Raw genomic sequence first — 57317 nt, 5'->3', positions numbered from 1 at the left:
CTGGCCATCGAGGCGACCATATCTTCTGTCACGGCCCCCTTGACCGAAACACCAAGAAAGACATCGGCGCCCTTCATCGCCTCTTCGAGGGTGCGCAGATCGGTATTAGCCGCATGGGCGGATTTCCACTGGTTCATGCCGGCCTCTCGGCCCTGATAGATCACGCCTTTGGTGTCGCAAACGATGCAATTGCCATGTTGTGCACCCATGGATTTCAGCAATTCAATACAGGCAATGCCCGCAGCCCCGGCACCGTTGAGAACGATGCGCACATCCTCGATCTTCTTGCCGCTCAGATGCAGCGCGTTGATCAGACCGGCGGCGCAGATCACTGCGGTGCCGTGCTGATCATCGTGAAAGACAGGGATATCCATCACCTCTTTCAGGCGCTGCTCGATGATGAAACATTCGGGCGCCTTGATATCTTCAAGGTTGATACCGCCAAATGTCGGCCCCATCAGCTTTACCGCGTTGATGAATGCCTCGGGGTCTTCGGTATCAAGCTCGATATCAATCGAATTCACATCGGCGAAGCGCTTGAAAAGAACGGCCTTTCCTTCCATCACCGGCTTACTGCCGAGCGCGCCCAGATTGCCCAGACCCAGCACCGCGGTCCCGTTCGAAATGACCGCAACGAGGTTGCCCTTGTTGGTGTAATCATAGGCCGTTTCCGGATTTTCCGCGATGGCGAGGCAGGGCACAGCAACGCCCGGCGAATAGGCAAGGCTCAGATCGCGCTGCGTGGTCATCGGCACAGTCGCCGTAATCTCGAACTTGCCGGGGGTCGGTTCGAGGTGGAAGGCCAACGCCTCTTCGGGGGTGAACTTGGTTTTCGCCATGACGAGAGCCTGTAATCTGATGCGTTATGCCACTGCATAGCGGGGCTTTCACCAAGCCTCAACCGGATGGCTGATTTGGCTTTCACCCGGGCCCGTCGGTTTGTAAGGTTCCGGGCAACCGAGGGGGTAAGTTCGTGACGTCTGCAAAATCAGCCGTAACGCCGATGATGGCGCAATATCTCGAGATCAAGGCGCAATATCCAAATGCGCTGCTATTCTACCGGATGGGCGATTTTTATGAGCTGTTTTTCGATGATGCGGTCGCGGCAAGTGCTGCACTGGATATCGCGCTAACCAAACGCGGCAAACATCTGGGCGAGGATATCGCCATGTGCGGCGTGCCGGTACATTCAGCCGAAGGGTATTTGCTGACGCTTATCCGCAAGGGGTTTCGCGTGGCGGTCTGCGAGCAGATGGAAAACCCCGCCGAGGCTAAGAAACGCGGTTCGAAATCCGTGGTGCGGCGCGATGTAGTGCGGCTGGTCACCCCAGGAACGCTGACCGAAGAAAGCCTTCTGGAAGCGCGGCGGCATAACTACCTTGCCAGCTTCGCCGATGTTCGCGGTGACTGCGCCCTGGCCTGGGTTGATATCTCAACCGGGTCCTTCCGGGTGATGCCGATATCTGCTGTGCGACTGGGGCCAGAACTGGCGAGGCTTGCGCCCAGCGAAGTGGTGGTTGCCGATGATGCGGATTTGGGTGAAATAGTAACTGAATCAGGTGCATCGCTGACGCCTTTGGGGCGGGCGGCGTTCGATAGTACCGGGGCCGAACGGCGGCTCTGTGCTCTTTTTGGCGTCAGCGCTCTGGACGCATATGGCACGTTTTCACGCCCCGAAGTGGCAGCGATGGGCGCCATTGTCGAATATCTGGACATCACCCAGAAGGGGAAGCTGCCACTTTTGCGCCCACCGGTGCGTGAAGATCACCAGCAGGTCTTGCAGATTGACGCGGCGACGCGACGCAATCTTGAGCTGACCCATGCACTTGGCGGTGGGCGCGCCGGATCACTGCTGTCGGCGATTGATCGGACGGTAACCGCCGGAGGCGGGCGGCTTTTGGAACGTCGCCTGTCCAGCCCGTCGCGGCAATTGGACATGATCCAATCCCGGCTGGAGTCTGTTGGATTCGCGGTCGAACAGCCCCGATTTTCCGCCGATCTGCGCGAGGCGCTGCGCAAGGTGCCTGATCTGGATCGGGCGCTATCGCGGCTTGGGCTTGATCGGGGCGGGCCCCGCGATTTAGCCGCCGTTCGAAACGGGCTGGAACAGGCCGCTGAGATATCGCAATTGCTGAACGCAAAGGAATTGCCAGCACTTTTGGGCGAGGCGAGCCACGCGCTGATCGGCCATGATAAATTGCTCGACCTGCTGGAACAGGCGCTGATCGCCGAACCCCCGCTGCTGACCCGAGATGGCGGATTCATAGCTGAAGAGTTTGAGGCTGAACTCGATGAATGTCGCAAGCTGCGGGACGAAGGCCGCGGTGTGATTGCGGGGATGCAGGCGGATTATGCGACATTGACCGGGGTGCAATCGCTAAAGATCAAGCACAACAACGTGCTTGGATATTTTGTCGAAGTAACCAGCACCCATGCCGACAAGATGTTGTCAGAGCCGCTGAGTGAAACCTTCAAACATCGTCAGACCACCGCCAATCAGGTGCGATTTACCACGGTGCCCCTGAGCGAGATGGAAACCAAGATCCTGAACGCGGGCGGTCGCGCGATTGAGATTGAAAAGCGGCTCTATGACAGCCTAAAAGCCGCAATTCTGGAACAATCGGCCCAGATTTCAGCGGCAGCGCGGGCGCTGGCCGAACTTGACCTGGCCACCGCTTTGGCAGATCTGGCGCTTGGCGAAAGCTGGTGCCGCCCCAAAGTTGATCAAAGCCGCGCGCTGAGCATCGAAGGTGGGCGGCATCCGGTGGTAGAAGCGGCGCTGCGCGCGCAATCCGGCGCGCCGTTTATCGCCAACGACAGCGATCTGGGCGAGGGCGCGGATATCTGGTTGCTGACCGGGCCGAACATGGCGGGTAAATCGACCTATTTGCGCCAGAACGCCCTGATTGCTTTGCTGGCGCAGATGGGCAGCTACGTGCCCGCGCGGGCGGCGCATATTGGGTTGGTCAGTCAGCTTTTCAGCCGGGTCGGGGCCTCGGACGATCTGGCGCGCGGGCGGTCGACCTTCATGGTCGAGATGGTCGAAACCGCAGCCATTCTGAACCAGGCGGACGATCATGCGCTGGTCATCCTTGATGAGATCGGGCGGGGCACGGCCACCTATGACGGGCTCAGCATTGCCTGGGCGACGCTGGAACATCTGCATGATGTGAACGGCTGCCGGGCGCTGTTTGCCACGCATTATCACGAGATGACCAATCTGAGCGACAAGCTGGAGCGGGTCGAAAACGCTACCGTCGCAGTCAAGGAACATGAGGGCGAGGTGATTTTCCTGCACGAAGTGCGCAAAGGTGCGGCGGACCGGTCTTACGGCGTGCAGGTCGCCAAACTCGCCGGTTTGCCCGAAGCGGTTGTGGCCCGCGCACGGGTGGTTCTGGATGCGCTGGAGAAGGGAGAGCGTGAGGGCGGAACCGCTCAAAAGGCGCTGATTGATGATCTGCCACTTTTTGCCGCGACGCCGTCACCACCGCCCGCGCCGGTACCGGCATCCGAAGTGGAGGATCGGCTAGCTGGAATTTTACCCGACGATCTGACGGCCCGCGATGCGCTTAATCTGATCTACGAACTCAAGGATCTGATGAAGTGAAAATCTATCCGGACATGGGCATCCCTCTACCGGATGGTACGCGACTTTCGGCCCGTGTTTGGATGTCCGACGGGGCAAAAACAGAGCCTGTTCCAGCGATACTTGAATATTTGCCCTATCGGAAATCCGATGGCACGGCAGCTCGCGATCATGGCATGCATCTGCATTTCGCACGCCACGGATATGTATGCTTGCGGGTCGACCGACGCGGCTGCGGCGATAGCGAAGGGCTGTTTGACGACGAATATTCGGAACAGGAGTTACGGGACGGTGTCGATCTGATCAACTGGATCGCCGCGCAGCCCTGGTGTGATGGTAATGTCGGCATTCAGGGGATCAGTTGGGGCGGTTTTAACGGCCTTCAACTGGCCGCACGCACGCCCAAGCCGTTGAAGGCGGTGATCAGCATCGGCACCACCGTCGACCGTTACCATGACGACATTCACTACAAGGGCGGTATTCAGCTAAGCGAGAATATTGGCTGGGCGGCAACGGTTTCATCGTGGTTTTCGATGCCGCCGGATCCGGAACTGGTTGGCCATAACCGCTGGCGCGAGATGTGGTTGGAGCGGTTGGAAAACGCACCATTTCTGGCAAGCAGATGGGCAGGACATCCCAACCGCGATGACTATTGGAAACATGGGTCGATCTGCGAGGATTTCAGCGCGATCAAGGCGCCGGTGCTGGTCATGGGCGGGCTGCATGACGGGTATCGCAACGCAATGGCGGCCATGGTCGAGGGGCTGAGCGCGCCGGTCAAAGGGATTGCTGGACCCTGGAGCCACAAATACCCCAATATCAGCACCATTGGTCCGTCGATCGATTATCTGGGTGAGGCGCTCAGATGGTGGGATCACTGGCTCAAAGGCAAAGAGACAGGTGTAGAGGACGATCCGGCCTATCGGGCCTATGTCATGGACAGTGTTAAACCCGATCCGTCGCTTGGCTTTCGTCCCGGACGTTGGGTCGCGCTGCCCGACGAACCGAAGGCGTGTGCAATCACGGAAACACTGCCACTTGGCAAGAACGGATTGGATGATAAATCCGCATTTTCTGCGGTGTTAGAGACTGATTTTACATGCGGGCAGAGCTGTGGTGAATTTTTTCCTTTCGGCTTCGGGCCGGGTGAATTGCCCGATGATCAAAGCTGCGATGATGCGCTTTCATTGTGTTTCGACAGCGCGCCAACGGAAACAGGTCGCGATATGCTGGGCGCGCCGAACGTCAGGTTGAGAATCGCAGCAGATGGACATCGCGCTCAGATTGTCGTGCGGCTTTGCGATCTGCGGCCAGATGGTAGTTCAGCGCTGATAACGATGGGGTTATTGAATTTGCGCCATCGCGACGGGTTTGAAGAGGCCAGAAACCTGACGCCCGGCGAGGTCTGCGATGTATCTTTAGTGTTGGATCAGGTGGCTTATCATCTGCCAGCAGGGCATCGGTTACGGCTGGCGATCTCGTCCAGTTACTGGCCGTATTGCTGGCCCGAGGGCAGGGAGGTATCGTTGACATTAAGTGGTGGCGAACTGTCCATACCCTGGCTTGATTCTGACAAGATCAGGCCCTGTCATTTCGACCCGCCGGGAGAGATGGAGAAACGCCCCTACCAGCAACTGAAGGCGGGGACTGAGCACAAGGAATGGTGCGATGATCCGGAAACGGGCCGAAGAGTCCTGGAGATTTTTGGCGATCACGGGCGTCAGAAAGACATCAGGAACGGCTTGATCACTGAAAGCACGGTGTCGGAAAAATGGGAGATCGCGCAAGACGATCCCGCCAGTGCCCAGGTTGAAATCATTTGGACCCGATCACTGGGCCGCGACGATTGGGAGGTCAGCAGCAAAGTGACCACACGGATGCAGGGTAAGACGGATCATTTTGTGATTGAGCAGCATGTCGAAGCTTACGAAGGCAACATGCAGGTTTTCGAAAAGCAGTATTCAGACACGATTCCCCGTTGACGCCGACCTACCAGCTACCGCTGGCACCCCCGCCACTTGAAGAACCACCGCCAAACGACGAAGACGAAGAGGAGCCGCTTTCGCTTTTCTTGGGGATGGTACGCCAGCCGGTATAGGTGTCGTGACAATGGTGGCATTGATAGTCGATCCGCTGTTTGCCGGTTGACTTGGTTGTGGCGGGATCAACCGTTGTTGTCTCACCCTCCAGCGTCCGAAACTTACAACTGCGGAACGCACCATATTGACTGAACCAGGCGCGGTAAGCCTCGATCGTCACATGATCGCATTGCGGACATAGCCAGACATCGTAGTCAACGCTTTTCAGATGTTCTTCGGTGATCTGGCCTTCTTTCAGGTGGTCGTCGTCCCAACCTTCATCGAGGCGGGACATTTTTTGCCCGTCATTCGGACAGATACGGGGATGGTTGCGCTTCCAGCGTCGATACGCCCTCACGGGGAGCACAAGAAGCGGTGCGGCAATCGCGTAAATCCATTCGCCCAACCCCGAGATCAGACGTATCAACGCATTCCACGCCTTGACGTAAAAAGGTGCCCCATATTCGCCCGGCCGACTGCCCGTCAGGTCGTAAATCACCACCTCGACGCCCGCGGCAATGCCCCTGGCATAGTCATCCTGGCGGAAGTCGGGAATGATCACATTATCAATGATCTCTTTCACCGGGGCATCCTTGGCGGAGCCATAGCCCGATCCGACTTCGATCCGCATTTCGCGGTCATAGCGCGAGATTAGCATCATGACCCCATCATTGCGGTCGGCATCGCCCACGCCCCAATGATTGAAAAGCCCGGTAGCAAAAGGCTCGATTGCACCGGAGTAGCCGTAGTCACCCATGGTTTCGATGGTGACGACGGTAAATTCGATACCGGTCTCGGTGCGCAATTCGTTTAGATCTGCGCGAATGCTGCTCTCTTGCTCATTCGTCAGCAGATCGGCGAAATCGTTGACATAGATTTCGGAATAATCGGGGTAGGTTTGGGCCTGTGTCGCAGGCACAAAAAGAAATAGAGCCAGAAGGGTTGCTAAAACTCTGCTCATGTTTGGACTTGCCTTTTTATGGCAGACCCTAGGGCAAATCTGGCGCCATTGGAATCCTCCGGATCGGATTTTGGACGTAGTTGGACTTAGTTGCGCAAAGTCACAATCGGAACGGAAGCTAGCCCTTCATCGACGAGACGCCGACTTGCGCCGGACGCAGGATGCGGTCGTGCATCATGAAACCTTCGGCGGAAATCTGGATGATGTCGCCTGCCTTGGTGCCCGGAAGAGGGGCCTCGAACATCGCTTCGTGATGCTGCGGATCAAACGGATCGCCAACTTCGGGTGAAATCAGCCGGATACCATGTTTTGAGAAAACATTCAGAAGCTCACGCATCGTCAGCTCAATCCCCTCAAAAAACGCAGGCGCTGCGGCACGTTGTTCGTCGGTCACAGATTCGAGGGCGCGCTTCATGTTGTCATAGACCGGCAGCATATCGCGAGCCAGTTTCGAGCCGCCGTAATTCGCCGCCTCAAGCCGGTCCTTGTCGGACCGCTTGCGGGCGTTTTCGGCATCAGCAAGCGCGCGCATGAACTTATCCTGATAGGCGTCACGTTCCGCACGAAGTTCATCTATTTCAGCCGCCTCGTCGGTTATTTCAGCGGTTTCAAACTCGGTTTCCTCTGCGAGGGCCTGCTCAATGTCATCGAGAAATTCGTCTTTTTTTGCTTCTGCCATGTCTTTCACCTCTAACCCCGATCGGCGATCAATTTACCGACCAGTTGTGCCGTGTAATCCACAATCGGCACGATCCGTCCATAGTTCAGGCGCGTCGGACCAATCACGCCGACCGCACCAACAATCTTTCGATCAGCGTTCATATAGGGAGAGACCACCAAAGAGGAACCCGAAAGTGAGAAAAGTTTGTTCTCAGAGCCAATAAAAATGCGCACACCTTCGCCTTCATCGGTCAGTTCAAGGAATTCCGCAATGTCGCGCTTGCGTTCAAGGTCGTCAAACAGGGTTCGGATACGTTCCAGATCCTCTTCGCCTGCCTCCGAGTTCAGCAGATTCGCCCGGCCTCGAACGATCAGGCGCTCGTAGGTATCACCGTCATCATCCCAGACCGCCAAACCGCTTTCGACCAGCGCATGGGAAAGCTGGTCAATCTCCTGACGCCGTGCCGCGATCTGTTCGGCAATAAAAACCTGAACCTCGGACAATGTCTTGCCCTCGATCAGCGCGTTGAGGAAATTCGCCGCCTCGCGCATCGAGCTGGGCGTCTGACCGGGGGGCGGGTTGAACACCCGGTTTTCAACATGCCCATCGGCAAAGACCAACACCACAAGGGCGCGATCGTGGCCAAGGCCCACGAATTCGATATGTTTGATCGGCGCCTCGTGTTTGGGCGCCAGCACCAGCGATGCGCCTTGCGTGACGCCCGAAAGCGCTGCGCCCACACGATCTAGCGCGGCAGCAACGTCATCAGAATTGCTGCCAAGCGTCGCGTCCATCATTCGCCGGTCGGTATTTTCCAGATCTCCGACCTCAAGCAAGCCGTCGACAAACATCCGCAGGCCGTCCTGCGTGGGAATACGCCCTGCACTGATATGAGGACTGTCGAGCAGCCCGAGATATTCGAGATCCTGCATCACATTACGAATCGTCGCCGCACTGACCTTTTCGCTCATTTCGCGGGTCAGGGTACGCGAGCCGACCGGATCGCCGTTCGATAGATAGCTTTCGACCACCCGGCGGAATACCTCGCGCGAGCGTTCGTTCATCTCGGCCAGAATTTTAGTGCTATCACTCATGATGCCTGTGCTGTGCGGTTTACGGCCTGTACTAAAGGGTGCGTCGATCAAAAGGTCAATCGGGGTTGCACTTCAGGTCGGGCGCCCTGTATCCCCAAGCGCGACAGTCATAAGGATAAAACGATGCGCCCTTCAGGTAGAGATTTAAGCGAGATGCGGCCGGTTTCAATCGAAACCGGAGTGACAAAACATGCCGAAGGGTCCTGCATGATCCGCATGGGCGACACCCATGTGCTGTGCACCGCCACGATTGAAGATCGAGTGCCGCCCTTTATCAAGGGGTCCGGACTGGGTTGGGTCACTGCGGAATACGGGATGTTGCCCCGCTCGACCACCAGCCGGATGCGGCGCGAGGCGTCTGCCGGCAAGCAAGGCGGGCGGACCGTGGAAATCCAACGGCTGATAGGGCGATCCTTACGCGCGGGTGTTGACCGGGTGGCGTTGGGCGAGCGGCAGATCACCGTCGATTGCGATGTCATTCAGGCTGATGGTGGCACGCGCTGTGCTTCGATCACCGGCGGATGGGTGGCCTTGCGGCTGGCGGTTGGCAAACTTATGAAGGCAGGCGATGTGATCAGCGATCCGATGACCGATCCGGTCGCGGCGGTCAGTTGTGGAATTTATGCAGGCCAGCCCGTGCTCGATCTGGATTACCCGGAAGACAGCGAAGCGGGTGTTGACGGTAATTTCATCATGACCGCCTCGAAACGCCTGGTCGAGGTACAGATGAGCGCCGAAGGCTCCACCTATTCCCGCGATCAGATGAACCAGCTGCTCGATCTTGCAGAAAAAGGCGTAGACGAGCTGGTGGCAGCACAACTGGCGGCGACCGGTGCGTAAGTTTCAGGGCGATACCCTTCTGGTTGCGACGCATAACGCGGGCAAGCTGGAAGAAATCGCCGCGCTGCTGAAGCCTTTCGGTGTTCAGATCGTCGGCGCCGCCGAAAAAGGGCTGAGTGAACCCGACGAAACCGAAACAACTTTTGTCGGCAATGCCCGGATCAAGGCGCATGCAGCGACCAGGGCCACCGGGTTACCTGTGCTCTCGGACGATTCCGGCATTGAAATCGACGCATTGGGCAACGCGCCGGGGGTTTTTACCGCAGATTGGGCCGAAACAGAGTCTGGTCGTGATTTTGTCATGGCCATGACCAACACCCACAAAAAACTGATGGCAACCGGTGCCGAACCGCCCTGGAAGGCGCGGTTTTGCTGTACATTGGTTCTGGCTTGGCCCGACGGGCATGACGAGGTTTACCCCGGTAATGTGGCGGGCCAGATCATCTGGCCGATGCGGGGAAGTCAGGGGCACGGCTATGATCCGATCTTCATGCCCGACGGCTATGACATCACCTTCGGCGAAATGGACCGATGGGAGAAAAACCGCATCAGTCACCGGGCGGATGCCTTCGCCAAACTGGTTGCTGGGTCGTTTGCCTGAGAACTGGCAAATCGGGGGCTTCGGCCTTTATCTGCATTGGCCGTTCTGCCAGGCCAAATGTCCCTATTGTGACTTCAACAGCCATGTCGCCCGCGAGATCGATCAGACCGCTTGGAAAGATGCCTATTTACGCGAGATTGATCGCTACGCCGAACTGTTGCCGGGGCGGGTGCTGAGTTCGGTGTTTTTCGGCGGCGGCACGCCCAGCCTGATGGATCCTGATGTGGTGGCTGCCATTCTGGAACGGGTGCGTGAAAGCTGGCCGCAGGTGAACGATCTGGAAGTGACGCTGGAAGCCAATCCGGGTTCGGTCGAGGCTGGGAGGTTTCACGGATATGCCGAGGCAGGTGTGTCACGCGTCTCGATGGGCATACAAGCCCTGAATGATGCCGATCTGCGCCGATTGGGGCGCATTCATTCGGTCGCGGAAGCTCGACAAGCCTTTGATATTGCAACGAACTGCTTTGATCGTGTTAGCTTTGACCTGATTTATGCACGTCAGGATCAGACATTGGAAGACTGGCAATCAGAGCTACGCGATGGCTTGGCGATGGCCGCCGATCACCTGTCACTTTACCAGCTGACAATCGAAGACGGCACCGCGTTTGCTGATCGCTATGCGGCCGGGAAATTACGTGGTCTGCCGCCGGATGACCTAGCCGCAGATATGTACCAGGCAACGCAAGAGGTTTGTGACGCTGCGGGGTTGCCCGCCTATGAGGTGTCCAACCATGCGAAACCGGGAGCCGAGTCGCGCCACAACCTGATCTACTGGCGCTATGGCGATTATATTGGCATCGGTCCCGGCGCGCATGGGCGCATTTCGCAGCATGGCAACCGTTATGCAACCGAGGCGTTTTCATCGCCGGCAAAATGGCTAACGGGTGCGCAATCCGGCACCACTGAAAAACCGCGCACCATACTGGCCGGGCCAGAGCAAGCGGATGAATATCTGATGATGGGGTTGCGCATTGCCGACGGCATCGATCCCGTTAGATATGAAAGATTGGCCGGACAGCCGCTTTCGTCTGAAGCCACCACGAAATTGGTGGATCTGGGAATGATCACGGCAACGCCCGAGCGAATTTGCGTGACAGATCAGGGGCGGATGCTGTTGAATGCCATTATCATAGAATTTTTGTCAGGAATATAATGCGGCTGCTCTGGGTAACATTGGGTCTTTTGAGCCTAGGATTGGGGATCATCGGCATTGCCGTACCCTTGTTGCCCACGGTGCCGTTTGTCCTTCTGGCCGCGTTCTGCTTTGCCCGCTCCTCCGAACGTCTGCACAATTGGTTACTAACACATCCACGCTTCGGACCGGTTATCGAAGATTGGAACCAGAATGGCGCCATCAGCCCGCGGATAAAGCGCATTTCAACGCTGTCGATCCTGGCCGTTTTCGGAATCTCTCTTGTGATGGGACTGCGCCCTGTGATTCTTATCGTTCAGGCAATCACGCTTGGCTGTGTGACCGTCTTTATCTGGACCAGACCTAACGGCTGACGCTTAGCAGGCGGCAAAGATCATCCAGCTCGTCAAGAGAGTTGTATTTGATCGTCATCTGACCGCCCTCGGTACCTGCCTTGTGATCGACCGACACTTTCATTCTAAGATTGGCAGACAAATCGCCCTCAAGCGCTTTGGTATCGGCGTCTTTGGCGGGTTTTAACGCTGTTTTGGCCGGTTTCCTTGTATTAGCACCCGCGCTTTCGGCACTGCTTTTCACCAGCTTTTCCGTCTCGCGGACCGAAAGGTTTTTCTGGATAACCAGCCGTGCAAGCCCGACCGGATCATCAGCGGTGATCAGCGCGCGGGCGTGGCCGGCTGAAAGCTTGCCATCTCGAAGATATACTTGAACCTCGGCTGGCAATGTCAGGAGGCGAACCGAGTTTGCGATATAGCTGCGACTTTTCCCAAGCACTTGGGATAGCTTATCTTGTGTGTGCCCAAATTTTTCCATCAACTGGTTGTATCCAGCGGCCTCATCTACCGGGTTCAAATCGGCCCGCTGAATGTTCTCGATAATCGCAACTTCCAGCACTTCGGTATCGGTGAATTCGCGCACCAGCACCGGGATCTCGTGCAGTTTGGCCATCTGCGCAGCGCGCCAACGGCGTTCGCCCGCGACGATTTCATACTCACCCGCATGCCCCGGCCTTGCCCGGACGATCAGCGGCTGGATGATACCTTTTTCAACAATTGAAGCGCTGAGATCGGCAAGTTGATCTTTATCGAAACTACGGCGAGGCTGATCCGGGTTTGCCGCGACCTTTTCAATCGGCACCAATAGATCGGGACGGGCAGGCGTTGCGTCGCTCCTTACCCCGGTATCTTCGGTGACATCTGCCATCAGCGCCGACAATCCGCGCCCAAGGCCCCGTTGCTTTTGAGGTTTCTTCGACATTCCTTGGTCCTTCCCCTCGCTCAGGCAGCGACTCGCGGTTGATTCTTGATAAGTTCCTGAGCCAGATCGCGATACGCCTGCGCGCCTTTTGAGGCGGTATCATAGGCCAGCACCGGTAGCGCGTAGGATGGCGCTTCACTGACGCGGACATTGCGTGGGATCCGGGTTTTGAACACCAATTCCCCCAGGTTGTCGCGAGCATCCTTTTCAACTGCGCCAGACAGGTTGTTACGCATGTCGAACATCGTCAATACAATACCTTCAATCCGCAGATTGGGATTAGCCGTCTGACGCACTTCACGGATGGTCAGCATCAGTTGCGACACACCTTCCAGCGCAAAAAATTCCGATTGCAGCGGGATCAGGACAGAATGCGCTGCAACCATCGCATTCACCGTCAGAAGGTTCAGCGACGGCGGGCAATCAATCAGAATATAATCAAGCTCGTAATCATCCATCGCGGTTTGACGCAGGGCGTCATGTAAAAGGAAGCTTCTCTTTTCATTGGAAAAAAGCTCGATATCTGCAGAGCTGAGATCGACCGTCGCCGGAATGATCAGAAGGTCGTCATCAGCGGTCTTTTGAACCACATCGACAAGATCAACATCGTCCAACAGCAGATCATAAGTGGTGAATTCACGATTTTCCGCATCAATACCTAACCCGGTCGACGCATTCCCCTGTGGATCAAGATCGACAATCAGAACGCGATTACCTGTTTCGGCCAGCGCGGCAGCAAGATTGATCGTCGTTGTGGTTTTGCCCACGCCGCCTTTCTGATTGGCGATTGCGATGATTTTGGGTCCACGCGGACGAGTCGGGTCAGACACGCGAAACTCCTGTTATGCACAAAATGACGGGGCCGGTTTCGGTTTCACTCTTAGCAAACCAATAATCAAAATGCCACTTGGTTCGCGCCTCTTCCACTTCTTTTTGCCAGTTCGCCCCTTTGGGAAATATAGCCACACCATCCGGCTTCATATGCCGTTCAGCGAAGCCCAGAAGGGTCGATAAATCCGCCAGTGCCCGGGCAGTCAGAACATCGGCCTGAAGGGGCGCCACTTTCTCGATCCTGTCGGTCACCACCTGGGCCGGCGCGCCCGTCTCGCGGATGACTGTACGCAGGAAGGTGCATTTACGAATATCACTTTCAACGAGCGTTATTCTTTCAGGTGATCCGGTCTCCATCGCCATGATCGCCACCACGAGGCCGGGAAAGCCGCCCCCGGACCCAAGATCAGCCCAATGGCTGATAGAATGTGGTGCAATCTTAAATAATTGAGCAGAATCAACGATATGGCGCGTCCACATGTCGCTTATCGTTGATTTTGAAACAAGATTGATCGACCGACTCCATTTGCGAAGCAGGTCGGCATAAATTGACAACCGCCTTTCTGTTTCACGTGAAACATTCAACGCACCCTGCGCCGTCATGCCGATTTCCCGCGTCGATCCTGACGAAGACGCGCCATTACCAACGTCAACGCAGCGGGTGTCATTCCGTCGATCCTTCCGGCCTGACCAAGATTGGCCGGGCGCGCGGCGGAAAGCTTGGACCTAAGCTCATTCGACAAGCCCGGAATGCTTGAATAGTCGAAATTCGCCGGAATGCCCTGCGCCTCGTCACGTTTCAGCAGTTCGACATCCCGGTTCTGGCGTTCGATGTAATTTGCATAAAGCGCGTCCTTTTCCAGTTGCGCCCGCGTATCACCGTCTATTAACGCCAGTTCACTATCCAGCATCAGCAACGCCGAAAAATCAACGTCAGGGAAAGACAATAACTGAAACGCTGTCCTTCGGGTACCATCCTGATTCACCTTCAGGCCAATATCGGCGAGTTGCTTGGGCGTAAAGCTTCGCTCTTCCAACCGCTCACGGCCCGCAGAGATACGTTCCATTTTTGAATTGAAAGCCTCACGGCGTTCCGAACTGACACATCCAAGCTCAATTGCCTTGGGCGTCAACCGTTGATCGGCATTGTCCGCCCGCAGCGAAAGCCTGAATTCCGCGCGGGATGTAAACATGCGATAGGGTTCCGATACCCCGCGCGTGATCAGATCATCCACCATCACGCCGATATAACTGTCCGACCGGCTAAAAAGAGCAGGTCCATCGCCCTTGGCGGCCAGCGCAGCATTGAGGCCCGCGACCATGCCTTGCGCCGCTGCTTCCTCGTATCCTGTGGTTCCGTTAATCTGACCCGCAAGATATAGGCCAGGAATGGTTTTGACGACGAGCGTGGCATCAAGCGCGCGCGGATCAACATAGTCATATTCAATGGCATAGCCGGGCTGCAGGATCGTCGTGTTTTCCAATCCTTTGATCGAATGCACATAATCAAGCTGCACTTCTTGTGGTAGCGAGGTCGAGATGCCATTGGGATAAATCACATTGTCCGAAAGGCTCTCGGGTTCCAGAAATACCTGATGCGAGCTTTTATCAGCAAAACGCACGATTTTATCTTCAATTGACGGGCAATAGCGCGGGCCAACGCCATCAATATGGCCGCCATACATCGCCGAGCGCTCAAGGTTCTCTCTGATGATATCATGGGTTTTTTCATTTGTATGGGTGATCCCGCAGGATACCTGCCTGGCGGCCGGTCGGTCGGACAAGAAGGAAAACAACGCCGGATCGTCGTCGCCGGGTTGAGATTCCAACTGCGCCCAATCAATGGTTTTACCGTCAAGGCGCGGCGGTGTGCCGGTTTTCAATCGCCCCAGCGAAAGATCAAAGGAATCAATTCTTTCGGCAAGCTTGACCGACGGCTTATCGCCCATACGGCCACCCGGGCGTGACACATCACCGATATGGATAACCCCGCGCAGGAACGTACCCGTGGTCAACACAACCGCGCTGGCCCGTATCTCGCTTCCGTCATTAAGAACTACCCCGGCCACACGCTCCCCCGACATGATGAAATCACAGGCCTCGCCCACAACAACATTCAGGTTTTCCTGCTCTTCCACTTCGGCCAGCATGGTATCACGGTAGATTTTGCGGTCTGCCTGAGCACGCGGACCTTGCACGGCAGGGCCTTTGCGACGATTCAGCAAGCGAAACTGAATGCCCGCCGCATCAGCAACGCGTCCCATGACCCCGTCAAGCGCATCAACTTCGCGAACCAAATGGCCTTTGCCCAACCCACCGATCGCTGGATTACACGACATAACGCCGATACCCAGCCGATCGAGCGTGATCAGTGCAGTTGTCGCGCCCATACGAGCGGCAGCATGCGCTGCCTCGGCCCCGGCATGGCCGCCCCCAATCACCACAACATCAAAATGTTTCACGTGAAACACTCCTCATTTACCAAGGCAGAAACTGGCAAAAATCTCATCCAGAACGCTTTCGATATCTACGCGTCCTACCAGAGAATCAAGCGCGCGAATAGCGGTCCGGATTTCCTCTGCCGCGATATCTGCCGTTTCCTCGCCCTGGGGCAGCAGCGTCATCGCGGCGCTCAGCGCTTGGCAGCCACGTTCCATCGCCTGCTTATGACGCAACCGTGTAGCGATACCCACGCCAGCAGCCCGGGTTTTCAGCACATCTGTGATCCGTTCAATCAGCTGCGAGACGCCGTACCCTGTCTGCCCTGATACTGCATTTGTTTTGTCGTCCAGAAGATCAGCTTTGGCGGTCAGGATGATATCGTCTGCTTCGACGTTAAGGTCAGGAGTGGCGGCATCTTGAATCAGGAATACCCTCAGATCCGCCTGCCGCGCGCGCTGTCGCGCCCGGTCGATACCGATGGTTTCCACGACATCATCCGTCTCGCGCAAACCAGCAGTATCGAGCAATGTGACAGGAAGCCCGCCAAGGTCCATACGAACCTCAATCACATCCCGCGTCGTTCCGGCAAATTCCGAAGTTATCGCTGCATCGCGACCCGCTAAGCTATTGAGAAGAGTTGATTTTCCAACATTTGGCGCACCTATGATAGCCACTTCGAACCCGGTTCGTATTCGTTCAGCATTCCCGACGCCCCTGATCTCGCTTTCCAGCTCTGCGACCACTGTTGAAACCAGTTCGGTCACTTCCGGAGAAACGTCAACCGGTACGTCCTCGTCGGCAAAATCAATCGTGGCTTCCAACAATGCCGCAGCGCGGATCAGGTTCTGCCGCCAACCATCGGCGCGCTTACCCAGATCGCCCGACAGAACCCGCATGGCCTGACGGCGCTGCGCCTCGGTTTCAGCATCGATCAGATCGGCAAGTCCTTCGACCTGTGCCAGATCAAGACGACCGTTTTCCAATGCGCGACGGGTAAACTCGCCAGGTTCTGCCGGGCGCAATCCGACACTGCGCGATAGCTCATCCAGCAATGACGATATCACCGCGACGCTGCCGTGGGTTTGCAGTTCAACAACATCCTCGCCGGTGAAACTACCATCCTCGGGAAAGGTTAACACCAAGGCTTCGTCGAGCCGTCGTCCAGCAGCATCGTGCAAGTTACGCAGAGACGCCTGCCGGAAGGGCGGTACATCCCCACAAAGCGCCCGCGCCGCCGACAATGCCTGAGGCCCGGAAATGCGGATTACCGCAACGCCGGCTTTGCCTTGCGCTGTTGAAAGAGCATAGACGGTGTCCATGATTGGCCTCGCGGCGTCCCGGTCAGGTGTTCATCGAATCGAAGAATTCTGAGTTTGTCTTGGTTTGTTTAAGCTTCGATAACAGGAATTCGATCGCGTCGGTGGTGCCCATCGGGTTGAGGATACGGCGCAGGACAAAGGTTTTCTGCAGGTCGATCTTGTCGATCAGCAGATCCTCTTTCCGTGTGCCCGACTTCAGAATATCAATGGCCGGGAAGACGCGTTTGTCGGCGATCTTGCGATCCAGCACCAGTTCGCTATTACCGGTACCTTTGAATTCCTCAAAGATCACCTCGTCCATCCGGCTGCCGGTGTCGATCAGCGCGGTGGAGACGATGGTAAGCGAGCCGCCTTCTTCAATATTCCGCGCCGCACCAAAGAACCGCTTTGGCCGTTGCAGGGCGTTAGCATCCACACCACCGGTCAGAACTTTACCGGAAGAGGGCACGACAGTGTTGAACGCTCTACCAAGTCTTGTGATTGAATCAAGTAAGATCACAACATCTCGTTTATGCTCAACCAAGCGCTTGGCTTTCTCGATCACCATTTCAGACACAGCAACGTGGCGCGTGGCAGGTTCATCGAAGGTTGAGCTGATGACCTCACCTTTGACCGAACGCTGCATGTCGGTCACCTCTTCGGGGCGCTCATCAATCAGCAGGACGATCAAATAGCATTCTGGGTGGTTGGCAGCGATACTGGCAGCGATATTTTGCAGGATCACGGTTTTACCGGTCCGCGGCGGGGCCACGATCAGCGACCGCTGGCCTTTGCCGATCGGCGCGACCAAGTCGATCACCCGCGCGGATTTATCCTTGATCGTCGGATCCTCAATTTCCATTTTCAGCCGCTCTTCCGGATAGAGCGGTGTCAGGTTATCGAAAGCGATCTTGTGTTTGGCTTTCTCGGGATCTTCGAAATTGATCTGGGTGACGGAGGTAAGCGCAAAATAGCGCTCGTTCTCCTCGGGCGCCTTGATGAAACCGTCGATCGTATCACCGGTGCGGAGTGAAAATTTGCGGATCATCTCGGGCGAGACGTAAATGTCATCGGGGCCCGGCAAATAATTCGCCTCGGGGGAGCGCAGAAAGCCGAAACCGTCTTGCAGCACTTCGAGCACACCGTCGCCCGAAATCTCCCATCCCTCATCCGCGCGTTCACGCAGGATCTGGAACATCATCTCACCTTTACGCATGGTCGACGCATTTTCGATCTCAAGTTCTTCAGCCATTGACAGAAGGTCTTTGGCGGTTTGTGCCTTGAGATCGGCAAGATTGAGTTTTTCTTGGGACATGGGAATATACCTTAGAAGCGGCAGCTGGCGCGCGCATTCATTTCATTGCTGGAAAAACAGGTCACCCGGACGGGCGCTTGGAAACGCTACATAAGAGGCCAGCAGGAGCGAGTCAACAACGGCTAGAACCGTATGACGACCGAAAGCACGATGATCACCATCAATACAGTCGGGACTTCGTTCATCATCCGATAGTGACGGCCGCTCAGTGTGTTCTGTCCGGCGACGAAATCCTTGCGGCGATATCCCAACCAGTGATGAAACCAGGTCATCACCAACACAGCCACCGCCTTGGTGTAAGGCCAGATCGCCGACCAATCGACAATGCCCGGTGTAAAAACAAGCATCAGCCCAAAGATCCAAGTGGCAACCATCGCCGGGTTCATGATCAGACGCAGAAGTTTCAACTCCATCATCTGGAAGAGAGGATCAATCTCATCACTCTTCTCAGCCTGTTCGACGTGATGTACAAAAAGACGAGGAAGATAAAACAGACCTGCCATCCACGCGATTACAGACATGATATGGAAGGCTTTGGTCCAGGGATAAAGGTCTGCCAGAAAGTCACCCATGATCTTTCCCCAATTCTGAGCAACCCTCCCTTAATAATAAATAGAAAGATAAGAAAGGATGATGTTTATGTAGGGCGGGCTGTTCTTGTGGATTATTGGGTTATTCTCAGATTTTAAACAAGCAGGTATCTACGTTGATAAAACTGTGGGCAGTATAGGCCGATAAGAAAATATATTTAATATCAATATGATAAGTAAATCTATCTCTGGACAACATGTTGATAAGTCCGGGATAAAATTTTAGCTTCACAAATTGTCCCGGGCGCTAAGTTTTCCTTTTCCACAGCGGGATGAAAAATTCGAAATGCCGTGAAACCGCGCGATTTGCACAGGTCACTGCGGAGGGATGGATTTGTCGGGAAACTATTCTTAAACATCTCTTAAGATATCATCGGGTTTTCCACATGTCTCAAGAACTGATCTTGGCTTCGGGGTCGCAGATACGGCAGCAGCTCTTGCGCAACGCAGGACTGAATTTCGCCGTTCATTCGGCGCGGGTCGATGAAGAGATGGTACGCGATGCGCTGCTGGCCGACGCGGCTCCGGCGCGCGATATTGCCGATACGTTGGCAGAGTTGAAAGCGCGAAAGGTCAGCGACAAACTGCCCGGCGCGCTGGTGATCGGCTGCGATCAGGTGCTTAGTTTTGAAAAAAACCTGTTGTCTAAGCCATCATCTCCGGGTGAGGCGCGAGATCAATTGCAGCAGCTGCGGGGTAAACGGCATGATCTGCTATCTGCTGTGGTCATCTGCGAAAACGGCCAGCCCGTCTGGCGGCATGTCGGCGTGGTTCGCATGACGATGCGGCGCTTTTCAGATGCCTATCTTGACGGTTATATAGAGCGAAACTGGGACAGTATCCGGCATTCGGTCGGCGCCTATATGCTGGAAGAAGAGGGCGTCAGGTTATTTTCGCAGATTGACGGAGATTACTTTACGGTGCTTGGGTTGCCGCTGCTGGATCTTCTGTCATATCTCGGGCTTCGGGGGATAATTGAGCAATGAGTGACAAGAAGATACCGCTGGCAGGGGTGATCGGACATCCGATCGCACATTCCAGATCGCCGCATCTGCATGGGCACTGGCTGAAGACACATTATATACCGGGATATTATATCCCGATGGATGTCACCGCAGATGATCTGCCGGATGTGATCAGGACATTGCGGAAAATGGGCTTTGTCGGCGTAAACATCACCGTGCCGCACAAGGAAAAGGTGATGGAGCTGGCCGATCTGGTCACGGATCGGGCGTCACTGATCGGGGCGGCGAACACGTTGATCTTCCGGCGCGATGGCAAACTGCATGCCGACAATACCGATGGCTACGGTTTCATCCAGAATCTGCGGCAGAATGCACCAACATGGAATCCAAAGGCGGGGCCTGCCGCTGTATTGGGTGCGGGCGGAGCCGCGCGCGCGGTCATTGCCTCGTTGCTGGAAGTTGGCGTGCCGGAAATCATGATCGCGAACCGAACACGGGTCCGGGCCGAAGGACTCCAATCGGATTTTGGTAACCGGCTGCGGGTTGTCGATTGGGTACAGGCGGGCAACATGATGGATGTGGCCGCAACCGTGGTGAATACCACCTCGCTTGGCATGGTTGGCAAGCCCGAGCTGCGAGTGCCACTTGATGGATTGCGCAAAGGCGCGGTGGTGACCGACCTTGTCTATGCACCATTGCAAACCCGACTTTTGCGCGAAGCTGGGGAAATGGGCTGCGTCACCGTGGACGGGCTGGGGATGCTGCTACATCAGGCCGTGCCGGCATTCGAGCGCTGGTTTGGCCATCGGCCCGAGGTTGATGACGCTACACGTGCGGCCGTTCTGGCATGACATTCAAGCTGGGGCTGACCGGATCAATCGGGATGGGAAAATCCACCACGGCTCAGCTTTTTGCCGATGAAGGCTGCGCGGTTTGGGATGCAGATGCAGCGGTTCACCGGCTTTACTCCCGCGGCGGCGCGGCTGTTGCGCCGATGAGCGAAGCATTTCCAGAAGCCATCGTCGACGGTGCAGTATCACGGGCACAGTTGAAATCCGTCATCACCACGGATGCGAGTGCGCTGAAGAAGATCGAAAAATTCGTGCACCCTCTGGTGGCCTGGGACCGTGATATTTTCCTGCGTGACTGTGAAACCGATATCGCGGTTCTTGATATTCCGCTTTTGTTTGAAACCGGTAGCGACAGGCACATGGATGCGACGGTCTGTGTTACCGCTCCGCCCGAGATACAGCGGAAAAGGGTTCTGGATCGGGGTAGCATGAGCGAGGCAGAGCTTGACGTGATCCTGGCTAAGCAAATGCCTGACGCAGAGAAGCGAAATCGTGCTGACTTCGTCATCATAACGGATACGCTTGAGCATGCGCGCGAACAGGTGCAGGCTGTGGTGAAAGAGATCAGGGGCAGGTTGAAAAATGCGTGAGATTGTCTTCGATACCGAAACCACGGGTTTTGAGCCCGAGAAGGGCGACCGCATCGTCGAAATCGGTGCGGTGGAGTTGCTGAACCACATGCCCACGGGCCGAACCTATCACCAGTATATTAATCCCAAGCGCGGTATGCCGGACGAGGCTTTTGGCATCCACGGGATTGGCCCCGATCTGTTGTCAAGCCCGCGTCCGCCGAAACCCGGCGAAGTTATATTGAAGGACAAACCGGTATTTGAGGCCATCGGGCGGGATTTCATCGATTTTATCGGTGACGCCCGGTTGGTGGCGCATAACGCATCCTTTGACATGAAGTTTCTGAATGCCGAGTTAGGCTGGATGTCCCTGCCCAAATTGTCGATGGACCGGGTGGTCGATACACTGGCGATTGCGCGCAAGAAATTCCCCGGCTCGCCTGCATCGCTGGATGCACTCTGTCGCCGCTTTGGCATCGACAATTCAACACGAACGCTGCACGGGGCGCTGCTCGATTCCGAAATTCTGGCAGAAGTGTATCTGGAGTTGATCGGTGGGCGGCAACCGGATTTCGCGCTGAGCGCCACAACTGGTTCTGCGGGTGGCGGATCGACCGCGGCCGGGGATTGGCGGCCAGCGCCGCGACCGGAACCGCTGCCGCCCCGGCTGACCGCGGCAGAAGCCGCCGCCCATGAGGCGTTTGTTGAAACGTTGGGCGACGCGGCGCTGTGGAAGAAACTGGGTTAAGCGTCCGGCTTAACGGTTTCGTCTTTTGATGCGGCCTTACGGCGGCTGATTTCATTGCGATAAAGCTGCATGAAATCGATGCTTTCCAGATTGAGAGGCGGGAAGCCGCCATCGCGCGTCACATCGCTGACGATCCGGCGTACATAGGGGAAGGTCATCCGCGGGCATTCGATCAGCAGGAACGGGTGCATCTGATCTTCGGGCACGCCCTCGACATGGAAAACCCCGGTATATTCGATTTCGAGCAGAAACAGCGGTTCGTTTTCCTTGGTCTTGTTCTTGCCCGCTACATTGAGCTTCATCGTGACTTCATATTGATGCTCGATCTTACGCTTTTTCGCGTCCAGATTAACGCCCACGGTCACGTCCAGCTGAACGTCGCCACCGGTACCCCTTTGCGCGAGGATATTTTCAAAGGATAGATCACGCACGAACTGCGTCAGGACGTTCATTTTTACCTGCGGCGCCTGTTGGGCTGCACCGTTTTCATTTTCGGCCATTTATATGCTCCAGAGAGGTCAGAAATTTGGCGCAGGCTTAACAGCTAGGGACCGGTGTCTCAATGCTTAGTCCAGCCAGAAGACTGATGGGTAGGTTTTTTCGGCGGCTCAACCTCGTGAAAGTCGCCGTCGATGACACCGGATGCGCCGGGAGTGGGCCGGGCCATCGGATCCTGCTGACCCATTTCAAACCGCTGCACATGAATGCGTTTTTTCAAATACTCAAACGCGGCACGGCGCACCTGCGGCATCAGCAGGGCAAAGCCGGCACCGTCGGTAAAAAACCCCGGCGTCAGCAAAAGTGCGCCTGCCAGCAGAATCATCGCGCCATGCGCCAGCGGTTCGGTAGGATCATCAAGATTGGAAAACGAGCGTCGCAGCTCGCCTATCGCCATGGCTCCCTGTGTTCGTACCAGCCAGGTGCCTAGAATCGCCGTCAGTACCACGATAGCAAGTGTCGGCCACAGCCCGATAAGGCCGCCAACCTGGATAAACAGGGCAATTTCGATCAATGGAACGGCGAGAAAGGCCAGAAACAGCCACATTAGGGCGACTCCTTTGTTTTACCGCGCACATAGTGGACTTGGGTGCGTTGACCCCCTACATAAGAGCGTGACAACGGTGTTACCATGCCCCACACGACAAGAGGTACAAATGAATTCGCCCATCCTACAGCTTTTGGTGTTGGCCGGCATTGCCATCTTTCTGATTTTGCGCCTGAAAAGTGTGCTGGGCACCCGCGATGGGTTTGAAGGCCCTGCACAGCGTGGTCCGGCGCCGTCAAGTAACCGTCGGCATGATTTCGAGGTCATTGACGGCGGCCCCGACCGTGACATCACCGATCATGTCGCCGAAGACAGCGAAGCCGCAGCAGCCTTGGCTGAGATGAAGCGGACCGAGCAGTCATTCAACGTGACCGAATTTCTGCAGGGCGCGCGGGGCGCGTATGAGATGATCCTGATGGCGTTCGAACGCGGCAAGCTGGATGAAGTGACTCCGTTTCTGTCGGAAGAGGTGTACGAAACCTTTGTTCAGGTGGTCGATGCCCGTGAGGAAAAGGGCCTGACCATCGAGGCCGACTTTGCCGGGGTCCGTGAGGTGGCATTGCAGGATGCGCGGTTTGATACCGCATCAAAACGGGCCGAGATTACTATGAAATTTGTGGGCGAGCTGACTTCTGTTGTTCGCTCCAGCGATGGCGAGATAATCGAAGGCAAACCGGGGCAATCCAAGCGTCAGAAAGATATCTGGACCTTTGAGCGGGTCATGGGTGCAGATGACCCGAACTGGCGGCTTGTTGCCACAGGCGAATGACCCGGGCGCTCTGGTTTCTGATCTGTCTCTGGCTGCCTTTGGCAGCCAGCGCCGAGCCCGAAGAGCTGAACCATAAAATCCTGACCTTTGACGAGCTGAAGGATTGGGAGACAGATGATCACGATGCCGCGCTTGAAGTCTTTCTGAACACATGTCCCGATCTGGCTGATCCGGATTGGGGCTCGCTCTGTGCGCTGGCACAGCAGAAACCCGAGGCGAAACCGTTTTTTGAACTGTTCTTCCGCCCGGTGCTGATCGAAAACGAAAAGGCACCGCTTTTTACCGGCTATTTCGAACCGGAACTGCAAGGATCGCTACAACCCGACGCGCGTTTTCGCTACCCGGTTTACCGGCAGCCTTATGCCTCGAAAATCTCTGACCAGTGGCTGACCCGGCGCGAGATAGAAACCAGTGGCGTCATGGCGGGCAGGCGGCTCGAAATCGCTTGGGTCGATGACCCGGTCGAGCTGTTTTTTTTGCAGATTCAAGGCTCCGGTCGGATAAAACTGCAAAATGGCCAGACTATCCGCGTGGGCTATGGCGGTAAGAACGGGCATGAATACCGCTCGATCGGGGTCGAACTGGTGCGGCGTGGCATCTACGAAGCGCATCAGGTCTCAGCCCAGGTGATCAAGAACTGGGTGCGGCGCAATCCGATTGAGGGTCGCGAACTTCTGTTTCACAATCCGTCCTACGTCTTTTTCCGCAAGCTGACCAAACTGTCTTCAAGCGCCGGTCCGCTTGGCGCGATGAATAGATCGGTGACGCCTATGCGTACGATTGCCGTTGACCCGGCCTATGTGCCGCTTGGTGCACCGGTCTGGATCGAGAAGGAGGGCGACGGGCCGCTTCGCCGGCTGATGATCGCACAGGATACAGGCTCGGCTATCAAGGGCCCGCAGCGGGCGGATATTTTTTTCGGCACTGGTGATGCGGCGGGTCGCGCTGCCGGGCGGTTGCGTGATCCGGGGCGCATGGTGGTGTTGCTGCCGATACAGCGCGCCTTTGCCACCTTGCCCGAGATCACACCATGAGCCGACGAAAACTAAGGCCCGATGAGCTTGATCTGTGGCGCAGGGTGGCCGATACGGCGCAACCATTGCATCCGGGTAAACCGACCCCGATCACCCTGCCGCTGATTGAAAAGGACGGACCCAAACCCGCACCGAAACCCATTGAAGCTTTCGATATCGGCAAACGCAGTAACGGAAGGGCGCCGGGGCATAATGTATTGCCGGGCCTGCCCGATCGGTTGGCCAAGACACCGGTTCAGATGGACCGAAAAGCTTTCGGCAAGCTTAAGCGCGGTAAGATGGTGCCTGAAGGCAAAATCGACCTGCATGGCAAGACGCTGGATCAGGCGCATCCCGCGCTGACACGGTTTATTCTGGGCGCGCATGCGTCGGGCAAGCGGTTGGTGCTTGTCGTCACAGGCAAGGGCAAGGACCGCGATGATGGCGGCCCGATCCCGGTGCGTCTGGGTGTGCTGCGCCATAACGTGCCGCATTGGTTGTCGGTGCCGCCACTTGCGCAGGTCGTTTTGCAGGTGACCGAGGCGCATCTGAAGCACGGCGGCGGCGGAGCTTATTATGTCTATCTACGCCGGAGCTGATAGCAGCGGGCTGGCCCTGCGGACCCCGATAAACACCATCGCACTGGCAAAGATGAAATAGGCGGCGACGATCAGATATTGTGTTTCAATCCCAAGCCCCAGATCAATTGCAACGCCGGTCATACCCGGGCCGATGGCCGAGCCAAAAACCATGACCGCAGCGGCAAGTGCTTTGATCGATCCGATAAAGCGTGTGCCATAAAATTCAGCCCAGAAGGCGGTGGGAAGGGTGGTATTGGCCCCGGTGGTCAGACCCAGAAAGAAAAAGCCCAGCACCATCGTCGCGGTCCCCGAAGCATAGGCGAAAATGATAAAGGCCACGACCATCGGCAGCTGAAAATAGGGGATCAGCCGCGCCGTGCCCAAGCGGTCTAACGCCCAACCTGACAGCATCATCGCGCCGATGCTGACCAACGTGTAGAAAGGGAACATCGCCACCAGTGCCACATGGGTCATTTGCTTGATCTCGGCAAAATGGACCTGATGGAAAAAGAACGCCGTGTTAAAGGCGCTGGGGCCCAGGATCGCGGGCACCATGAACCAGAACAGCCAGTGACCGACCGCCTGATTGCGCGTCCAATGCCGGGCAGACATGCCGAGCGCCTGGTCGGTTGTAGCAAGCGATTGCGGCGTGCGCTCCCGCCGAAGCAGCATCAGCAGCACCGGAAAGCCGATGCCGACGATTAGCGCCGCGAGACCCCATAGCAAACGCCAGTCGTAGATCAACATCAACGAGACGAATATCAGCGGCAACAAGGCTTCACCCAGGGCAAATCCCAGGGTCGCAATCGAAAGTGCCTTGCCTCTCGTCGCAATGAACCAACGTGCCATTGCAACCACGGCGATATGGCTGGCCATACCCTGACCGGTGAATCGCAGGGCCAGAATAACCAGTGGCAAAAGCCAGACCGCGTGGTTTAACGCCATAAAAAGACAGGCTAGTACCAGCATCACCAGCACAGCGGCGCCCAGCGCGCGCGCGCGGAAATGATCGGTCAACCCCCCGGCCCAGATCATGATCAGCGCCGACAGGCTGGTGCCCAGCGTATAGATACCGCCCCATTCGCCGTGGCTGAGGTTGAATTCGGTGCGAATCTCGCCCGCGAAAATCGAGATGAAAAACGTCTGGCCAAAGCTCGACAGGAAGGTCAGCAACATTCCCGCACCAAGCCAGTTGGCATTTTCTCGAAGGAACGCTACCAGACGCATCGGCTAGTCGGTCAGATCGAGCAGCGGAAAGATCATCTTGGCGAAGCGTAGGGAGTAGTTTTTGGTCAGGTGGTTGCGGTCATAGATGATCATGTTGCCTGAGTCATCAACGGACGGGCAGACGGTATCGTTACAATAAAAATCAGTGGTTTCGATGTAGAGGTCAAACGCATCGGCCAGATCACGGGTGATATGCGCAGGCTCAAGGTAACGCGTGCGCGGGATCGTTTGCGGCGTGGTATGGCCATTTCGCAACCCCTGAATTTCGTGCTCGACGACCGGTATTTTAAACACGGGCCCCTGTTCGATATAGACCACCTGCGCCCCGGATTGCCGTAGGGCCGCCGCCGCCAGGTCGAACTTCGGGCGTATCAACTCCTTGGTTGCTTGCTGACCGTCGATCTGCGCACCCCGGTTACCAGCTGTATTCCACAGGTTGCCGGTGATCAAAACAGTGTCAATTGTGCCAAGGGCTAAGATGCGCTCCAGCACGGTGGCATGGGTTTCTTCGGTGCAGGTCGCCAACGCGGTATTGCGCAACCCCAGCACCGGCGGGCAGCCATCTGAAATATATACCATTCCCGACAGGCCGTTTTCGCGAGCGAACTGATCGACACCATAAAGCATTGCCCCCGCCAGACTATCGCCCCAAAGGACAATAGTAGGTTCTTTGCCAGCGGCACCGAACGGGCAATACTCGAGGCCGATGTCATCCTCGGTGGTGGCGCATTCAATCTTCACGTCCTCACGCTCGATAAAGGAGACCATCTCGGGCGTTGCGTTCTCAAGTGCCCATTTGAAAGACGGGATCGATCTGAAATCCTCGTGCACGGCGGTCAGAAAGGCAGTGGTTGCCCCAGCAATCAGCAGAAAGCAGGTGGCCATCGACAAGCAGAGTTTTCTAAGCGAGGCCGTGCGGCGGAAGGGACGTTCGACAAGCCGGAAACTGATGACCGCCAGCAGGATCGAAAGTGCGATCAGCCAAAGGACGTTCTGGTCGAATGACGGCGTGCCGAAACGGTGTTTGTAGAAAGCAAAGACCGGCTGATGCCAGAGATAGGCGCTGTAGGAAACAAGGCCGATCCAGACTAATGGTTTTGTGCCAAGGATCTGATTTGCAAGCGTTCCCGAACGCGCGAATAGGATGATCAGCGCGGTTCCGACCGCCGGGGGCAGGGCGTAGGCGCCGGGGAAGGGCGTTGTTTCGTCATAAAGGAAAATCGGCACGGTGATCAGTAATAGCCCGGTCCCGGAAAGCAGATCAGCCTTCAGATCGCGCGGCCGGCCGGGTTTTTTCCGAAGATACATGGCGGCAAAAACACCAAGCAAAAGCTCCCACCCGCGGGCGGGAAGAAGGAAGAACGTGGCGGATGGAGAATTGTAGATACCCCATTGCGACACGGCGAAACTGATCGCGAAAAGCACCACGAGAGAATAGAAAACGACCCGCTTTCCCAAGGGGTTAAACAGCATCATCAGCAGCGGAAAGAAGATATAGTATTGCTCTTCTACAGCCAGGCTCCAGGTGTGGAGCAGGGGCTTTAGTTCCGCTGTGGTTTCGAAATAACCCGATTCCAGCCAGAACAGAAAGTTGGAGACAAAGAAGGTGACCGCGACCATGCTGTCGGCGAAACCCTCGAGGTCGCGGGGCATGAGCCAGAACCATGCAAACGGGACTGACACCAGCATGACTGTGAAAAGCGCCGGCAGAATGCGGCGCGCGCGGCGTTCGTAAAACCTGAGGATTGAGAAATTACCCGCGTCCAACTCATTGATAATAATCGTGGAAATCAGGTAGCCCGAGATGACGAAGAAGACATCGACGCCGATAAAGCCGCCGCTGAATGTGGGAAGCCCGGCGTGAAACAGGATAACCGGCACAACCGCCAGCGCCCGAAGGCCATCAATTTCCCCGCGGTATTTCATCACTTTATCCGTTCCCGACTGGGTGGCGATGTACACAAAGCGGGGCGGGGATGCGAGACAAAAAGCGTGCCGGTGAAACGTACAGGACGTACGGCATGCCTGTGAAAAACGTACGTAACTCGTCAGGTGTCGGAGGAAGTGCGTACGAGTTGCGGGTTTTTCGCGAAGTTGAGTGAAAGGAGAGGCTGCGGCCGGTCAGGATTTTCGCGCCGCTCGCGGATCAGAGCTGTTGCTATTCACGAGTGCGGTCTGGGAGATGATGACGGGTGCGCAGCGTGTACGCACCTGTCATTTCATCAAACAGATCAGTTCTCTTTTTCGATCTCGATGTCCATCTTCAGGAAACCGTAGATGTCGCCGTCACGCTGGTTCTTGTTGCGTGAATTGCCAGCGGCCATGCCGATGCCGCAGATCGGGCACAACAAAACGCCAACAGCAGTCGCAGACTGGTTCCGAGACCGTTTTGACAGGTTCACCGGCGCGAAGTTTTTCGAATAGGTCTGGTCTTCGTAGGTGCAGCTAAGCTTGGCCGCCACTGCGCCTTCACTGTAGGCCGGGACGTTGACCGTTGCAGGTGCCTTGAAAGTCGCGGTGTATTTCGAGGAATCCAAAACACAATCAGCTGCCAGCTTTTCGTCTTCTCCCTGCTTCTTCAACGACACGGGAACCGGTTGCAGCCCGGCGACAAATGCCTTTCCGGCCTCGCCTTTGAACGCTACGCCGACACCATCAGCTTCTGGACCGGATACGGGCGCACAGGCTGCAAGTACAAGAGAGCCAACAACTCCCGCGATAACAAAAGATCTCATATTTTCTTCCAAGTTTGGTTTTTCATTGAAGTCGGGGCATACGTTTCATGCAACGGTTGTACAAGCAGATAAAATAGGGGTTCTAGGGGTCGTGCAAACAGCCATGATCTGATCCATGCAAAGGTGACCTGGCAACGTGATACAAGTACAATTGAAGCCTGCGACTGGCTGTTCGGTCGGGCAATCAATCAGGTAGATGGTTACACACGACACGACCTTATCCAGAGCTATCAATTCGAGCTTCCGGCACTGTCGGGACGCTGCCCACGCCACTGATAAGGTCGACCGCACGTAGATCATCGTCCATAAACTCAAGTTTGAGCTGTCCCGCCAGACCAGAAAGCTCGGAACCGTTGATATAGATGACCTTCTCGCGGGCATTATCCACGGCCACATCATAGCCCATCAGACGGATGGCGAAGGTTGCGAGATCGAAATGCGACCGCACCTTACCTGCTTCAGCCATAACATCGTCCGGATCGGGATGATTTACTGGCAGGAACAGAAACGGCACGCCAAACACCTTACTCTTGAACCATCCGTGGCCCCGCTTGGTATCTTCTCCCTTGAGCAGCTCGCCGTGATCTGCCGTGTAGAGAATATAGGTTGTTTTAGAGCTGCGACTGCTAATCTGTTCGATCAATTCTGCGACCACATGATGGCTGTAGAAGATCGCATTGTGGTATTCATCATCAAACGTCTTGAATTCGACCGGGGACTTGTCAGCGTAGGGGCTGCGCGCCCCTCTGGGTGCAATCACGATGAAATTGCGCTGATCCAGATCGATTTGCCCAAGATTGTAGGCCAGGCTTGCATCGAAATTGCGCTGACCCGGTGGTGCGTCACTGCGCACTCGGATTGAATCGATAGAGTTCGCACACATATAGGGCAGCATCGTGTTGGCAGCATTCTGGCCGTAGCCATAAACGAAATGCGTGGCGAACCCGTTCTGCTTTGCCAGACGGAACAGACAGTTGGATTGCGACACGAATTGCTGACCCAGCCCAGGATGTTTCAACCGATTTAGCAACCCCGCGACCGATGTGCGTGTCATCGTCCCGGCGGCATAGATGGTTCTCGCAAAAAGCCCGTCAATCTGTTCAAGCGCCGGAGTGGTGTTACCTTCGTAGCCCAGGACCGACAGGCTTTGCGCGCGTACGGTCTCGTTTAATATCAGGATGATGTTTGCATCCGGGGTGGAGACGATCTGCGGTGCAGGCAGTGCAGGATTATCCAGTGCCTTTCCGGCAAGCCGGTCCGGCAATATTCCGATCATAAGATATCTGGCTGATCTGTAGGCGTTGTCCGCGCCAAGGCGATTGATATCCGGAAACAGTTTTACGAAAGACGGCTCCCCGAGTTTGGCCTTGTTTCTTTCGATAAACACATAATTGCCAATAAAATCGCAGGAAATGACAATCAAGATAAACATCAGTGATTTGGGTTCGACAACGCGGCGTCGCGATAATGGGACGAGAACCGTCAGGATGAGGAGCAATGCAATACCAGCCATCATTAAGGTCGATGTCATTTCGTCCAGAACTTCAAACAGCGACGACATGATAAGCAGGAAATCCGGCGCCACCTGAACAAGGTGAATGGGCAGGATGTAGCTTCCGAAATACTCAAAGTTGATCATCTGAAACAGCGACACCGCGAATATGAGCATCAGGAAAGCTACATAAAAGAAGCGGCCCATGAAGGTCGCGGCAAAGACGATCAGAAACAGGAAATAGTAACCGCTCTTCAGAATCGCAGACAAACCAAACACATAGTTGTCGTTAACAAAGTGATGAAAAGACAAGTCCAGCGCCGTGATCACAACCATGCAGAAAGCTGCGATCGCCAGGTTGTATTTGGTGCGGATCAAGGTCTGTTGGATCAGCCCCAGTATGCTTGGCAATGGTTTCTGCATAAAATCAAACTCGTAAATCGACTGTTGCTTACTGCATTCGTTGCGTTGCCGCTTCGGATGAACAACACCTAAAGGTTGCACATAGCGTATTTCAATCGCGCATGTGGCTTAAAATCCTCATGCTTGGAAACAGTCCGGGATTCGGATGTCGCGTCGCACAGGAAAGTTAAAGAGTTCTGCTTCTGTTAGGCTTGTTATGAGCTGCTGACCAGCGAACAACCGGCCTTTGTTTTGTGACCGATTTTCGTCAGACCCAATCAAAGGTGCGGACTAGAGCATATGTCGCCTGTAGGTCTACAAGACATACCTGCTCAAATCGGCCGATTTCATCAGCTCGCCCAGGTTGGCTTCGACGAAGGCTGAGTCGACGGTGATTTTCTCGCCTGACCGGTCCGGCGCTGTGAAGCTGAGTTCTTCAAAAACGCGCTCCATCACCGTGTAGAGGCGGCGGGCGCCGATGTTTTCAATGCTTTGGTTCACCTCAGCGGCGATCTTGGCCAGCGCCTTGATGCCGTTTTCGGTGAACTCGACCACCACTTCCTCGGTCCCCATCAGGGCGGTGTATTGCAGGGTGAGGGCATTGTCGGTCTCGGTCAGGATGCGGACGAAATCCTCTTCGGTCAGCGCGCGCAGCTCGACCCGGATCGGCAGGCGGCCCTGCAGTTCGGGCAAGAGGTCCGAGGGTTTGGCGATATGGAAGGCGCCGGACGCGATGAAAAGGATATGGTCGGTCTTGACCGGGCCATGTTTGGTGGAAACAGTGGTGCCTTCGATCAGCGGCAGCAGATCACGCTGCACGCCTTCGCGGGAGACATCGGCGCCGCGCGCGTCCGAGCGGGCGCAGACCTTGTCGATCTCATCCAGGAAAACGATGCCGTTCTGTTCAACCGCATCAAGGGCCGATTTGTTGACGGCCTCGTCATCCAGGAGTTTGTCGGCTTCTTCCCCGATCAGAATCTCGTAGCTGTCAGCGACGGTCATCTTGCGCCGCGTCGTGCGCCCACCCAGCGCCTTGCCGAACAGATCACCGAGGTTCATCATGCCCATCTGGCTGCCGGGCTGACCGGGGATGTCCATCATGCCCATCGGGTTCGAATGATCGGCCAAATCAAGCTCGATCACCGTGTCGTCCAGAAGGCCATCCTTGAGCTTCTTGCGGAACATGTCGCGGGTGCCTTCGCGGGCATCTTCCCCGGCGATGGCGGAAATCACGCGTTCCTCGGCGGCGGCGTGGGCATTGGCCTTGACGTCCTCGCGCATCTGTTCGCGGGTCTGCAGGATCGCTGTGTCCACCAGATCGCGGATGATCTGTTCGACATCGCGGCCGACATAGCCCACCTCGGTGAACTTTGTGGCCTCGACCTTGATGAAGGGGGCGCGGGCAAGCTTGGCGAGGCGGCGGGAGATTTCGGTTTTCCCCACACCGGTCGGTCCGATCATCAGAATGTTTTTTGGGTAGACCTCGTCGCGCAGATCGTCCGACAGTTGCTTGCGGCGCCAGCGGTTGCGCAGGGCGACGGCGGTGGCGCGTTTGGCGTCTTTCTGGCCGATGATGAAACGGTCAAGTTCGCTGACGATTTCGCGCGGGGTGAGGTCGGTCATTGAGGTCTCCGGTGTCGTGATGGGCGGAACCTAAGCATGGGGGGCGAAAAGGCAAGCGGTGATCGGAAGATCACGCGGAATGAGGTATGCGTGAAGCGCTGTTACAAAGGGTACCGTTACGACACGAGCGCGTTATCTATCCGAAGATTGAAACAACAAACCGGAGGACAGATCATGATCAATCGTCGTGGATTTTTTAAGACCGCAGGTGGCGTAGGCGCGGCACTGGCGCTGGGTGTCTCGGCATCGCCAGTTCTGGCGGCCGCACATGGCAAGAAGGGCACTGGCACATTTGAAGGCCGCAGCAATCATGAAACCAGCGGATCGGTCAGGGTCATCGAAGAAGACGGTCGGACTTTTGTTGAGTTGGGTGAGGATTTCTCGTTGGACGGCGGGCCGGATCCGCGCGTCGGTTTCGGCAATGACGGCACCTATGATGGCGAGAACGGCTATCTTGCCGCGCTTCTGAGCCTGAATGGCAAGCAACGCTATGCCGTGCCGTCGACAATGGACGTGTCGGCGTTCAACGAGGTTTACATCTGGTGCGATGTGGCCAGTGTGCCTTTGGGCGTCGCAAGCCTGCATCCGTAAGCTCCCCTTCCCCTCGGGGAGCTGAAAGGTGTTTCGCGCGATATCTTCCCTCAAGCATGTGCGAAACCCCGGGGCTGGTGGCAAATTTGCTGCCAGCCTTCCCTTTTTGGCGGGCAGGAGCTACGTGGGACTCGGAAGTTAACGATGGCCGCTTTGCGGACATAGCAGACATTTACCTGTCCGAGACTGAAAACTTGTCCTGAGCTTTCTTCATAGCGTTAGAACAACGTGCTTGCTAGACAGTACTGAACAGCTAGATGGACTTCCCTTGCTAAGTCGCTATCACCACAAATCAGAAAGCATATCCACCCGGTTCTGAAGCGTTTGGGCTTTCAGAAGATCGACTTCGTTTGGCACCTTGAAAAGGGTGATGATTGGTTGGTGCAGGTTGAAACGAAATCCAGTAAATTTGGCGATGAGGGGCTGTATCATCTGGAAGTCGATATTGGATTTTTTTCTCGTGTGCTTGATGACTTGATGGGCTGGTTGCGTCGGGCGGGATTTGATGAGCACAGTCGGAATTCCATGCCAGTGGGTGTCGGAAGGTGTCATTTCGAGGCAAGTCTTTTTGATTTCAATGAAAATGCTGAATGGATCGGAGTGCCGGACAATCTGTTTCTTCCCAAAGATGAGACCGTCGAACCCGCTATTGCTGAGATTGCCGAAAAGTTGGAGATTGTAGTGCCGTTGAGCTTCGATAGATATGCAAGTTATGAGAGCCTCATAAATTGCAAACGACAAAGGATTGGTCGGAGTTCTCAATCCAAACAGGCGAGCATGTATGCGGCGGCAGCTTGTATTAAACTAGGCCATATCAATGAAGCTCGTGAACTTCTCGAAGATGCCGTTCGTCCCGGTTCAACCCAGTTCATGAAAGATGTTGGCGCGCGTTTGAGCAAGATTGTTGAGATGTCAGAATAGCAAACAGCCTTGCTGAGGGTTCCGAACTTTTGAACTTGGATGCTCGTCCGCTTTGGGTTCATTGCTGACTTTTGTGATCGTGTTTAATCCGGCTGAATTTCGCTGCCCGCTCATCCACATGGTTTTGGCTTGGCAAGCAGCGCAAACTTCCCTATAGAGCGCCGTTATACATGCGCGTGATGCCCGCTCAGGCAAGAATCAATCCCGAGAGATCGGGGCCCGGTTCGGGGTATGCACGCGTCACACAACAGACACTGAACCAGATCAAGGGTTAGATTCACATGGCCAACTCGGCACAGTCAAAGAAACGGGCACGTCAGAACGAAAAGCGTTTTGCTGTCAATAAAGCGCGCCGGTCGCGCATCCGCACCCACCTTCGTAAAGTCGAAGAGGCGATCGCCTCGGGTGACAAAGATGCCGCAGTTGCTGCGCTGCGTGCCGCTCAACCCGAGCTGATGCGCGGGGTCACCAAGGGTGTCTTCCACAAGAACACCGCATCGCGCAAGATTTCGCGCTTGTCGGCCCGCGTGAAGGCCATTGGCTGAAGAAGTCTGCATAAAGTATTGATCGCAAAAGGCGCCGGTTCATCGGGCGCCTTTTTTATTGCGTATTTCTTAACGCACACGACAGATTCTTTTTGCCCAAAGCGCTTGTCAAGGAAGAAGAGTAGTTGCCCGAGCACAGTCCGACTTGTTAGTTTCGTGAGGCGATTCACGCTTGGGGGGACAGGCTGCTAACGGATCCGGACCGTCTTATGGGGATAAGATAGGTGGATCCGCTCGGGGGAAACCCCGGCCATGTCTTACAGGTTTGTGCCGCAACACATGATACTTAAGCAACGTTGGTCTGACAGGGCCTGAAGCTGACATGTGATGTGGTAAATCAGGTCCGATTGAGGGGCTTTCCGCCGGTTGCATCAGCAATCGGAAGGAGAGGTCTTGTGTCGGACGTCTGGGCGGCGTCGCTGAGCAGCGGAGGCAGGGGAGTGTCTGCGCATATACGGACAGGTGCAGCGTGTGAAACGGGGAAGTATGACACAGGAACAATGGGGCGAACTGAAAAAAGAACTGCTGAAAACGGTAGGCTCGCATAACTACAAGAACTGGATCGAGCCACTGGAGTTGAATGGCGTATCGGATGATGGCGTCGCGACGTTCAGTGTACCGACCAGCTTTTTGGGCAACTATGTATCTCGGGAATATGGCGATCTGATCCAGTATCAGATCAGGTCGCTGCTGCCGGAAATCAGGCGGCTCCGGTTCCAGGTTGCGGCCAACTCGGCAGCGAAACCGAAGGTGCCTGCCAGCACCACCTCACAACCGGCGATGATCCAGAACGATGGCTTGATGCCGGCGGCGCCACTTGATGAGCGCTTTACCTTCGATACGTTCGTGGTTGGCAAGCCTAACGAACTGGCCCATGCCGCTGCCAAGCGCGTGGCTGAGGGCGGCCCTGTCACCTTCAACCCGCTCTTTCTTTATGGTGGCGTGGGTCTTGGTAAAACCCATCTTATGCATGCCATCGCCTGGGAATTGCAGGCCCGCCGCCCGGACCTGAACGTGGTCTACCTGTCAGCGGAACAGTTCATGTACCGTTTTGTGCAGGCGTTGCGTGACCGCAAGATGATGGATTTCAAACAGGTGTTCCGCTCGGTCGATGTGCTGATGGTGGATGACGTGCAGTTCATCGCTGGCAAGGACAGCACGCAGGAGGAGTTCTTCCATACCTTCAACGCGCTGGTAGACCAGAACAAGCAGATCATTATCTCGGGCGATCGCGCGCCCGGTGAGATCGAGAATCTGGAAAACCGCATCAAGTCGCGTCTGCAATGCGGCCTTGTGGTTGATCTGCATCCCACCGATTACGAACTGCGCCTGGGCATTCTGCAATCCAAGGTCGAAACCTTCGGTCAGCAATATCCCGAGCTTGAGATGAGTCAGGGCGTGCTGGAGTTTCTGGCCCATCGGATCAGCACCAATGTTCGCGTGCTCGAAGGTGCGATGACCCGGCTTTATGCTTTTGCCTCGCTGGTCAAACAGCCGATCACGCTGGAGCTGACGCAGGATTGCCTGGCCGATGTTCTGCGCGCGTCCGAGCGCAAGATCTCGATCGAGGAAATCCAACGCAAGGTCTCGGATCATTTCAACATCCGCCTCAGCGACATGATCGGCCCCAAACGTGTGCGCAACTTTGCCCGTCCGCGGCAGGTGGCGATGTATCTGTGCAAGCAGATGACCAGCCGGTCGCTGCCGGAAATCGGCCGTTGCTTTGGCGGGCGCGACCACACCACCGTCATGCATGGCGTCAAGCGTATCGAAGAACTACGCGCACAGGACGGGCAGATTGCCGAAGACCTGGAGCTTTTGCGTCGTACGCTCGAAAGCTGAGTCCTATTCACCACGCTTTTCCCCGCCCGGGCGCTGCTTTGGGCGGGGTTCTCTTGACCCTCCGGCCATTACAGCGGAAAACGCAAGAAAAGGCTTGAGCCGAAGGCGTAAGTTGCTACCTTGCCCTTCCGGCGTTGCATCGGCACTTGAAGGGGAGCAAGGGTATGAAACTCAGCATCGAACGTGGGGCGCTGCTCAAGGCCGTCAGTCAGGCGCAATCGGTTGTCGAACGGCGCAACACCATCCCGATCCTTGCCAATGTCTTGATCGAAGCCGAGGGCAGCGACGTGAATTTCCGCGCCACCGATCTGGATATCGAAGTGGTCGACAAGGCCTCCGCCCAGGTCGAACGCGCCGGGGCCACCACCGTTTCCGCCGTCACTTTGCACGAGATTGTCCGCAAGCTGCCGGATGGCGCGCTGGTGACACTCATCGATGATGGCACTTCGGGTCGGCTGACGGTCGAGGCGGGCCGGTCGAACTTCAATCTTGCAACGCTGCCAAAAGAAGATTTCCCGGTCATGGCGTCGTCCGAATATGCCTGCAACTTCTCGGCCAAAGCGCCGGATTTGCGGCGGCTTTTCGACAAATCGAAATTCGCGATTTCGACCGAGGAAACACGCTATTACCTGAACGGTGTCTACATGCATGTGGCCGATGCGGAAGGCGGCAAACAGCTACGTTGCGTCGCCACCGATGGCCACCGGCTGGCCCGTATCGACGCTGATTTGCCCGAAGGTGCCGCGGACATGCCCGGCGTCATTGTTCCACGCAAGACCGTGGGCGAGCTGCGCAAGCTGCTGGAAGATGACGACATGAAAATCGCCGTGTCGGTTTCCGAAACCAAAGTGCGTTTCGCCACGCCCGACATCACGCTGACCTCGAAAGTGATTGACGGCACCTTCCCCGATTACACACGCGTCATTCCGCAAGGCAATACACGCAAGATGGAGGTGGATGCGGCTGAGTTTGCCAATGCCGTCGATCGTGTGGCCACCGTCAGCTCGGAACGCTCGCGAGCGGTGAAGCTGGCGCTGGACGAAGACCGCCTGATCCTGTCGGTCAACGCCCCGGATAGCGGTGCTGCCGAAGAAGAGCTGGCCGTGGCCTATGGCGACGAGCGTCTGGAAATCGGCTTCAACGCCAAGTACCTGCTGGAGATCGCCAGCCAGGTCGATCGCGAAAACGCCGTCTTCCTCTTCAACTCCGCCGGGGATCCGACCCTGATGCGTGAAGGCAACGACACAAGCGCCGTCTATGTCGTCATGCCGATGCGTGTCTGAGGTGCGCGCTGATCTTACGGCAAGCCTAGGAATGTGCCTCGATCAGGCAATCAAGGAACTTCTTTAGCCGCCTGCCCTTGGACGCACTTTTTCGGATGATCGCGGACATGGTCGATGTGTAGGTCGCGGTGTCGTTGCGCAATTCCTGCATAAGCCCAGCGTCCTGGAATTGCTTTGCGGTGTGCGTCGGCAAAAACCCGAGATAGCGCCCCGACAGGATGAGAAGGGTAAGAGCTTCTTCATTCTGGACGAAGGCAGATTTACGCAGTCGCAGTTTCTGATGAATGGCCATATTGGGCGAATTGAAGCTCAGACCGGCGTAGGAGAATTTTCTGAGATTTTTCAACTCGTGCTTTTTGTCCGGCGTCCCAAAGAGTTCATGATCCTGCCCGCAATAGAGGCGCATATCTTCGGTATAGAGGTCATGATAGATCAACATCGGCGAGCGCCGGTGCAGCGGTACAATCCCCAGATTGAACTTGCCGTTGATGACCCCTTCTTCGGTGATGTTCGGCGGCTCCATTGATATGTCCAGTGTGACGCCCGGCGCGGCGTCGCGGAAATACTGGATAGCTTTGAACACCTTTGCCTCGGGGTTTGACGACGAATGGTCAAGACAGGCGATTCGAAGTTTGCCAGTAAGATCTGAGTGGGCTTCATCGAGTTGTTCCTGAAACCGGTCGATTGACACAAACAGATCATCCATCGCCTGCAAGACATGTTCGCCGTCGGATGTCAGGGAAAAGCCTGCCGGCCCCCGATGACAAAGCTTGAGACCAACCCGGGTTTCCAGATCCGATATGTGTTTGCTGATCGTGGATCTTCCGATATTCAGCTCGAATTCCGCGGCGCTGAACCCGCCGCAGGCAACCACGGCCTTGAAAATATCGAGCAACCTGATGTCGACATCGGTGACCCGATTGAGAACCTGTTTTTTGGCCACGTCAATGTTTCCAATTTAGCAAACTTTAAGTCACTAACTTTGTATTACCTGAACTCATACATCAACCTATAAGGTGATCATTGGCCAAATTCGTTAGTTAACGACTCTTGGCCTTTTGCTGCTAGACTGGTCTCACCAACGGAGGAATCTCTATGACAATCATGAAAAAACTGTCTACTGCCGCAGCTGCTGCTTCAGTCGCTGCACTGGCGTTTGCCGCCCCGGCATATGCCAAAAACTTCAAAATCGCCGTCGGGGACAGCGGCGGATCCAGCCAGGAAGCGACCGGCCTTGGCTTTGTCAAAGCGCTGGAAGAGCTGTCTGGTGGCAAACACACCGCGACCTTGTTTCTGAACGGTCAGCTTGGCTCGGAGCAGGACACCGTCAACGACGCGGCCATCGGTACGCTTGATATGTCGCTCCTGGCGATCAACAACATTACGCCGTTTTCGCCGTCCGTGGGCGTTTTCACGCTGCCATACGTTATCCTGAGCCTGGAAGATGCGGAAACGCTGACCCAGGGCCCGATCGGTCAGGAACTGACCGAGAACACCATCAACGACGCTGGCGTTCGGATCATCGCCTGGACCTATACCGGTTTCCGTCGCCTGACCAATTCGAAAAAGCCGGTGACATCTGTGGCTGACCTTGAAGGTCTGGTGATCCGTGTTCCCAAGAACGAGATCATGATCGATACCTACAAGGCCTGGGGTATCAGCCCGACACCGATGGCATGGTCGGAGACCTTTGCCGGTCTGCAAACCAAAGTTGTGGATGGTCAGGACAACCCCTACACCACGATCAACGCGATGAAGTTCTACGAAGTTCAGAAATATGTGACCAACATCCGTTACATCTTTTCGATCGAACCTCTGATCATCTCTGAAAGCGTGTTCCAGGAGCTTTCTGCCGAAGATCAGAACATCGTGCTGGAAGCCGGTAAAGCGGCTACCGCAGCGTCGGCACAGTTCCTGCGCGACAAGGAAGCTGAGATCAAGCAGATCCTGTTGGATAAAGGCATGCAGATCGATGACCCGGAAAATGGCGAGCAAGAGTTCATTGACCTGGCAACAGCAGCCGTCTGGCCGAAATTCTACGAAAGCATCGGCGGCGTTGACAAGCTGAACGCCGTGCTGGCCGCCATCGGCCGCGATCCTGTCTCGGAATAAAACACACTCTAACACAGGAAGGCGCCCACGGGCGCCTTCCTCATAAGACAGAGAGGGGCAAATGACAAAATTCTGGGGAATTCTCAACAATATAGAAAGCTACATATGTCGCACCTTACTTGCGATATTTGTGTGCCTGCTTTTCCTGCAGGTGGTCGTACGGACACTCTTCGATTTCTCATTCTCGTGGATTGAGGAAGCGTCAGTCTACATGTTCGTCTGGTTCGTGTTCTTTGGCGCCAGCTATGCCGCCAAGATGGGCGCGCATAACCGGGTGACATTCCAGTTCAAGTTTCTGCCGCCCCGCGCCATCAAATTTATTGAGGGGTTTGCCGATCTCTTCTGGATCTTCTTCAACGTTTATTTTGTCTATCTTTCAATCGACTTCATCTTCAACAAGATGAACAAGTTCCAGTCGTCGCAGACAATGGGCTTCCACCTGAGCTGGGTTTATATCGTCTTGCCGATTGCCTTCTCTCTGATGACCTTCCGGGTCCTTCAGGTGAATTACAAGAAAATCATTCTGAACGAAGATCTGCGCGATCCCGACGCGATCGACCTCGATGAGGTCCGCGCCGAGACCGAGGCCGCGGAAGCGGCACACAAGGAAGACATACGCGCCGAGATTGAAACGGCCCACAAAGATGAGCAGGGGGACAAATAATGGAATCGCAAATCGTACTCATACTGTTCGGTGGCTTCCTGCTGCTGCTGTTTATCGGTGCGCCGATCACAGTGGCGCTGGGCGTCTCGACGCTGATTTCGTTCATCTATCTGGGTGAAAATCCAATCAAGTTCGTTCAGATCGCCTTTACCTCAGTGGGTTCCTTCCCGCTGATGGCGCTGCCCGCGTTCATCCTGGCCGGGGCCTTGATGGAAGCTGCGGGGTTATCGCGAAGGCTTATCAACGTGGCCGAAAGTTTCGCCGGGCCTTTCACCGGCGGAATGTCGGCGGCGACGGTCTTTGCCTGCCTGTTCTTTGGCGCGATCTCGGGTTCTGGCCCGGCCACGACCGCAGCCGTAGGCATGCTGATGATCCCGGCAATGATCGAGCGGAACTACAGCCGGAGTTATTCGTCGGCGATTACGGCCTCTTCGGGTGGTCTGGGCATCGTTATCCCGCCCTCGATCCCGCTGATCATCTTTGGCATTGCGGCCCTGGGCATGCCTGCCCCGCCCGCCGCGGTGGAACAGCACGGCGTGTTCCAGACGGTTTCGATCCCGAAACTGTTCATCGCCGGGTTTATGCCTGCCTTCCTGATTGCCGGCAGCCTTTTGATCATGAACTATATCCTGGCCAAGAAACACGGTTACAAAGGCAACACGGAAGGCTGGTCCGCGCGCCATATCTGGTGCGAGATGTATCGCGGCTTCTGGGCGCTGATGGCGCCGGTGGTGATCCTTGGCGGCATCTATTCGGGCTTTTTCACCCCGACCGAAGCGGCTATCGTCGCGATCTTCTACACGTTGATCGTCGGCGCGTTCATCTACCGCGAACTCAGCTGGGAGAAACTGTTCACCGCGCTTGAAACCACGACCTGGCTAACCGGACGGGTGCTGCTGATCATGTTCACCGCGACGGTGTTTGGCCGTCTTCTGGTCGAAAACCAGATCCCGGCGATCATCGCCGAGGGGATGCTTTCGATCACGGACAGCATCTATGTGATCTGGACGCTGGTGATCTTCTTCCTGCTCTTCGTGGGCATGTTCATGGAGACTCTGGCAACGATCCTGATTCTGGTGCCGGTGATGCTGCCGGTGGCCTATTCGGTGGGGATTGATCCGATCCACTTCGGCGTGGTCATGGTCTGCTGCCTTGGCATTGGCTTCCAAACGCCGCCGCTGGGCGAGAACCTGTTCATCGCGTCAGGGATATCGAACATTTCGATCGAGAAGATTTCGGTGGCGGCACTGCCCTTCGCCTTCATCAACACGATTGCGATTTTTATCATCGCCTTCGTGCCGGAAATCTCGCTGTGGCTGCCCAGGTTCTTTGGATACTGATCCTGCGAACAGAAAAATAAGGAGCTGAATCATGCTACCACAAATCAAGGATATCCTGTTCGCAACCGATCTTTCCGCGAACGCAGATAACGCTTTGCGCCAGGCATTAGGTCTGGCGCAAGCCCACAACGCCAAGGTGCATGTCCTGCATGTGACCGAACCGCTGTCGCAGGATGCGGTGGTCACGCTGCAAATGTTCATGCAGGACGAGGCATCGCGCACAAAGGCGATCAAGGATCGGCACGCGTCGGTAAAAAAACTGCTCAAAGACAATCAGCAGGCTTTCGTCAATTCGCTGAATGAAGATGAAAAACACGCCTATGACGCTGTAAGCTCAGTAGAGCTTGTTGACGGGCATGCGGCTGAAACGATCTTGCGACGCGCAAAAGAATTGGGCTGCCAACTGATCGTCATGGGAACCCATGAACATGGGACGGGACATACCTTTATCGGAACTGTGGTGAAAAGAGTACTCAGGCGTTCACCCGTGCCCACGCTGGTCGTTCCCAACCCAGCCTAAATCAACCGTATCTCCCTGTAGACTTCATGGCGGCCTGTTGGCCGCCACTTTTTGTGGTGCATACGCGTTGTGTCGGCAGTCACTTTTTTGCCTCTGGTCAGCAACAGTCTCTCACGCTACTCAATTTGCATGACGCTTCACCTTGCCCGGCTCACGCTTTCGCACTTCCGTTCGCATAAGTCCGCGGTACTGGATCTGGATGCGCGGCCCATCGCCATTCATGGCCCCAACGGCTCGGGCAAGACCAATATCATCGAGGCGGTTTCACTGTTTTCGCCCGGCCGGGGTCTCCGGCGGGCGTCGGCGCAGGATATGGCCCGTCGGCCCGAAGCGCTGGGATGGAAGCTGACCGGTATCCTGCATTCGTTGCATCAGATCCACGAGGTCGAGATCTGGTCGGAAGAGGGCGCAGCCCGTCAAACCCGGATCGACGGCAAATCCGCCGCCCAGACCGCGCTTGGCCGCATTGCCCGCGTGCTCTGGCTTATCCCCGCGATGGACCGGCTCTGGATCGAAGGGGCCGAGGGGCGCAGGCGGTTCCTGGACCGGATGACGCTCAGCTTCTTTCCCGCCCATGCCGAGTTCTCGCTGGCTTATGACAAGGCCATGCGCGAACGTAACCGGCTGCTCAAGGATCAGGTGCGCGACGGGCATTGGTATGTCGCCGTCGAACGGCAGATGGCCGAGGCCGGGGTCGAAATCCATCAGAACCGCCTTGCCGCGCTGGCGCAGATCGCCGAGGCACAGGCGCGGGCGGAAACGGCCTTTCCTACCGCAGAGCTTGATCTGACCATGACCGAAGGCGAAATGCCGTTGACTGACTCTGATCTGCGGGATGCGCTTAGCGAAAGCCGCTTTCGCGATCTGGCCGCCGGGCGTACCCTGGTCGGTCCGCACCGCGCCGATCTTTACGGGGTTTTCGCCGCCAAGGGCATCCCGGCCCGCGATTGTTCGACCGGTGAGCAGAAAGCGCTGCTTGTCTCGCTGATCCTTGCCAATGCCCGAGCGTTGTCGGATGATTTCGGCGCGCCGCCACTTTTGTTGCTGGACGAGGTCGCCGCCCATCTTGATGCTGCCCGGCGCGCGGCGCTTTATGATGAAATCTGCGCCCTTGACGCGCAGGCCTGGATGACCGGCACTGGCGAAGAACTGTTCGCAGAGCTGGGCGATCGGGCGCAGCGTGTTGAAGTCACCGAACACGCGGGCGTTTCGAGCGTCCTGCAATGCTGAGTTTGTATTTCGACAGCGCTTGACGGGCGCTGCGCGATCCGCGCCCGCGACAGGCGCGCCCGAATTGTCATAGTGAGCTGGAAAACCACAAAATCTTGTGGTGACGACGTGACAATGCGCTCGGAAAATCGTATAAAATTGCCAAACGAACAGGGGAAATTCGCATGGCTGAACCCGCCGCGGCGCCGGAAGAATATGGCGCCGATTCTATTAAGGTTCTCAAAGGCTTAGAAGCAGTCCGCAAACGCCCAGGCATGTATATCGGGGATACCGATGATGGCTCGGGCCTGCATCACATGGTCTATGAGGTCGTCGATAACGGTATCGACGAGGCCTTGGCGGGTCATGCCGACCGCGTGACCGTCACAATTCATGCAGATTCCAGCGTGTCGGTCAGCGATAATGGCCGCGGTATTCCGGTTGAAACGCACGAGGAAGAGGGTGTTTCGGCGGCTGAGGTCATCATGACACAGCTGCATGCGGGCGGTAAGTTCGACAGCAATTCCTACAAGGTCTCGGGTGGCTTGCACGGCGTGGGCGTGTCGGTGGTCAACGCACTGTCAGACTGGCTGGAGTTGCGCATCTGGCGCAATGGCAAGGAACATATCGCCCGGTTCGAGGGCGGCTATACGGTCGATCACCTCAAGGTCGTGGGTGATGCCGAGGGTCGCAAAGGCACCGAGGTCCGTTTCCTTGCTTCCACCAATACCTTCTCTAATCTCGAATACAGTTTCGAAATGCTGGAAAAGCGCCTGCGCGAACTGGCGTTCTTGAATTCCGGTGTCCGCATTCTCCTGCGCGATGAACGCCCCGCCGAGGCGCTGGAAACCGAGCTGCATTACGACGGCGGCGTGAAGGAGTTCGTCAAATATCTCGACCGGCACAAGACCCCGATGATGCCCGAACCGATCTTTATCCTCGGCGAAAAAGACGAGATCGGGGTTGAGGTCGCGATGTGGTGGAATGACAGCTACCACGAGACGGTACTGCCCTTTACCAACAACATTCCACAGCGCGATGGCGGCACTCATATGGCCGGGTTCCGGGGCGCGCTGACGCGGACAATCAACAACTATGCCCAAAGCAGCGGCATCGCCAAGAAGGAAAAGGTCAGCTTTACGGGTGATGATGCGCGCGAAGGTCTGACCTGCGTTCTTTCGGTCAAAGTGCCGGATCCGAAATTCAGCTCGCAGACCAAGGACAAGCTGGTCAGCTCCGAGGTACGCCCTGCCGTTGAAGGGCTGATGAACGAGAAACTCTCGGAGTATTTCGAGGAAAACCCCAATGAGGCCAAGCTGATCGTCGGCAAGATCATCGAGGCAGCGCTGGCCCGCGAAGCCGCCCGCAAGGCCCGCGACCTGACCCGCCGTAAGACTGCGATGGATGTGAATTACTTGGCGGGCAAGCTCAAGGATTGTTCTGAAAAAGACCCGTCCAAGACCGAGCTTTTTCTCGTCGAGGGTGACAGCGCCGGTGGGTCGGCTCAGACGGGTCGCGACCGGGGTACGCAGGCGGTGCTGCCGCTGCGCGGAAAAATTCTGAACGTCGAACGGGCGCGGTTTGACCGGATGCTGGGCAGCCAGGAGATTGGCAATCTCGTCATGGCGCTGGGTACCGGGATCGGGCGGGACGAGTTCGACATCTCGAAACTGCGTTACCACAAGATCGTCATCATGACGGATGCGGACGTGGATGGCGCCCATATCCGAACGCTGTTGCTGACCTTCTTCTACCGGCAGATGCCGGAACTGATCGACGGCGGCTATCTCTATATCGCTCAGCCACCGCTGTTCAAGGTGATGCGCGGCAAATCCGAGGTCTACCTAAAGGATCAACCGGCGCTTGAGGAATATCTGATCGCGCAGGGCACTGAAGATGCCATTCTACGCCTTGGGACCGGCGAGGAAATCATCGGTCAGGATCTGGTGCGTGTCGTTGAAGAGGCGCGGCAGATCAAACGTATCCTTGAGGCTTTCCCCACTCATTATCCACGCCACATTCTGGAACAGGCCGCCATTGCCGAGGCGTTTGTGTCGGGTCGTGTCGATGCCGACCTGCAGGGTGTCGCCGATGCGATTGCCAAGCGGTTGGACCAGATCGCGTTGGAATACGAACGCGGCTGGCAAGGACGTCCAACGCAGGACAAGGGTATTCGCCTCAGCCGCAGTTTGCGCGGAGTGGAGGAAGTGCGCACGCTGGACGGACAGGTGCTTCGCTCGGGCGAGGCGCGTAAGCTGGGGCAGCTTTCTGCATCGGTGCGGGAGGTTTACACGCTGCCTGCGTCATTGGTGCGAAAGGACCGCTCGCAACTCATTCACGGGCCGATCGACCTGCTGAACGCGATCCTTCAGGAGGGCGAAAAGGGCCTGACGTTGCAGCGCTACAAGGGTTTGGGTGAGATGAACCCAGATCAGCTATGGGAAACCACGCTGGACCCCGATGCGCGCACATTGTTGCAGGTCCGGGTGGATGACGTGGCCGAGGCTGATGACTTGTTCACAAAGCTGATGGGCGATGTGGTGGAGCCGCGGCGCGAGTTTATCCAGCAAAATGCCCTGAACGTCGAAAACCTGGATTTCTGATGCCGGGCGAGGATTAGCGGTTATCGCAATCCGTTGCGTGCGATATGTGTGGCCAGATCAAGGATCACCCGGCCGCGCGCCCGTGCAATGGCCTGTGGGCCGCCCGCCGGATCGAAGGGCACTGCCAGATTAAACAGGCCCGAGCGTTCGCGGCGGCCATCGGTGACCCCGACGAAATACTGACCCGCCGCCCGGAACTGCCCGTCGGCCCCGGCCAACAGGCTTTCGAACCGCACATCAAGCCGCGCATCGGGGAAGGCTTCGAATGGCCAGGGCTCCGACGCGACGCGAGCGCCAGAAAGACGCGCCAGATTGCCCGCAAGTTCAAGAGCAACCGCGCGTTCGGGACTGTCGGCCCAGAGCGTGCCGCTGTCGGTTACCAGTTTGCCGGTTTCATCCTGCACTGCGATTTCGTCGGCGGCGGCATAGGTCGGCAGCGATACGTCGCGGATTTCGACCGCGCGGAAACTGATGCGGGTCTGTTCCGAGATGGCGGGTGATGTCACGGGATAAAGGTCGGGCGTGCCACCGCAGGCCGTAAGCGCCAGGGCGATCCCGAATAGGGCAGGTTTGAATATCGTCATGTCATCTTCCCCGTATCAATGCGCTTGGATTGCGTTCCAGCATACGCGCCAGCGACGCCATTGCATCGGCGGCTTTCGAGATATCGCGTAACGCCGACTGCGCCTCGCGGCTGAGCACCTCGCCCTTGTTATAGCCTGCGATCGTGGCGTTGGCCTGATCCAGCACCGCGCGCATGCGGTCAACAAGAGCGGGCAGATCCTGCGTCGATGTCGCCACCGCATCGGCGGCTTTGCGTGTCGAGTCGAGCGTGGCGTTTATGTTCGTGACGGCGCCACCAGCGCGCAGTTCGGCCAGCGTGGCATTTATCTCTTGCAGGGCGGCGCCAAGATCGGCGGGTAGCTGGCGCGCGGCTTCGGTGGCTAGAATGCCGTCAGCGGATTTTACCAGCTCGGTCAGTTGCATCGCCAGCTCTTCCACCGGCAGTGATTCTGCCTTGGCTGCCACCGCTTCAATTTGCGTGACCAGAGCGGGCACGCCCTCGACCGAGGCAGAGACACCCTTGGCAGCCTCTGCCGCTGCATCAACCGCCGCCGCAAGCCGGTTTGCCAGTTCCTGTTCTTCCAGCTGAGCCATCAGGGTTTCAAATCGGGTGATGGTTGCGTTCAGGGCGATGGGAATATTTCTCACATCTTCCGAGGTCACGATCTGGCGGACATCACCCAGAAGGGCGCGGACATCCTGCGGTGTTTCGCGCAGGTCTTCGTCCGAGATGAACGCCTCGGCGCTGTCGAGGAATTCGATCGCGCTGTTGAGAAGCTCTTCTATCGGTAGGTTGTTGATCCGGCCGAAGACGCCTTCGAAAGTAGCGGAGGCATCGGAAACCTCGCTGTCCGTCGTCGGGAGCAGAGGAACGATATCTTCGTCGATCAGAAGTACCGCGGCGGGAGCATTATCAACCTGCACCAGTTCGATCTTGAGCCCGCCCGTCAGCAGACTGGCCGAGGCAAGGCGCGCGCGCAGCCCTTCGCCGACCCGTGTCGACAGGAAAGCCAGCGCTGCCTCGGGCGTGACCTCGTCCGGTAATCCAAGGCGTGCGGGCTGGATCGACAGCACAGCATTCAGGCGCACCCGGCTATCGCCAAACTCATCCGGGTCGATAATGCCTGCCACACTTTCGACCTTGCCGATCTTGAGTCCGCTCAGCTCGACCGGGGCGTCAACGGCAAGGCCGGAAATATTGTCGTCAAAGACAACGCGCAATTCAATGGTTTCGACCTCGGAAGCGTTGAAGATGCTGTTTCGGGCTGCGGCCTTGTCGGCATAGACCTCGAATACGCTACCGTCCTGAACGCGGCCTCCGCCCGATACAAACGTGTCGAAGGTGATGCCGCCGCTGACCAGCGTAGCGAAGGAAGAGAAGTCGATCTCCGCGCCCGAGGCGCCAACGGAAAAGGTAAAACCCGAGGCATCCCAGAACCGGGTTCTGGGTGTGATCAAATTTGTATGTTCTTCAAATATGACAGCCTCGGCAATGGCGAAATTGCCCTCGCGCGAGATGGCGGCCTTGCCCACCCGCCCCACTTCGATGCCGCGAAACAGGATCGGACTGTTATCGGTCAGGCTGCCGCCGGGGGTCGTGCGCAACGCGATCTGAAGCCCGTCCTGGTCTGATCGGAATAAAGGCGTGTCGGACAGGCCCTTGAAACGAGTTTGCTCGGCGCCGATCTCGTTATCCCAGGAACCTTCGATATAGACCCCGGACAGCACTGTATCGAGGCCGCTGATGCCGCGGGTGGTTAGTTCGGGCCGCACCACCCAGAAGGTAGATGTGGCATCGACGTAAGGTGCAACGGTCTTGTCAAGACGCACGCTGACCACGACAGCGGACAGGTCGTCGGTAAATTCGACATCTTCGACAACGCCCACGCTGATATCGCGATAGCGCAGATCTGTCTCGCGTTCGGCGATACCGGCGCCGTTTTCAAATACGATCTCGATCACCGGTCCACGGTCATTGTAGCTTTGCCAGGCAACGCCCAAGGCAATCGCAAGCGCCAGCAGCGGGATCACCCAGACGATGGAAAAACGGCTGAAAAACGATGCGCGCGCAGGCACGATCTGTACCGTTTGCGGTGTGTCACTCATACGCGCGCTCCTTCATCACCCGACTGTACGTCCCAGATCATGCGACTGTCGAATGCCTGTGCCGACAGCATGGTGAAAATCACCGACAGGGCAAAAAACAGGCTGGCACGACCCGGATTGACAGCGGCCAATGTATTCAACTGGACCAGTGAGGACATGATCGCAACCACAAAGATGTCGATCATCGACCAGCGCCCGATATATTCAACCACTTCATAGAGTATCTGGCGTTGGTGGTTCGAGGCGGTTGACCTGCGACTGACCGAGAGGGCGAGAAAGGCAATCGCCAGAAACTTGCCGATCGGAATGACGACGCTGGCGATCAGGATGATCAGGGCGATGCCTACGGCGCCGTGGTGCATAAGCTCGATGGCGCCGCCGACGATAGTGTCTTCTTGCACGCTCAGCAGGGTGCGGGTTTGCAGCATGGGATAAAGGTTGGCGGGCACATAGCACAGCAGCCCCACAAGCCAGAGCGCCCAGACCCGTTGCAGGCTTTTTTCGTCACGCGACACGATGGCATGACCGCAGCGGCCACAGGTATTGGTGCCCCGCTTCCAGACCCGCGAACAGCGGGTGCAGGCGACGACGCCAAGTTCGCGCGCGCTTATGATGTCCGGGTTTTGTCCAGCGAGTTCCATACCGACCACCTGCACAGGAAATTGTCCTGTGCCACAACAAGAAGAACCAGCGCGGCAAACATCCAGAACGCCGGGCCGAATGCCACATCCGCCAGATCGCTGATCTTGACCAGAGCCACCGCACAACCGATGGCAAAAATCTCGGCCATTGACCACGGCCTGAGCGCTTCGGATAACCGGAAGGCCTGCGTGGCGCCGCGCGCGGGCGGGCGGTCCAGCACGATGGGAAGAAGCACGTAGATCGCCAGCATGACCCGCGCCAGTGGCACAAAGATGATGAGCGCCGCCGTCGTCAGGGCCAGGAAGATAAGTACGCCGTGATCAAAAGCCAGTGCCGCATCAAGGATCGAGACGGAGTTGCTGGCCCCCGCCGCCTTGATTGTCAGAAACGGAAACACCGTGGCCGCGATGATCAGGATCACCACCGCCAGCGATACGGCGATGATCTGCAACCCGGCCTTTCGGCGCGGGGTAATCAGCACGGTCCGGCAGCGCTGACAGACGGCCCTTTCGCCGACCCCGGGTCGTTGCAGGGTATAGACCGCATCGCATTGCGGACAGACGATCAGTTGATCGAGGGGAATCGGGCGCGCGTCAGTCATCAGATAGACCTAGCGCATTTTCAGGCAGCGCAACATGGGAACCATGCGGCCCCTGACATCACATACGACGCAAGAGGTATGTATCCATGATCCAGCCATGCGCGGCACGTGCCGTGGCGCGGGTGTCCACGATCCGTGGCCCGGCCTCGGACAACGGGCCGCTTTCCAGCACTTGTTCGTCCATGCCCAGAAAGGCGCCCCACCAGATATGCAGCCCTTCCGGGTCAAGCTGCTGAAAGCTGCACTCACCATCCAGCATGACCACCAGCGTTTCGGCATTGTCGGGCCAGCCGTTATCCCGCAGCTGCCGCCCGGTGGTCACCGTTACCGGACCGTTCACCGTGTTGAAAGGGATGGCATGGGCCGACGTCAGCGCCTGGAGCGCGGTTACACCCGGCACGACGCGCAAAACGGGTTGCGGCGACAAGCGTTCGGCGATGCGCAGCGTGCTGTCGTAAAGCCCCGGATCGCCCCAGACAAGCAGGGCAACGGGACCGTCGATCTGAGCCTCGGCAATAGCGGCGGACCAACGCAGGGCGATCTCATCATGCCAGCGCGACACCCGGTCCTGATAGGGCAGGCTGTCATCGCGTACAGGCATGTCGAAGGGCAGCACCCGGGCGCTTGCCCCGGCATCATCCAGTATCCGCCGACGTAAAGCGGCAAGATCATCCTTGCCCTCGCCTTTGCGCGGCAACAGGATCACCGCCGCATCGCGTAGTGCCTGCTGCCCTTCAAGCGTGATATGCGCGTGCGAGCCCGTGCCAATGCCGACAAGCCAGAGATCACGGATCATGTTGGTGTCCAGACATAAAAATGCCCGGCTCCTGATGCCAGGAGCCGGGCGGCATACATCAGCTTACGCTGCGTTGTAGAGGCGCTGCGTCAGAAGGCCCGAACCGGCCATGCCGCGAGCCGATTTGGCGATTGCCAGAACCGCAAGATCGGCAACCGGCTCGATCAGGATGACCAGCATGTAGGCTGCGCCGAAAGTCCAGACCGAGGTCAAGGTTTCGGCCGTAACGCCCTGACCGTAAAAGGCCCAGAAGGCAACCCAGGCGACAACACCGCCCTGATAGATGCCCGAAAGCTTGAGCACGTCGGCGTAGTTCAGATCGACATAGGCGCGGTCCTGCGGCATCAGGCGTTTGGCCAGCGCGCTTATGGTCAGCAGCGGCACCAACAGCGTGGTCACGTTGACGAAGAACATCGGCAGATCGGTCGGCGCGAAGAACATGCCCTGGATAAAGAGGCCAAGCGACAAGCCAACGGCGGCAGGTGCGGCGCCGAGCAACAGGAACAGCGTTGTGCCCAGAATGAAGTGTACTTCGGATACGCCAACCGGGAAATGCGGCAGTACTTCGAAGAAAATGAACGTGCCGACCGTGGCCATCATCGCGCGTGCGGTGAAGGAAACGGCGTTGCTCTGGGCGATATCCTTGAGTGCAAGCTTGGCGCTGTAACCCGTGGCGCCAGCCGCAGTTGTATAGGCCAGGGCCATTTTTGCCCCATCCACTATTCCGGGTTCGATATGCATTTTCGTCCTCTTTCGGTGCTGCCCCGCCGGCAGCGTTGGGGCCGCGAATGCGGCGGTTGGGTCACTTGCGGCAGGTCTCCTGACTTGCGGGTCACAGCGCTTTTGGCCTTCCCAGCCCCGTATTAACGGGCCAGTGGTCTTTCCTCGGCGCTCGCCGCTTACAGTTGCGGGGGCAGTCCGGGTCTTTCACCCGGTTCCCTTTTCAGTCACGAATGTGACACCGTAAGTCTTTCTGTCATATCAGTTGCGCACAATCGCACAAGAAAAAATGCGTCATGTTCAGGCTTGTAAGCGAAGTCAGAACTCGGCCAGCGGGCCATAAAGAATAAGCGCAGGTTTGTCGCCGATCTCAGTTGCCAGTTGCCGGGCCAGGTTACTGACCGTGCTGCGGGTTACCTGCTGCTCGGGTGTGCCCACCGCTTCGGCAAGGATCGCCGGTGTGTCGGCTGGCAGACCACGGGCCTGAAGCGCCTCGGCCAGTTTGGGAAATGTCCGCTTGCCCATGAAAACGACGGTACAGGCGCGAGCATCGGCCAGCGCGGCAAGGTCGATATCCTCGGGCAGGACACCATCGGCGTTATGGCCGGTCACGAACTGCACCCGCCGCGCCGTCAGTCGCCGTGTCAGCGGAATGCCGCAGGCCGCCGCTGCCGCGACGGCCGAGGGCACGCCGGGGATGATCTCATACTCGATCCCGGCGTCGCGCAGAGCTACAAGTTCTTCTTCAAGCCGTCCAAAAAGCCCGCTGTCGCCAGACTTCAATCGCACGATCCGCCCGCCCTCCTGTGCGTAATCCACCAGCAACCTGCTGACGTGATCCTGCCGGGGTGAGGGCCGGCCCGCGCGTTTTCCCACGCCCACCAGATCGGCGCCGGGGCGTGCGTGGGTCAGGATTGGGCCGGACGAGAGATCGTCAAACAGCACCGCATCCGCCCGTTTCAACCGATCTACCGCCTTGAGGGTCAGCAGTTCCGGATCACCGGGGCCGGAGCCTACGAAGCTGACAAATCCGCTCATGCCTCCTCCGGCGTGATCAGGTGAAAGAACGTGCCGGTGACATGGCCGCGATGGGATCCGGTTTCTGGCACCGGATTGCCATCGGCATCTGCCACCTGCGCCAGCGGGGCGTCAGGCTGGTCGAGAATGGTTGAATAGTGAAACTCGTGCCCGCGCAGGGCGGCGCCCGGTTCAAGCCCTGGCATCGACGCCTCCAGCACCGCGCGGCGATAGCCCAGATGGAACTTGCGCTTTTCGTAGGAGGTCACAAGGCCCAGAAGCCCTGCCATTTGGTGGTGTGTGCCTTCCTTGTCGATCAGCGCCGTGCCCAGCGCCATGTAGCCGCCGCATTCGCCATGCACGGGTCGGGTTTCGGCATGGGCGCGCAACCCGTTGAGAAAGGTGGTCGCAGCAGCCAGCTTGGCCGCATGCAGTTCCGGGTAGCCGCCGGGCAACCAGACGATATCCGCCGAGGAATCCGGAGCTTCATCCGCCAGTGGTGAAAACGGCAGGATTTCGGCGCCAGCATCACGCCAGCCCTTCAGCAGATGCGGATAGGTGAAGGAAAACGCCGCATCACGGGCCAGGGCGATGCGCTGCGCCGGCGGTTTGGGCAAGGTGCCTGCCGCGGGCGGTTTGGCAGAGGCCGCCGCCGCGCGGATCGTGGCAAGATCAACATGCTCGCGCAGGAAATCAGCGTAACCAGCAATTGCGGCCTCAAGGTCGGGGTGTTCGACCGCCTGAATCAGGCCCAGATGCCGCTCGGGCAAGGTCAGATCGCCACGCCGGGGCAACACGCCCAGCACCGGCAGGCCCGCGCGTTCCATCCCCAGTCGGGTCAGACGTTCATGACGCGGGCTGGCGACACGGTTCAGGATCACACCGGCAAAGGGCAGGTCGGGGGCATAGGTCTTGAAGCCCAGCGCCGTCGCCGCCGCCGATTGCGCCTGCCCGCCCACATCGATGACCAGCACCACGGGCCAGCCCATGCGCTGGGCGGTTTCGGCGCTGGAGCCGAACCCGGTCTGGCCGCGTGTCGCCACCCCGTCATAAAGCCCCATCGAGCCTTCGGCGACGCAGATATCAGCCCCGTCAGCCTGCGTCGCGATGGCACCCAACAACTTTTGGTCCATCGCCCAGCTATCAAGGTTAAAAGATGCCCGCCCGCTGGCGGCGCGGTGAAATGCCGGATCGATATAATCCGGGCCCGATTTGAACGGCTGCACTGTCAGGCCCTCGTCGCGCAGGGCCCTGAGCAGCCCAAGCATCACGGTAGTCTTGCCGGTGCCCGATGAAGGTGCGGAAATCAAAAGGCCCGGGGGCCATTGTGCGGTCATTTCAGTCATCCCCATGTTGCCATTCCGACCACGGGCTGTCGGCGGTTTGCGGTCGGTAGCGGCGGTCATAGTCAGCAGCGTAGAGCCTGCTTTCGGTAAAATCCTCGCCGCTCAGCGTCTGCCCGACAAGGATCAATGCGGTGCGCGCGATGCTTGCATCTACCTGATCGGTGATGGTTGCAAGCGTGGCGCGAATGATCTTCTCATCCGGCCAGCTGGCGCGATAGACAATCGCCACCGGGCAATCGCCCCCATAATGCGGCGTCAGATCGGCAACGGCACTGCCCAGATTGCCGATCGACAGATGCAGCGCTAGCGTTGCGCCGGTGGCGGCGAAGTTCGCAAGGCTTTCGCCATCAGGCATCTTTGAGGCACGCCCCGGCGTGCGGGTCAGCACCACGGATTGCGAAAGCCCCGGCAGGGTCAGCTCGGCCCCGAGGCTGGCGGCGGCGGCGGCGAAGGACGGCACACCGGGCGTGACCGAATAGGGGATGTCCAGCGCCTTCAGCCTGCGAATCTGTTCGCCCATCGCCGACCAGACCGACAGATCGCCCGAATGCAGCCGTGCCACGTTCCGCCCAGCTTTATGCGCCGTCTCACATTCGGCGATGATTGCATCCAGATCCATCGGCGCGGTGTTCACAATCCGCGCGCCTTCGGGGCAATGGGCCAGGATGGCTTCGGGCACCAGCGATCCGGCGTAAAGGCAGACCGGGCAGGCGGCGATCAGATCGCGACCCCGCAGCGTCAAGAGATCGGGCGCGCCCGGACCGGCGCCAATGAAATGCACGGTCATGTCGCGTCTCCTTCAGCCAGCGCACAGGTGGCCTTTCTGTCGCCGGAAATCGCCCGAGGGGCAAGCAGCTTTGCCCCCGGACCCGCTGCTGCCAGCGCCGCTGCCTCGGCGACCGAGCCGGTGCCATGTGCGGCTTGCGAGGCGGCCGATTGCGTGGTGGTCTGCTGTGCGGTCAGCAGGGTGCTGTCGACAGAGATGATTTCTGCACCCAGTGTTTTGGCAAAGCTCTGAAACGCCGGTGTGTCAGCTTTGTCGCGGGCGGTGGCAAAATGAGTAGGATTGATGTTGTCATGCGCGCGGGACAGTGCGTCGCGCAGGCTCTCAACGGTGGCCGCGCCCCGAAATCCAAAGCCTGCGACGATCATAGAACGCCGCTCCATTGCACCAGCGGATAGGCCGCTTTCCAGCCGCGCCGTTGCCCAAGCGGGGCGGCATGGGCGGTCTCAATCCGCATCAGATCACCTCCCTTGCGGGCTTGCCACGCGGTAAGCAGCGCCTCGGTTTCCAGTGTCACCGCATTAGCAACCATGCGTGTACCCGTTGGTACTGCGGCTTCCAGCGTGCTCAGCAATGCCTCGGACAGACCGCCACCGACAAAGATTGCATTCGGTGCGGGCAAGCCTTCCAGTGCCGCCGGGGCGCTGCCTTCGATTACGTCAAGCCGGTCAGTGCCAAGGGCCAGCGCATTGGCCCGGATATTGGCCGCCCGGTCGCCGCGCGGCTCGACGGTGATTGCCTTGCAGGTGGGATGTGACAGCAACCATTCGATGGCGATCGAGCCTGACCCACCGCCGATATCCCAAAGCTGCTCGCCCGGTCGGGGCGCAAGCGCAGAAAGCGTCAGCGCGCGTATCGGTCGCTTGGTCATCACCCCGTCAGAGGCAAAAAAATGGTCGGGCAGGCCCGACGCTTTGGGCATGGCTTCGCCTTGTCCGGCAACCTCAACCGCGACGCAGACCGGATGGCAGAAGCCGTCATTGAGTGCGCCCACGGTCGCCGGTGTGACCCGTTCACGCGGACCGCCAAGCGCCTCCAGCACGGTTAGTTTACTATCGCCAAATCCGAGATCCTTGAGATACGCAGCCAGTTCGTGAACCGCATCGCCATCGCGCAGCAGCACGATCACCCGCGCGGTCGGGGCCAGGTGCGGGCGCAGGCGTGACAGCGGGGCGGCGTGCAGTCCAAGGCAGGTCGTTTGGTCCAGGGCCCAGCCCATGCGCGCAGCGGCGTGGGAAAAGGTAGAGGGCGCAGGCAGGGCGCACCACTCATGATCAGTGAATTCGCGGGCGATGGTGCTGCCCGCACCGAACCAGAATGGATCGCCCGAAGCCAGCACAACGACCTGTCGTCCGGTCAGGCCACGCAACAGCCCGATCCCGTCCGCGAAGGGCACCGGCCATTCCACGGTTTTGACTTTCAGATCTGGCAACAAATCAAGGTGACGTTTTGATCCCATCACGATCTTTGCCGATTCCAGCGCGGTACGGCTTGCCAAGGACAGGCCCTGCGGTCCATCTTCGCCAAGGCCGACAATCGTAATCCACGGAGCTTCAGCCATGATGACGAACCTCCTGATCCTCGGAGGCACAACCGAAGCGGCGGCGCTGGCAAAAGTGGTTGCCGGGGCGGGCATCACCGCCACGATGTCGCTGGCAGGCCGGGTGGCGCGTCCGGCGCGATCGCCCTTGCCCCAGCGGGTCGGCGGCTTCGGTGGCGTGGCCGGTCTTGTGGCGTATTTGCGGGAACATCACGTCACCCATCTGGTCGACGCCACGCATCCTTTCGCCGCAGAGATGAGTACCAATGCGATTGCCGCCTGCGCGCAAACCGGGGTGCCCTGCATCGCGCTGACCCGCCCCGCCTGGGCGGTGCAGACCGGCGACAACTGGATCAATGTGCCGGATATCGCGGGCGCGGTTTCGGCGCTCAATCGGCCCAGAGCGCGTGTCTTTCTGGCCGTGGGGCGTATGCATCTGGCCGCTTTCGCGCCCAATCCGCAGCACCACTACGTGTTGCGGCTGGTTGATCCGCCAAGCGCCCCCCTGCCCTTGCCCGACGCGCAGGTGATTGTCGCACGAGGGCCGTTCAGCGAAGCGGATGATTTGGCCCTGATGCGGGCGCATGGGATCGAACTGGTTGTGTCGAAGAACGCGGGCGGAACCGGTGCCTACGCCAAAATCGCCGCCGCGCGGCAGCTTGGCCTGCCTGTCATCATGATCGATCGTCCTGTCCTGCCTGCGCGGCAGGAAGTCGAAACGGTTGATCAGGTGATGGATTGGCTGGATCATACCGCCACCGAGCGTGGTGTGTAGACGATTGGCGCGCTGTCGCGTTCGATGAGCCGGGTTTGCGACGAGCCGACCAGAACCACCGTGCGCATATCC

The 57317-nt window shown here is 57.5% G+C and carries 56 protein-coding genes and 1 riboswitch (2 of these 57 only partly in view); of the genes, 25 read left to right on the top strand and 31 right to left on the bottom strand.

What is annotated here, in order from left to right:
• Nucleotides 1-839 carry the beginning of an NADP-dependent malic enzyme gene (locus LC334_RS07520; protein ID WP_085799949.1) on the bottom strand. It extends 1417 nt beyond the left edge of the window, so only the first 839 of its 2256 coding nucleotides appear in the window; the start codon lies at nt 837-839; its stop codon lies beyond the left edge, outside the window.
• Nucleotides 840-1003: 164 nt separating this feature from the next.
• Here LC334_RS07520 and mutS point away from each other — a divergent pair, with 164 nt between their 5' ends.
• The gene (gene mutS / locus LC334_RS07515) at nt 1004-3607 is read left to right on the top strand and encodes a DNA mismatch repair protein MutS (RefSeq protein ID WP_085799950.1); all 2604 of its coding nucleotides are present in this window, start codon (nt 1004-1006) and stop codon (nt 3605-3607) included.
• A complete protein-coding gene (locus LC334_RS07510) occupies nt 3604-5568 on the top strand; it encodes a CocE/NonD family hydrolase (protein ID WP_223412911.1) in 1965 nt (654 codons plus the stop codon). Before mutS ends, LC334_RS07510 begins: the two co-directional genes overlap by 4 nt.
• A gap of 7 nt (nt 5569-5575) precedes the next feature.
• Here LC334_RS07510 and LC334_RS07505 read toward each other — a convergent pair whose 3' ends face one another.
• The 3 genes from LC334_RS07505 to hrcA form a co-directional block, all read right to left on the bottom strand.
• The gene (locus LC334_RS07505) at nt 5576-6625 is read right to left on the bottom strand and encodes a TPM domain-containing protein (protein ID WP_085799951.1); all 1050 of its coding nucleotides are present in this window, start codon (nt 6623-6625) and stop codon (nt 5576-5578) included.
• Between the two features lie 118 nt (nt 6626-6743).
• Entirely contained in the window at nt 6744-7304 is a 561-nt protein-coding gene (locus tag LC334_RS07500; protein WP_085800062.1) for a nucleotide exchange factor GrpE, read from the bottom strand.
• A gap of 11 nt (nt 7305-7315) precedes the next feature.
• Nucleotides 7316-8380, bottom strand: coding sequence for a heat-inducible transcriptional repressor HrcA (gene hrcA, locus LC334_RS07495; protein WP_085799952.1), 1065 nt, complete (start codon nt 8378-8380; stop codon nt 7316-7318).
• A 123-nt stretch (nt 8381-8503) separates the two neighbouring features.
• Between hrcA and rph the strand changes: the two genes are divergently transcribed.
• From rph to LC334_RS07475, 4 genes are read left to right on the top strand one after another with little or no spacing between them, the layout of a single operon-like run.
• Entirely contained in the window at nt 8504-9220 is a 717-nt protein-coding gene (gene rph / locus LC334_RS07490) for a ribonuclease PH (RefSeq protein ID WP_085799953.1), read from the top strand.
• Entirely contained in the window at nt 9213-9821 is a 609-nt protein-coding gene (rdgB, locus tag LC334_RS07485; protein ID WP_085799954.1) for an RdgB/HAM1 family non-canonical purine NTP pyrophosphatase, read from the top strand. The genes rph and rdgB overlap by 8 nt, the downstream gene beginning before the upstream one ends.
• The gene (hemW, locus tag LC334_RS07480; protein ID WP_223412910.1) at nt 9784-10974 is read left to right on the top strand and encodes a radical SAM family heme chaperone HemW; all 1191 of its coding nucleotides are present in this window, start codon (nt 9784-9786) and stop codon (nt 10972-10974) included. The genes rdgB and hemW overlap by 38 nt, the downstream gene beginning before the upstream one ends.
• Nucleotides 10974-11327 (top strand): YbaN family protein, encoded by a 354-nt coding sequence (locus tag LC334_RS07475; protein ID WP_085799956.1) that lies wholly within the window; start codon nt 10974-10976, stop codon nt 11325-11327. The genes hemW and LC334_RS07475 overlap by 1 nt, the downstream gene beginning before the upstream one ends.
• Here LC334_RS07475 and LC334_RS07470 read toward each other — a convergent pair.
• The 7 genes from LC334_RS07470 to hemJ all read right to left on the bottom strand — a co-directional run bounded on the left by LC334_RS07470 (nt 11317) and on the right by hemJ (nt 18686).
• Nucleotides 11317-12228, bottom strand: coding sequence for a ParB/RepB/Spo0J family partition protein (locus LC334_RS07470; protein ID WP_085799957.1), 912 nt, complete (start codon nt 12226-12228; stop codon nt 11317-11319). The genes LC334_RS07475 and LC334_RS07470 overlap by 11 nt on opposite strands.
• A 20-nt stretch (nt 12229-12248) precedes the next feature.
• Nucleotides 12249-13058: a ParA family protein gene (locus tag LC334_RS07465; RefSeq protein ID WP_085799958.1), complete on the bottom strand. Its 810-nt coding sequence runs from the start codon at nt 13056-13058 to the stop codon at nt 12249-12251.
• Entirely contained in the window at nt 13051-13662 is a 612-nt protein-coding gene (gene rsmG / locus LC334_RS07460; protein ID WP_085799959.1) for a 16S rRNA (guanine(527)-N(7))-methyltransferase RsmG, read from the bottom strand. Before rsmG ends, LC334_RS07465 begins: the two co-directional genes overlap by 8 nt.
• The gene (gene mnmG / locus LC334_RS07455; RefSeq protein WP_085799960.1) at nt 13659-15521 is read right to left on the bottom strand and encodes a tRNA uridine-5-carboxymethylaminomethyl(34) synthesis enzyme MnmG; all 1863 of its coding nucleotides are present in this window, start codon (nt 15519-15521) and stop codon (nt 13659-13661) included. The genes rsmG and mnmG overlap by 4 nt, the downstream gene beginning before the upstream one ends.
• A gap of 12 nt (nt 15522-15533) precedes the next feature.
• Complete coding sequence (mnmE, locus tag LC334_RS07450) at nt 15534-16820, bottom strand: tRNA uridine-5-carboxymethylaminomethyl(34) synthesis GTPase MnmE (RefSeq protein ID WP_085799961.1); 1287 nt, start codon at nt 16818-16820, stop codon at nt 15534-15536.
• Nucleotides 16821-16842: 22 nt separating this feature from the next.
• Entirely contained in the window at nt 16843-18114 is a 1272-nt protein-coding gene (gene rho / locus LC334_RS07445; protein WP_085799962.1) for a transcription termination factor Rho, read from the bottom strand.
• 122 nt (nt 18115-18236) lie between these two features.
• Nucleotides 18237-18686: a protoporphyrinogen oxidase HemJ gene (gene hemJ, locus LC334_RS07440; RefSeq protein WP_085799963.1), complete on the bottom strand. Its 450-nt coding sequence runs from the start codon at nt 18684-18686 to the stop codon at nt 18237-18239.
• A 404-nt stretch (nt 18687-19090) separates the two neighbouring features.
• Here hemJ and LC334_RS07435 point away from each other — a divergent pair, with 404 nt between their 5' ends.
• Genes LC334_RS07435 through dnaQ form a run of 4 tightly spaced genes read left to right on the top strand, consistent with a single transcriptional unit; the run spans nt 19091 to nt 21837 of the window.
• The gene (locus tag LC334_RS07435; protein ID WP_085799964.1) at nt 19091-19690 is read left to right on the top strand and encodes a Maf family protein; all 600 of its coding nucleotides are present in this window, start codon (nt 19091-19093) and stop codon (nt 19688-19690) included.
• Entirely contained in the window at nt 19687-20520 is an 834-nt protein-coding gene (locus tag LC334_RS07430) for a shikimate dehydrogenase (protein WP_085799965.1), read from the top strand. Before LC334_RS07435 ends, LC334_RS07430 begins: the two co-directional genes overlap by 4 nt.
• On the top strand, nt 20517-21110 hold the full coding sequence (coaE, locus tag LC334_RS07425; RefSeq protein WP_085799966.1) for a dephospho-CoA kinase: 594 nt from the start codon (nt 20517-20519) through the stop codon (nt 21108-21110). The genes LC334_RS07430 and coaE overlap by 4 nt, the downstream gene beginning before the upstream one ends.
• On the top strand, nt 21103-21837 hold the full coding sequence (gene dnaQ / locus LC334_RS07420) for a DNA polymerase III subunit epsilon (protein ID WP_085799967.1): 735 nt from the start codon (nt 21103-21105) through the stop codon (nt 21835-21837). Before coaE ends, dnaQ begins: the two co-directional genes overlap by 8 nt.
• Here dnaQ and secB read toward each other — a convergent pair.
• Together secB and LC334_RS07410 are read right to left on the bottom strand one after the other, a co-directional pair.
• Nucleotides 21834-22337, bottom strand: coding sequence for a protein-export chaperone SecB (secB, locus tag LC334_RS07415; protein WP_085799968.1), 504 nt, complete (start codon nt 22335-22337; stop codon nt 21834-21836). The genes dnaQ and secB overlap by 4 nt on opposite strands.
• A 59-nt stretch (nt 22338-22396) precedes the next feature.
• A complete protein-coding gene (locus LC334_RS07410) occupies nt 22397-22882 on the bottom strand; it encodes an FxsA family protein (RefSeq protein ID WP_085799969.1) in 486 nt (161 codons plus the stop codon).
• 109 nt (nt 22883-22991) lie between these two features.
• On the opposite strand from LC334_RS07410, the gene LC334_RS07405 reads away from it, so the two are divergent.
• From LC334_RS07405 to LC334_RS07395, 3 genes are read left to right on the top strand one after another with little or no spacing between them, the layout of a single operon-like run.
• A complete protein-coding gene (locus LC334_RS07405; RefSeq protein WP_085799970.1) occupies nt 22992-23651 on the top strand; it encodes a Tim44/TimA family putative adaptor protein in 660 nt (219 codons plus the stop codon).
• On the top strand, nt 23648-24685 hold the full coding sequence (gene mltA, locus LC334_RS07400) for a murein transglycosylase A (protein ID WP_085799971.1): 1038 nt from the start codon (nt 23648-23650) through the stop codon (nt 24683-24685). Before LC334_RS07405 ends, mltA begins: the two co-directional genes overlap by 4 nt.
• Nucleotides 24682-25263, top strand: coding sequence for a Smr/MutS family protein (locus LC334_RS07395; protein WP_085799972.1), 582 nt, complete (start codon nt 24682-24684; stop codon nt 25261-25263). The genes mltA and LC334_RS07395 overlap by 4 nt, the downstream gene beginning before the upstream one ends.
• On the opposite strand, the gene LC334_RS07390 is transcribed toward LC334_RS07395, so the two are convergent.
• The 5 genes from LC334_RS07390 to hslU all read right to left on the bottom strand — a co-directional run bounded on the left by LC334_RS07390 (nt 25249) and on the right by hslU (nt 32724).
• Complete coding sequence (locus LC334_RS07390) at nt 25249-26472, bottom strand: MFS transporter (protein WP_085799973.1); 1224 nt, start codon at nt 26470-26472, stop codon at nt 25249-25251. The two genes, LC334_RS07395 and LC334_RS07390, sit on opposite strands and share 15 nt — an antisense overlap.
• 3 nt (nt 26473-26475) lie before the next feature.
• The gene (locus LC334_RS07385; RefSeq protein WP_085799974.1) at nt 26476-28398 is read right to left on the bottom strand and encodes an acyltransferase family protein; all 1923 of its coding nucleotides are present in this window, start codon (nt 28396-28398) and stop codon (nt 26476-26478) included.
• A 305-nt stretch (nt 28399-28703) separates the two neighbouring features.
• A complete protein-coding gene (locus LC334_RS07380) occupies nt 28704-29207 on the bottom strand; it encodes a hypothetical protein (RefSeq protein ID WP_085799975.1) in 504 nt (167 codons plus the stop codon).
• Between the two features lie 217 nt (nt 29208-29424).
• Nucleotides 29425-31122 carry a sulfatase-like hydrolase/transferase gene (locus LC334_RS07375; RefSeq protein ID WP_085799976.1) on the bottom strand — a complete coding sequence of 566 codons (1698 nt, stop codon included), beginning with the start codon at nt 31120-31122 and terminating at the stop codon, nt 29425-29427.
• Between the two features lie 294 nt (nt 31123-31416).
• Entirely contained in the window at nt 31417-32724 is a 1308-nt protein-coding gene (gene hslU, locus LC334_RS07370; RefSeq protein WP_085799977.1) for an ATP-dependent protease ATPase subunit HslU, read from the bottom strand.
• A gap of 174 nt (nt 32725-32898) precedes the next feature.
• On the opposite strand from hslU, the gene LC334_RS07365 reads away from it, so the two are divergent.
• The 5 genes from LC334_RS07365 (at nt 32899) to dnaN (ending at nt 37906) form a co-directional block, all read left to right on the top strand.
• On the top strand, nt 32899-33315 hold the full coding sequence (locus tag LC334_RS07365) for a DM13 domain-containing protein (protein ID WP_085799978.1): 417 nt from the start codon (nt 32899-32901) through the stop codon (nt 33313-33315).
• A gap of 324 nt (nt 33316-33639) precedes the next feature.
• Nucleotides 33640-34236, top strand: a complete 597-nt coding sequence (locus tag LC334_RS07360) for a hypothetical protein (protein ID WP_085799979.1) — start codon at nt 33640-33642, stop codon at nt 34234-34236.
• Nucleotides 34237-34517: 281 nt separating this feature from the next.
• Nucleotides 34518-34781 (top strand): 30S ribosomal protein S20, encoded by a 264-nt coding sequence (gene rpsT / locus LC334_RS07355; RefSeq protein ID WP_085799980.1) that lies wholly within the window; start codon nt 34518-34520, stop codon nt 34779-34781.
• A 486-nt stretch (nt 34782-35267) separates the two neighbouring features.
• A complete protein-coding gene (gene dnaA, locus LC334_RS07350; protein WP_085799981.1) occupies nt 35268-36623 on the top strand; it encodes a chromosomal replication initiator protein DnaA in 1356 nt (451 codons plus the stop codon).
• Between the two features lie 164 nt (nt 36624-36787).
• Nucleotides 36788-37906: a DNA polymerase III subunit beta gene (dnaN, locus tag LC334_RS07345; protein ID WP_085799982.1), complete on the top strand. Its 1119-nt coding sequence runs from the start codon at nt 36788-36790 to the stop codon at nt 37904-37906.
• Between the two features lie 25 nt (nt 37907-37931).
• Here dnaN and LC334_RS07340 read toward each other — a convergent pair whose 3' ends face one another.
• Nucleotides 37932-38849, bottom strand: coding sequence for a LysR family transcriptional regulator (locus LC334_RS07340; RefSeq protein WP_085799983.1), 918 nt, complete (start codon nt 38847-38849; stop codon nt 37932-37934).
• Nucleotides 38850-39010: 161 nt separating this feature from the next.
• Here LC334_RS07340 and LC334_RS07335 point away from each other — a divergent pair, with 161 nt between their 5' ends.
• The 6 genes from LC334_RS07335 to gyrB all read left to right on the top strand — a co-directional run bounded on the left by LC334_RS07335 (nt 39011) and on the right by gyrB (nt 46354).
• Complete coding sequence (locus LC334_RS07335) at nt 39011-40018, top strand: TRAP transporter substrate-binding protein (protein WP_370737942.1); 1008 nt, start codon at nt 39011-39013, stop codon at nt 40016-40018.
• A 61-nt stretch (nt 40019-40079) separates the two neighbouring features.
• On the top strand, nt 40080-40682 hold the full coding sequence (locus tag LC334_RS07330) for a TRAP transporter small permease (protein ID WP_085799985.1): 603 nt from the start codon (nt 40080-40082) through the stop codon (nt 40680-40682).
• Nucleotides 40682-42022: a TRAP transporter large permease gene (locus LC334_RS07325; RefSeq protein WP_085799986.1), complete on the top strand. Its 1341-nt coding sequence runs from the start codon at nt 40682-40684 to the stop codon at nt 42020-42022. The genes LC334_RS07330 and LC334_RS07325 overlap by 1 nt, the downstream gene beginning before the upstream one ends.
• 31 nt (nt 42023-42053) lie before the next feature.
• On the top strand, nt 42054-42542 hold the full coding sequence (locus LC334_RS07320; protein ID WP_085799987.1) for a universal stress protein: 489 nt from the start codon (nt 42054-42056) through the stop codon (nt 42540-42542).
• 129 nt (nt 42543-42671) lie between these two features.
• Nucleotides 42672-43772 carry a DNA replication/repair protein RecF gene (gene recF / locus LC334_RS07315; RefSeq protein ID WP_085799988.1) on the top strand — a complete coding sequence of 367 codons (1101 nt, stop codon included), beginning with the start codon at nt 42672-42674 and terminating at the stop codon, nt 43770-43772.
• Between the two features lie 164 nt (nt 43773-43936).
• Nucleotides 43937-46354 carry a DNA topoisomerase (ATP-hydrolyzing) subunit B gene (gene gyrB / locus LC334_RS07310; RefSeq protein ID WP_085799989.1) on the top strand — a complete coding sequence of 806 codons (2418 nt, stop codon included), beginning with the start codon at nt 43937-43939 and terminating at the stop codon, nt 46352-46354.
• A 20-nt stretch (nt 46355-46374) separates the two neighbouring features.
• Here the strand turns inward: gyrB and LC334_RS07305 are convergent, their stop codons facing one another.
• The 11 genes from LC334_RS07305 to cbiE all read right to left on the bottom strand — a co-directional run bounded on the left by LC334_RS07305 (nt 46375) and on the right by cbiE (nt 56491).
• Nucleotides 46375-46938 carry a PqiC family protein gene (locus LC334_RS07305; protein WP_085799990.1) on the bottom strand — a complete coding sequence of 188 codons (564 nt, stop codon included), beginning with the start codon at nt 46936-46938 and terminating at the stop codon, nt 46375-46377.
• A gap of 1 nt (nt 46939) precedes the next feature.
• Complete coding sequence (locus LC334_RS07300; protein ID WP_085799991.1) at nt 46940-49024, bottom strand: MlaD family protein; 2085 nt, start codon at nt 49022-49024, stop codon at nt 46940-46942.
• Nucleotides 49021-49665 (bottom strand): paraquat-inducible protein A, encoded by a 645-nt coding sequence (locus LC334_RS07295; protein WP_085799992.1) that lies wholly within the window; start codon nt 49663-49665, stop codon nt 49021-49023. Before LC334_RS07295 ends, LC334_RS07300 begins: the two co-directional genes overlap by 4 nt.
• Entirely contained in the window at nt 49632-50267 is a 636-nt protein-coding gene (locus LC334_RS07290; protein ID WP_085799993.1) for a paraquat-inducible protein A, read from the bottom strand. The genes LC334_RS07295 and LC334_RS07290 overlap by 34 nt, the downstream gene beginning before the upstream one ends.
• A 58-nt stretch (nt 50268-50325) precedes the next feature.
• Nucleotides 50326-51063 (bottom strand): precorrin-6A synthase (deacetylating), encoded by a 738-nt coding sequence (gene cobF, locus LC334_RS07285; RefSeq protein ID WP_085799994.1) that lies wholly within the window; start codon nt 51061-51063, stop codon nt 50326-50328.
• 63 nt (nt 51064-51126) lie between these two features.
• Complete coding sequence (locus LC334_RS07280; RefSeq protein ID WP_085799995.1) at nt 51127-51804, bottom strand: energy-coupling factor ABC transporter permease; 678 nt, start codon at nt 51802-51804, stop codon at nt 51127-51129.
• 52 nt (nt 51805-51856) lie between these two features.
• A riboswitch (cobalamin riboswitch) is annotated at nt 51857-52044 on the bottom strand.
• Between the two features lie 57 nt (nt 52045-52101).
• Nucleotides 52102-52821 carry a uroporphyrinogen-III C-methyltransferase gene (gene cobA, locus LC334_RS07275; RefSeq protein WP_085799996.1) on the bottom strand — a complete coding sequence of 240 codons (720 nt, stop codon included), beginning with the start codon at nt 52819-52821 and terminating at the stop codon, nt 52102-52104.
• Entirely contained in the window at nt 52818-54137 is a 1320-nt protein-coding gene (locus tag LC334_RS07270) for a cobyrinate a,c-diamide synthase (protein WP_370737941.1), read from the bottom strand. The genes cobA and LC334_RS07270 overlap by 4 nt, the downstream gene beginning before the upstream one ends.
• A 1-nt stretch (nt 54138) precedes the next feature.
• Nucleotides 54139-54933, bottom strand: a complete 795-nt coding sequence (gene cobM / locus LC334_RS07265) for a precorrin-4 C(11)-methyltransferase (RefSeq protein WP_085799997.1) — start codon at nt 54931-54933, stop codon at nt 54139-54141.
• Nucleotides 54930-55298, bottom strand: coding sequence for a cobalamin biosynthesis protein (locus LC334_RS07260; RefSeq protein WP_085799998.1), 369 nt, complete (start codon nt 55296-55298; stop codon nt 54930-54932). The genes cobM and LC334_RS07260 overlap by 4 nt, the downstream gene beginning before the upstream one ends.
• Nucleotides 55295-56491, bottom strand: coding sequence for a precorrin-6y C5,15-methyltransferase (decarboxylating) subunit CbiE (gene cbiE, locus LC334_RS07255; RefSeq protein WP_085799999.1), 1197 nt, complete (start codon nt 56489-56491; stop codon nt 55295-55297). Before cbiE ends, LC334_RS07260 begins: the two co-directional genes overlap by 4 nt.
• Between cbiE and LC334_RS07250 the strand changes: the two genes are divergently transcribed.
• Nucleotides 56490-57245: a cobalt-precorrin-6A reductase gene (locus tag LC334_RS07250; protein ID WP_085800000.1), complete on the top strand. Its 756-nt coding sequence runs from the start codon at nt 56490-56492 to the stop codon at nt 57243-57245. The genes cbiE and LC334_RS07250 overlap by 2 nt on opposite strands.
• Here the strand turns inward: LC334_RS07250 and cobJ are convergent.
• Nucleotides 57218-57317, bottom strand: partial view of a precorrin-3B C(17)-methyltransferase gene (gene cobJ, locus LC334_RS07245; protein WP_085800001.1) — the 3' portion only. Its footprint extends 653 nt past the window's final position; only the last 100 of its 753 coding nucleotides appear in the window; the start codon falls outside the window, past its right edge; its stop codon occupies nt 57218-57220. The genes LC334_RS07250 and cobJ overlap by 28 nt on opposite strands.

This window comes from Roseovarius aestuarii (assembly GCF_019966515.1).
Classification (GTDB): domain Bacteria; phylum Pseudomonadota; class Alphaproteobacteria; order Rhodobacterales; family Rhodobacteraceae; genus Roseovarius; species Roseovarius aestuarii.
The sequence above is the reverse complement of the archived record's forward strand: the minus strand, read 5'-3'. Positions and strand labels throughout refer to the sequence as shown.

Coding starts and splice junctions, on each gene's coding strand:
- cobM (WP_085799997.1), bottom strand. CDS start 54,933: ATGACCGTGCATTTCATTGGCGCCGGTCCGGGCGCGCCCGATCTCTTG.
- LC334_RS07375 (WP_085799976.1), bottom strand. CDS start 31,122: ATGCAGAAACCATTGCCAAGCATACTGGGGCTGATCCAACAGACCTTG.
- LC334_RS07405 (WP_085799970.1), top strand. CDS start 22,992: ATGAATTCGCCCATCCTACAGCTTTTGGTGTTGGCCGGCATTGCCATC.
- coaE (WP_085799966.1), top strand. CDS start 20,517: ATGACATTCAAGCTGGGGCTGACCGGATCAATCGGGATGGGAAAATCC.
- LC334_RS07250 (WP_085800000.1), top strand. CDS start 56,490: ATGATGACGAACCTCCTGATCCTCGGAGGCACAACCGAAGCGGCGGCG.
- LC334_RS07305 (WP_085799990.1), bottom strand. CDS start 46,938: ATGACGATATTCAAACCTGCCCTATTCGGGATCGCCCTGGCGCTTACG.
- LC334_RS07295 (WP_085799992.1), bottom strand. CDS start 49,665: ATGGAACTCGCTGGACAAAACCCGGACATCATAAGCGCGCGCGAACTT.
- LC334_RS07290 (WP_085799993.1), bottom strand. CDS start 50,267: ATGACTGACGCGCGCCCGATTCCCCTCGATCAACTGATCGTCTGTCCG.
- LC334_RS07390 (WP_085799973.1), bottom strand. CDS start 26,472: ATGCGTCTGGTAGCGTTCCTTCGAGAAAATGCCAACTGGCTTGGTGCG.
- hemW (WP_223412910.1), top strand. CDS start 9,784: ATGCCTTCGCCAAACTGGTTGCTGGGTCGTTTGCCTGAGAACTGGCAA.
- LC334_RS07395 (WP_085799972.1), top strand. CDS start 24,682: ATGAGCCGACGAAAACTAAGGCCCGATGAGCTTGATCTGTGGCGCAGG.
- LC334_RS07325 (WP_085799986.1), top strand. CDS start 40,682: ATGGAATCGCAAATCGTACTCATACTGTTCGGTGGCTTCCTGCTGCTG.
- LC334_RS07435 (WP_085799964.1), top strand. CDS start 19,091: ATGTCTCAAGAACTGATCTTGGCTTCGGGGTCGCAGATACGGCAGCAG.
- rho (WP_085799962.1), bottom strand. CDS start 18,114: ATGTCCCAAGAAAAACTCAATCTTGCCGATCTCAAGGCACAAACCGCC.
- rph (WP_085799953.1), top strand. CDS start 8,504: ATGCGCCCTTCAGGTAGAGATTTAAGCGAGATGCGGCCGGTTTCAATC.
- cobF (WP_085799994.1), bottom strand. CDS start 51,063: ATGATCCGTGATCTCTGGCTTGTCGGCATTGGCACGGGCTCGCACGCG.
- LC334_RS07500 (WP_085800062.1), bottom strand. CDS start 7,304: ATGGCAGAAGCAAAAAAAGACGAATTTCTCGATGACATTGAGCAGGCC.
- hemJ (WP_085799963.1), bottom strand. CDS start 18,686: ATGGGTGACTTTCTGGCAGACCTTTATCCCTGGACCAAAGCCTTCCAT.
- cobA (WP_085799996.1), bottom strand. CDS start 52,821: ATGAGCGGATTTGTCAGCTTCGTAGGCTCCGGCCCCGGTGATCCGGAA.
- hslU (WP_085799977.1), bottom strand. CDS start 32,724: ATGACCGACCTCACCCCGCGCGAAATCGTCAGCGAACTTGACCGTTTC.
- gyrB (WP_085799989.1), top strand. CDS start 43,937: ATGGCTGAACCCGCCGCGGCGCCGGAAGAATATGGCGCCGATTCTATT.
- mltA (WP_085799971.1), top strand. CDS start 23,648: ATGACCCGGGCGCTCTGGTTTCTGATCTGTCTCTGGCTGCCTTTGGCA.
- recF (WP_085799988.1), top strand. CDS start 42,672: ATGACGCTTCACCTTGCCCGGCTCACGCTTTCGCACTTCCGTTCGCAT.
- dnaA (WP_085799981.1), top strand. CDS start 35,268: ATGACACAGGAACAATGGGGCGAACTGAAAAAAGAACTGCTGAAAACG.
- LC334_RS07380 (WP_085799975.1), bottom strand. CDS start 29,207: ATGAGATCTTTTGTTATCGCGGGAGTTGTTGGCTCTCTTGTACTTGCA.
- hrcA (WP_085799952.1), bottom strand. CDS start 8,380: ATGAGTGATAGCACTAAAATTCTGGCCGAGATGAACGAACGCTCGCGC.
- dnaQ (WP_085799967.1), top strand. CDS start 21,103: ATGCGTGAGATTGTCTTCGATACCGAAACCACGGGTTTTGAGCCCGAG.
- LC334_RS07385 (WP_085799974.1), bottom strand. CDS start 28,398: ATGAAATACCGCGGGGAAATTGATGGCCTTCGGGCGCTGGCGGTTGTG.
- LC334_RS07280 (WP_085799995.1), bottom strand. CDS start 51,804: ATGCATATCGAACCCGGAATAGTGGATGGGGCAAAAATGGCCCTGGCC.
- secB (WP_085799968.1), bottom strand. CDS start 22,337: ATGGCCGAAAATGAAAACGGTGCAGCCCAACAGGCGCCGCAGGTAAAA.
- LC334_RS07505 (WP_085799951.1), bottom strand. CDS start 6,625: ATGAGCAGAGTTTTAGCAACCCTTCTGGCTCTATTTCTTTTTGTGCCT.
- LC334_RS07470 (WP_085799957.1), bottom strand. CDS start 12,228: ATGTCGAAGAAACCTCAAAAGCAACGGGGCCTTGGGCGCGGATTGTCG.
- LC334_RS07410 (WP_085799969.1), bottom strand. CDS start 22,882: ATGTGGCTGTTTCTGGCCTTTCTCGCCGTTCCATTGATCGAAATTGCC.
- dnaN (WP_085799982.1), top strand. CDS start 36,788: ATGAAACTCAGCATCGAACGTGGGGCGCTGCTCAAGGCCGTCAGTCAG.
- rsmG (WP_085799959.1), bottom strand. CDS start 13,662: ATGACGGCGCAGGGTGCGTTGAATGTTTCACGTGAAACAGAAAGGCGG.
- LC334_RS07365 (WP_085799978.1), top strand. CDS start 32,899: ATGATCAATCGTCGTGGATTTTTTAAGACCGCAGGTGGCGTAGGCGCG.
- LC334_RS07335 (WP_370737942.1), top strand. CDS start 39,011: ATGAAAAAACTGTCTACTGCCGCAGCTGCTGCTTCAGTCGCTGCACTG.
- LC334_RS07430 (WP_085799965.1), top strand. CDS start 19,687: ATGAGTGACAAGAAGATACCGCTGGCAGGGGTGATCGGACATCCGATC.
- LC334_RS07260 (WP_085799998.1), bottom strand. CDS start 55,298: ATGATCGTCGCAGGCTTTGGATTTCGGGGCGCGGCCACCGTTGAGAGC.
- rpsT (WP_085799980.1), top strand. CDS start 34,518: ATGGCCAACTCGGCACAGTCAAAGAAACGGGCACGTCAGAACGAAAAG.
- mutS (WP_085799950.1), top strand. CDS start 1,004: ATGATGGCGCAATATCTCGAGATCAAGGCGCAATATCCAAATGCGCTG.
- LC334_RS07270 (WP_370737941.1), bottom strand. CDS start 54,137: ATGACCGCACAATGGCCCCCGGGCCTTTTGATTTCCGCACCTTCATCG.
- LC334_RS07300 (WP_085799991.1), bottom strand. CDS start 49,024: ATGAGTGACACACCGCAAACGGTACAGATCGTGCCTGCGCGCGCATCG.
- LC334_RS07475 (WP_085799956.1), top strand. CDS start 10,974: ATGCGGCTGCTCTGGGTAACATTGGGTCTTTTGAGCCTAGGATTGGGG.
- cbiE (WP_085799999.1), bottom strand. CDS start 56,491: ATGGCTGAAGCTCCGTGGATTACGATTGTCGGCCTTGGCGAAGATGGA.
- LC334_RS07320 (WP_085799987.1), top strand. CDS start 42,054: ATGCTACCACAAATCAAGGATATCCTGTTCGCAACCGATCTTTCCGCG.
- LC334_RS07330 (WP_085799985.1), top strand. CDS start 40,080: ATGACAAAATTCTGGGGAATTCTCAACAATATAGAAAGCTACATATGT.
- mnmE (WP_085799961.1), bottom strand. CDS start 16,820: ATGGACACCGTCTATGCTCTTTCAACAGCGCAAGGCAAAGCCGGCGTT.